Annotated in this window: 59 protein-coding genes and 1 tRNA gene (1 of these 60 cut by a window edge); 24 read left to right on the top strand and 36 right to left on the bottom strand. The window is 70.0% G+C overall.

The window, feature by feature from the left end:
• The 7 genes from Q5Y72_RS08375 to Q5Y72_RS08345 form a co-directional block, all read right to left on the bottom strand.
• Positions 1-93, bottom strand: the start of a protein-coding gene (locus tag Q5Y72_RS08375) for a sugar ABC transporter ATP-binding protein (RefSeq protein WP_305962960.1). 1,434 nt of this gene lie to the left of the window's left edge; 93 of the gene's 1,527 nt are visible here — the first part of the coding sequence; it begins with the start codon at positions 91-93; its stop codon lies beyond the left edge, outside the window.
• A complete protein-coding gene (locus tag Q5Y72_RS08370) occupies positions 90-731 on the bottom strand; it encodes a DUF2291 family protein (protein WP_305962959.1) in 642 nt (213 codons plus the stop codon). The genes Q5Y72_RS08375 and Q5Y72_RS08370 overlap by 4 nt, the downstream gene beginning before the upstream one ends.
• 55 nt (positions 732-786) lie before the next feature.
• Positions 787-1,728 (bottom strand): D-ribose ABC transporter substrate-binding protein, encoded by a 942-nt coding sequence (locus tag Q5Y72_RS08365; RefSeq protein WP_305962958.1) that lies wholly within the window; start codon positions 1,726-1,728, stop codon positions 787-789.
• Positions 1,729-1,832: 104 nt separating this feature from the next.
• On the bottom strand, positions 1,833-3,110 hold the full coding sequence (locus Q5Y72_RS08360) for a TRAP transporter large permease (RefSeq protein WP_305962957.1): 1,278 nt from the start codon (positions 3,108-3,110) through the stop codon (positions 1,833-1,835).
• Entirely contained in the window at positions 3,107-3,583 is a 477-nt protein-coding gene (locus tag Q5Y72_RS08355) for a TRAP transporter small permease (RefSeq protein WP_305962956.1), read from the bottom strand. The genes Q5Y72_RS08360 and Q5Y72_RS08355 overlap by 4 nt, the downstream gene beginning before the upstream one ends.
• Positions 3,584-3,633: 50 nt before the next feature.
• Positions 3,634-4,608, bottom strand: coding sequence for a TRAP transporter substrate-binding protein (locus Q5Y72_RS08350; RefSeq protein ID WP_305962955.1), 975 nt, complete (start codon positions 4,606-4,608; stop codon positions 3,634-3,636).
• 59 nt (positions 4,609-4,667) lie between these two features.
• The gene (locus Q5Y72_RS08345; RefSeq protein ID WP_305962954.1) at positions 4,668-5,498 is read right to left on the bottom strand and encodes a phosphogluconate dehydrogenase C-terminal domain-containing protein; all 831 of its coding nucleotides are present in this window, start codon (positions 5,496-5,498) and stop codon (positions 4,668-4,670) included.
• A gap of 84 nt (positions 5,499-5,582) precedes the next feature.
• On the opposite strand from Q5Y72_RS08345, the gene Q5Y72_RS08340 reads away from it, so the two are divergent.
• Positions 5,583-6,965 (top strand): four-carbon acid sugar kinase family protein, encoded by a 1,383-nt coding sequence (locus Q5Y72_RS08340; protein WP_305962953.1) that lies wholly within the window; start codon positions 5,583-5,585, stop codon positions 6,963-6,965.
• Positions 6,962-8,215, top strand: a complete 1,254-nt coding sequence (gene oiaX, locus Q5Y72_RS08335) for a 3-oxo-isoapionate-4-phosphate decarboxylase OiaX (RefSeq protein WP_305962952.1) — start codon at positions 6,962-6,964, stop codon at positions 8,213-8,215. Before Q5Y72_RS08340 ends, oiaX begins: the two co-directional genes overlap by 4 nt.
• Positions 8,216-8,290: 75 nt before the next feature.
• On the opposite strand, the gene lpdA is transcribed toward oiaX, so the two are convergent.
• The 3 genes from lpdA to queA form a co-directional block, all read right to left on the bottom strand.
• A complete protein-coding gene (gene lpdA, locus Q5Y72_RS08330; RefSeq protein ID WP_305962951.1) occupies positions 8,291-9,682 on the bottom strand; it encodes a dihydrolipoyl dehydrogenase in 1,392 nt (463 codons plus the stop codon).
• 112 nt (positions 9,683-9,794) lie between these two features.
• A complete protein-coding gene (locus tag Q5Y72_RS08325; protein WP_305962950.1) occupies positions 9,795-11,045 on the bottom strand; it encodes an MFS transporter in 1,251 nt (416 codons plus the stop codon).
• A 90-nt stretch (positions 11,046-11,135) separates the two neighbouring features.
• A complete protein-coding gene (gene queA, locus Q5Y72_RS08320; protein WP_305962949.1) occupies positions 11,136-12,182 on the bottom strand; it encodes a tRNA preQ1(34) S-adenosylmethionine ribosyltransferase-isomerase QueA in 1,047 nt (348 codons plus the stop codon).
• A gap of 117 nt (positions 12,183-12,299) precedes the next feature.
• Between queA and Q5Y72_RS08315 the strand changes: the two genes are divergently transcribed.
• Positions 12,300-12,593 (top strand): (2Fe-2S)-binding protein, encoded by a 294-nt coding sequence (locus Q5Y72_RS08315; RefSeq protein ID WP_305962948.1) that lies wholly within the window; start codon positions 12,300-12,302, stop codon positions 12,591-12,593.
• Positions 12,541-13,026: a bacterioferritin gene (gene bfr, locus Q5Y72_RS08310; protein ID WP_305962947.1), complete on the top strand. Its 486-nt coding sequence runs from the start codon at positions 12,541-12,543 to the stop codon at positions 13,024-13,026. Before Q5Y72_RS08315 ends, bfr begins: the two co-directional genes overlap by 53 nt.
• 216 nt (positions 13,027-13,242) lie before the next feature.
• Here the strand turns inward: bfr and mnmC2 are convergent, their stop codons facing one another.
• Complete coding sequence (gene mnmC2 / locus Q5Y72_RS08305) at positions 13,243-13,914, bottom strand: tRNA (5-methylaminomethyl-2-thiouridine)(34)-methyltransferase MnmC2 (RefSeq protein ID WP_305962946.1); 672 nt, start codon at positions 13,912-13,914, stop codon at positions 13,243-13,245.
• A gap of 28 nt (positions 13,915-13,942) precedes the next feature.
• On the opposite strand from mnmC2, the gene Q5Y72_RS08300 reads away from it, so the two are divergent.
• The 4 genes from Q5Y72_RS08300 to kynA all read left to right on the top strand — a co-directional run bounded on the left by Q5Y72_RS08300 (position 13,943) and on the right by kynA (position 17,274).
• A complete protein-coding gene (locus tag Q5Y72_RS08300) occupies positions 13,943-14,995 on the top strand; it encodes an NAD(P)/FAD-dependent oxidoreductase (protein WP_305962945.1) in 1,053 nt (350 codons plus the stop codon).
• 112 nt (positions 14,996-15,107) lie between these two features.
• Complete coding sequence (locus Q5Y72_RS08295; protein WP_305962944.1) at positions 15,108-15,677, top strand: DUF4202 domain-containing protein; 570 nt, start codon at positions 15,108-15,110, stop codon at positions 15,675-15,677.
• Positions 15,677-16,405, top strand: a complete 729-nt coding sequence (locus Q5Y72_RS08290; protein ID WP_305962943.1) for a CbiX/SirB N-terminal domain-containing protein — start codon at positions 15,677-15,679, stop codon at positions 16,403-16,405. The genes Q5Y72_RS08295 and Q5Y72_RS08290 overlap by 1 nt, the downstream gene beginning before the upstream one ends.
• A gap of 80 nt (positions 16,406-16,485) precedes the next feature.
• Positions 16,486-17,274, top strand: coding sequence for a tryptophan 2,3-dioxygenase (gene kynA, locus Q5Y72_RS08285; protein WP_305963098.1), 789 nt, complete (start codon positions 16,486-16,488; stop codon positions 17,272-17,274).
• 9 nt (positions 17,275-17,283) lie between these two features.
• Here the strand turns inward: kynA and Q5Y72_RS08280 are convergent, their stop codons facing one another.
• Positions 17,284-17,997, bottom strand: a complete 714-nt coding sequence (locus tag Q5Y72_RS08280) for a GNAT family N-acetyltransferase (RefSeq protein WP_305962942.1) — start codon at positions 17,995-17,997, stop codon at positions 17,284-17,286.
• Entirely contained in the window at positions 17,994-18,734 is a 741-nt protein-coding gene (locus tag Q5Y72_RS08275) for a competence/damage-inducible protein A (RefSeq protein WP_305962941.1), read from the bottom strand. The genes Q5Y72_RS08280 and Q5Y72_RS08275 overlap by 4 nt, the downstream gene beginning before the upstream one ends.
• 103 nt (positions 18,735-18,837) lie before the next feature.
• Here Q5Y72_RS08275 and map point away from each other — a divergent pair, with 103 nt between their 5' ends.
• Positions 18,838-19,638 carry a type I methionyl aminopeptidase gene (gene map / locus Q5Y72_RS08270; RefSeq protein ID WP_305962940.1) on the top strand — a complete coding sequence of 267 codons (801 nt, stop codon included), beginning with the start codon at positions 18,838-18,840 and terminating at the stop codon, positions 19,636-19,638.
• Positions 19,639-19,783: 145 nt separating this feature from the next.
• Here the strand turns inward: map and Q5Y72_RS08265 are convergent, their stop codons facing one another.
• A complete protein-coding gene (locus Q5Y72_RS08265) occupies positions 19,784-20,383 on the bottom strand; it encodes a YqgE/AlgH family protein (protein WP_305962939.1) in 600 nt (199 codons plus the stop codon).
• Between the two features lie 103 nt (positions 20,384-20,486).
• Between Q5Y72_RS08265 and Q5Y72_RS08260 the strand changes: the two genes are divergently transcribed.
• Positions 20,487-21,287 carry a protein-disulfide reductase DsbD domain-containing protein gene (locus Q5Y72_RS08260; RefSeq protein ID WP_305962938.1) on the top strand — a complete coding sequence of 267 codons (801 nt, stop codon included), beginning with the start codon at positions 20,487-20,489 and terminating at the stop codon, positions 21,285-21,287.
• Here Q5Y72_RS08260 and Q5Y72_RS08255 read toward each other — a convergent pair.
• The 5 genes from Q5Y72_RS08255 to Q5Y72_RS08235 are packed head-to-tail and all read right to left on the bottom strand — an operon-like array spanning position 21,229 to position 28,157.
• A complete protein-coding gene (locus Q5Y72_RS08255; protein ID WP_305962937.1) occupies positions 21,229-24,648 on the bottom strand; it encodes an efflux RND transporter permease subunit in 3,420 nt (1,139 codons plus the stop codon). The genes Q5Y72_RS08260 and Q5Y72_RS08255 overlap by 59 nt on opposite strands.
• The gene (locus tag Q5Y72_RS08250; protein WP_305962936.1) at positions 24,641-25,969 is read right to left on the bottom strand and encodes an efflux RND transporter periplasmic adaptor subunit; all 1,329 of its coding nucleotides are present in this window, start codon (positions 25,967-25,969) and stop codon (positions 24,641-24,643) included. The genes Q5Y72_RS08255 and Q5Y72_RS08250 overlap by 8 nt, the downstream gene beginning before the upstream one ends.
• Positions 25,970-26,025: 56 nt before the next feature.
• Positions 26,026-26,877, bottom strand: coding sequence for a uracil-DNA glycosylase (locus Q5Y72_RS08245; RefSeq protein ID WP_305962935.1), 852 nt, complete (start codon positions 26,875-26,877; stop codon positions 26,026-26,028).
• A 37-nt stretch (positions 26,878-26,914) separates the two neighbouring features.
• Entirely contained in the window at positions 26,915-27,631 is a 717-nt protein-coding gene (locus Q5Y72_RS08240; protein WP_305962934.1) for a response regulator, read from the bottom strand.
• 7 nt (positions 27,632-27,638) lie between these two features.
• The gene (locus tag Q5Y72_RS08235) at positions 27,639-28,157 is read right to left on the bottom strand and encodes a MarR family winged helix-turn-helix transcriptional regulator (protein WP_305962933.1); all 519 of its coding nucleotides are present in this window, start codon (positions 28,155-28,157) and stop codon (positions 27,639-27,641) included.
• A gap of 155 nt (positions 28,158-28,312) precedes the next feature.
• Between Q5Y72_RS08235 and Q5Y72_RS08230 the strand changes: the two genes are divergently transcribed.
• Positions 28,313-29,182, top strand: coding sequence for a branched-chain amino acid aminotransferase (locus tag Q5Y72_RS08230; RefSeq protein WP_305962932.1), 870 nt, complete (start codon positions 28,313-28,315; stop codon positions 29,180-29,182).
• A gap of 85 nt (positions 29,183-29,267) precedes the next feature.
• Here the strand turns inward: Q5Y72_RS08230 and Q5Y72_RS08225 are convergent, their stop codons facing one another.
• From Q5Y72_RS08225 to pdxH, 12 genes are all read right to left on the bottom strand, one after another.
• On the bottom strand, positions 29,268-29,456 hold the full coding sequence (locus tag Q5Y72_RS08225; protein ID WP_305962931.1) for a hypothetical protein: 189 nt from the start codon (positions 29,454-29,456) through the stop codon (positions 29,268-29,270).
• A 65-nt stretch (positions 29,457-29,521) separates the two neighbouring features.
• Positions 29,522-29,986 (bottom strand): PTS sugar transporter subunit IIA, encoded by a 465-nt coding sequence (locus Q5Y72_RS08220; RefSeq protein WP_305962930.1) that lies wholly within the window; start codon positions 29,984-29,986, stop codon positions 29,522-29,524.
• An 81-nt stretch (positions 29,987-30,067) separates the two neighbouring features.
• Complete coding sequence (gene hpf, locus Q5Y72_RS08215; protein WP_305962929.1) at positions 30,068-30,643, bottom strand: ribosome hibernation-promoting factor, HPF/YfiA family; 576 nt, start codon at positions 30,641-30,643, stop codon at positions 30,068-30,070.
• 193 nt (positions 30,644-30,836) lie between these two features.
• Positions 30,837-31,586 carry an LPS export ABC transporter ATP-binding protein gene (gene lptB / locus Q5Y72_RS08210; RefSeq protein WP_305962928.1) on the bottom strand — a complete coding sequence of 250 codons (750 nt, stop codon included), beginning with the start codon at positions 31,584-31,586 and terminating at the stop codon, positions 30,837-30,839.
• Positions 31,586-32,062: a lipopolysaccharide transport periplasmic protein LptA gene (gene lptA / locus Q5Y72_RS08205; RefSeq protein ID WP_305962927.1), complete on the bottom strand. Its 477-nt coding sequence runs from the start codon at positions 32,060-32,062 to the stop codon at positions 31,586-31,588. The genes lptB and lptA overlap by 1 nt, the downstream gene beginning before the upstream one ends.
• A 19-nt stretch (positions 32,063-32,081) precedes the next feature.
• A complete protein-coding gene (locus Q5Y72_RS08200) occupies positions 32,082-32,669 on the bottom strand; it encodes a hypothetical protein (protein WP_305962926.1) in 588 nt (195 codons plus the stop codon).
• A gap of 4 nt (positions 32,670-32,673) precedes the next feature.
• The gene (locus Q5Y72_RS08195; RefSeq protein ID WP_305962925.1) at positions 32,674-33,618 is read right to left on the bottom strand and encodes a KpsF/GutQ family sugar-phosphate isomerase; all 945 of its coding nucleotides are present in this window, start codon (positions 33,616-33,618) and stop codon (positions 32,674-32,676) included.
• 79 nt (positions 33,619-33,697) lie between these two features.
• The gene (locus Q5Y72_RS08190; protein WP_305962924.1) at positions 33,698-34,312 is read right to left on the bottom strand and encodes a ribonuclease D; all 615 of its coding nucleotides are present in this window, start codon (positions 34,310-34,312) and stop codon (positions 33,698-33,700) included.
• Between the two features lie 127 nt (positions 34,313-34,439).
• A tRNA-Pro gene (locus Q5Y72_RS08185) sits at positions 34,440-34,516 on the bottom strand.
• Positions 34,517-34,560: 44 nt separating this feature from the next.
• Positions 34,561-35,136, bottom strand: a complete 576-nt coding sequence (locus Q5Y72_RS08180) for a DUF192 domain-containing protein (RefSeq protein WP_305962923.1) — start codon at positions 35,134-35,136, stop codon at positions 34,561-34,563.
• Positions 35,093-35,692, bottom strand: a complete 600-nt coding sequence (locus Q5Y72_RS08175; protein ID WP_305962922.1) for a cold-shock protein — start codon at positions 35,690-35,692, stop codon at positions 35,093-35,095. The genes Q5Y72_RS08180 and Q5Y72_RS08175 overlap by 44 nt, the downstream gene beginning before the upstream one ends.
• Positions 35,693-35,860: 168 nt before the next feature.
• Entirely contained in the window at positions 35,861-36,475 is a 615-nt protein-coding gene (gene pdxH, locus Q5Y72_RS08170) for a pyridoxamine 5'-phosphate oxidase (protein WP_305962921.1), read from the bottom strand.
• 80 nt (positions 36,476-36,555) lie between these two features.
• Between pdxH and fabI the strand changes: the two genes are divergently transcribed.
• The 4 genes from fabI (at position 36,556) to Q5Y72_RS08150 (ending at position 39,498) form a co-directional block, all read left to right on the top strand.
• Positions 36,556-37,383 (top strand): enoyl-ACP reductase FabI, encoded by an 828-nt coding sequence (gene fabI / locus Q5Y72_RS08165; RefSeq protein ID WP_305962920.1) that lies wholly within the window; start codon positions 36,556-36,558, stop codon positions 37,381-37,383.
• Between the two features lie 21 nt (positions 37,384-37,404).
• Positions 37,405-38,019, top strand: coding sequence for a LysE family translocator (locus Q5Y72_RS08160; RefSeq protein WP_305962919.1), 615 nt, complete (start codon positions 37,405-37,407; stop codon positions 38,017-38,019).
• A 10-nt stretch (positions 38,020-38,029) separates the two neighbouring features.
• Positions 38,030-38,518, top strand: a complete 489-nt coding sequence (gene gpt, locus Q5Y72_RS08155; protein ID WP_305962918.1) for a xanthine phosphoribosyltransferase — start codon at positions 38,030-38,032, stop codon at positions 38,516-38,518.
• A 233-nt stretch (positions 38,519-38,751) separates the two neighbouring features.
• The gene (locus tag Q5Y72_RS08150) at positions 38,752-39,498 is read left to right on the top strand and encodes a PRC-barrel domain-containing protein (RefSeq protein ID WP_305962917.1); all 747 of its coding nucleotides are present in this window, start codon (positions 38,752-38,754) and stop codon (positions 39,496-39,498) included.
• A 109-nt stretch (positions 39,499-39,607) separates the two neighbouring features.
• Here Q5Y72_RS08150 and trpE read toward each other — a convergent pair whose 3' ends face one another.
• From trpE to Q5Y72_RS08130, 4 genes are all read right to left on the bottom strand, one after another.
• Positions 39,608-41,113, bottom strand: a complete 1,506-nt coding sequence (trpE, locus tag Q5Y72_RS08145; RefSeq protein ID WP_305962916.1) for an anthranilate synthase component I — start codon at positions 41,111-41,113, stop codon at positions 39,608-39,610.
• On the bottom strand, positions 41,113-43,092 hold the full coding sequence (locus Q5Y72_RS08140; RefSeq protein ID WP_305962915.1) for a peptidylprolyl isomerase: 1,980 nt from the start codon (positions 43,090-43,092) through the stop codon (positions 41,113-41,115). Before Q5Y72_RS08140 ends, trpE begins: the two co-directional genes overlap by 1 nt.
• A gap of 66 nt (positions 43,093-43,158) precedes the next feature.
• Entirely contained in the window at positions 43,159-44,334 is a 1,176-nt protein-coding gene (locus Q5Y72_RS08135) for an aminotransferase (RefSeq protein WP_305962914.1), read from the bottom strand.
• 1 nt (position 44,335) lies between these two features.
• On the bottom strand, positions 44,336-45,304 hold the full coding sequence (locus tag Q5Y72_RS08130; RefSeq protein WP_305962913.1) for a hypothetical protein: 969 nt from the start codon (positions 45,302-45,304) through the stop codon (positions 44,336-44,338).
• A 105-nt stretch (positions 45,305-45,409) separates the two neighbouring features.
• On the opposite strand from Q5Y72_RS08130, the gene Q5Y72_RS08125 reads away from it, so the two are divergent.
• From Q5Y72_RS08125 to lexA, 7 genes are all read left to right on the top strand, one after another.
• Positions 45,410-46,000: an anthranilate synthase component II gene (locus Q5Y72_RS08125; protein ID WP_305962912.1), complete on the top strand. Its 591-nt coding sequence runs from the start codon at positions 45,410-45,412 to the stop codon at positions 45,998-46,000.
• Complete coding sequence (gene trpD / locus Q5Y72_RS08120; RefSeq protein ID WP_305962911.1) at positions 45,997-47,022, top strand: anthranilate phosphoribosyltransferase; 1,026 nt, start codon at positions 45,997-45,999, stop codon at positions 47,020-47,022. Before Q5Y72_RS08125 ends, trpD begins: the two co-directional genes overlap by 4 nt.
• A complete protein-coding gene (locus tag Q5Y72_RS08115; protein ID WP_305962910.1) occupies positions 47,019-47,657 on the top strand; it encodes a uracil-DNA glycosylase in 639 nt (212 codons plus the stop codon). The genes trpD and Q5Y72_RS08115 overlap by 4 nt, the downstream gene beginning before the upstream one ends.
• Positions 47,658-47,737: 80 nt before the next feature.
• Entirely contained in the window at positions 47,738-48,544 is an 807-nt protein-coding gene (gene trpC / locus Q5Y72_RS08110) for an indole-3-glycerol phosphate synthase TrpC (RefSeq protein ID WP_305962909.1), read from the top strand.
• Positions 48,541-49,014, top strand: coding sequence for a cyclic pyranopterin monophosphate synthase MoaC (gene moaC / locus Q5Y72_RS08105; RefSeq protein ID WP_305962908.1), 474 nt, complete (start codon positions 48,541-48,543; stop codon positions 49,012-49,014). Before trpC ends, moaC begins: the two co-directional genes overlap by 4 nt.
• Positions 49,011-50,189, top strand: coding sequence for a molybdopterin molybdotransferase MoeA (locus Q5Y72_RS08100; RefSeq protein WP_305962907.1), 1,179 nt, complete (start codon positions 49,011-49,013; stop codon positions 50,187-50,189). Before moaC ends, Q5Y72_RS08100 begins: the two co-directional genes overlap by 4 nt.
• Positions 50,190-50,286: 97 nt before the next feature.
• Positions 50,287-50,997: a transcriptional repressor LexA gene (gene lexA, locus Q5Y72_RS08095; RefSeq protein ID WP_305962906.1), complete on the top strand. Its 711-nt coding sequence runs from the start codon at positions 50,287-50,289 to the stop codon at positions 50,995-50,997.
• A 24-nt stretch (positions 50,998-51,021) separates the two neighbouring features.
• Here the strand turns inward: lexA and hemC are convergent, their stop codons facing one another.
• Positions 51,022-51,963, bottom strand: coding sequence for a hydroxymethylbilane synthase (gene hemC, locus Q5Y72_RS08090; protein WP_305962905.1), 942 nt, complete (start codon positions 51,961-51,963; stop codon positions 51,022-51,024).
• Between the two features lie 76 nt (positions 51,964-52,039).
• Here hemC and hemE point away from each other — a divergent pair, with 76 nt between their 5' ends.
• The gene (gene hemE / locus Q5Y72_RS08085) at positions 52,040-53,068 is read left to right on the top strand and encodes a uroporphyrinogen decarboxylase (RefSeq protein ID WP_305962904.1); all 1,029 of its coding nucleotides are present in this window, start codon (positions 52,040-52,042) and stop codon (positions 53,066-53,068) included.
• Entirely contained in the window at positions 53,065-53,346 is a 282-nt protein-coding gene (locus tag Q5Y72_RS08080) for a hypothetical protein (protein ID WP_305962903.1), read from the top strand. Before hemE ends, Q5Y72_RS08080 begins: the two co-directional genes overlap by 4 nt.
• Positions 53,347-53,371 lie beyond the last annotated feature (25 nt).

Here is a 53,371-nt window from a genome sequence, read left to right as displayed (position 1 = left end):
CGCGCCCATGTGCAGGTCGAAATCGACCGATTTCAGCGCCTGCGTGCCCGGATAGACCTTGCTGCCGCCGCGGATCTGCAGGCCCGGGCTCATGGCGCGGCCACCTGCAACGCCACGGGGACCATGACCCATGCGGCATCGGCCGAGGTCAGCGTCATCGCCCCCTCGACCGCCAGCCGCAGCCCGGTCAGGTCGCCCTGGGGCAACGCCAGCCGGTCATGCGCCTGGTCGTTCAGCGCCCGCGCCAGCTTGGCGAATTCGATCTGGTCGCGGAAATCCGTGAAGTTCAGGAAGTCCAGCGCGTCGCGCAGCGCGGTGCCACGGACCACCGGCCCAAGCTGCACGGTCAGGTCGCCCTGCCCGTCGCCGTCGCTGTCCAGCAGCAGGCTGGCGGCGCGCGAGGCGCGGTCGGCCTCGACTACCTTGCCCTCGGCGCGCAGGATGAAGTTCCACGGGCTGCCCTCGGAGGCCGGCCGCAGGCCATGCGCAGCCCCCGCCACGTCCAGGCCCTGGGCCAGCGCGGCCCGCAGCGTCGCCGGATCAACCGCGTGCCGGGCCACATGCTGAGGAAGGCGGCTGTCGAAGATCTCGGCCGCCAGCAGCGCCATGCGCTGGTCGTCGTCCAGCGGGGCGGCCGCGCTGTCGGGGTCGGGGTTGGGCACGATCTTGCAGCCGGCCAGCAGGCCAAACGCCACCGTGCCGGCCAGAAGGGCCGTCATCGCAGGGGACATGATGCGTTCCTGAAAGCTGGGGACGGGTCCGGCGCGGCGGCCGGACCCGGCCGGGTCATTCGGCCAGCGCGAAGGTTTCCAGCTTTCCGGCATTGTCGGCGTTGATCAGCACGCAATCCATCAGCTGCTTTTCCTCAAGCCCGGTCGAGCCGGTCTTCAGGAACTGGTCGGCCTGCTCGACCGCCAGCTGCGCCTGCCGGTAGGCCGGTTGCAGCACGGTCGCCTTGATGCCGCCCGCCTTGATCGAATCGCGCACGTCGTTCGAGCCGTCGAAGCCGACCACGATCACGTCGGTGCGCCCCGCGGCCTCCAGCGCGGCCCAGGCGCCCATCGCCATCGTGTCGTTGCCCGAGATCACGCCCTTGATGTCGGGCTGCGCCTGCAGAATCGTCTCCATCACGGCATAGGCTTCGGTCTGCGACCAGTTGGCGGTCTGCTGGGCGACCATCTCCATGTCGGGATACTGGTCGATGATGTCGTGATAGCCAGAGGAGCGGATGCCGGCATTGGTGTCGGCCTCGCGGCCCAGAAGCTCGGCGTATTTGCCCTCTTCGCCCATCAGCCGCACGAATTCCTCGGCGCCCAGCTGCGCGCCCTGGTAGTTGTTGGACACGATCTGGCTGACCGCGATGCCCGATTCCTTGATCTCGCGGTCGATCAGGAAAGACGGAACACCCGCATCCTTGGCGCGCTGGACGGCGGCGACCGTCGCATCGGCGCCGGCATTGTCGAGGATGATGGCCTTGGCGCCGCGCGCGATGGCGGTGTTGAACAGTTCCGACTGCTTGTTGGCGTCGTCGTCATGGACCATCACCACGGTCTCGTAGCCCAGTTCCTTCGCCCGCGCCTCGGCACCGACGGCCTCGGCCTTGAAGAACGGGTTGTCGTGGCTGGGGGTGATGATGGCGATCAGCCCCTCGGCGCTGGCGAAGGACGGGATCGCTGCGGACATGGCAAGGCCAAGGGCTGACATCATCAGCCGGCGGGTCAGTTTCATGTTTTCCTCCCTTGGGGTCAGCCGGCCTGTCGCCGGTTTCGTTCTGACGGTTTCAGGCTGCGAAGAATTCATCATCTTGTCAACAGGTATGATGAGATGATCCGTCATGGCATCCACCACCACCCCAGCCCGAGCGAGATGACGGGAACATAGGTGATCAGCGCCAGCGCCGTCAGCACGGTCAGGATCGGCCAGATCAGAGCGCCGAACAGGCGCTGAACCGGCACCTTGGCCACGGCGGCGGCGGCGAACAGGTTCACGCCAAGGGGCGGCGTGATCATGCCCAGCGCAAGGTTGACCACGATGACGATGCCGAACTGCACCGGGTCCACGCCAAAGCTGACCGCCACCGGCGTCAGGATGGGTGCCAGCACCAGGATCGCCGCCGAGGTCTCGATGAACATGCCGACCACCAGCAGCAGCAGGTTGACCCCCAGAAGAAAGGTCAGCGCGCTTCCGAAATTCTCTTGCGACCAGGTGCCGACGAGGCCCGGCAGGCCCGACAGGCTGATGAGAAAGCTGAACAGCGCCGCCGCCGCGATGATCAGCATCACCGCCCCCGACGACACCGCCGCGGCGCGGAAGATGGCCGGCAGTTCGGACCACGACAGCTCGCGATAGACGAAGACCGACAGGATCAGCGCGTAGATCACCGATACGGCGGCCGCCTCGGTGGGCGTGAACACCCCGCCATAGATGCCGCCGACGATGATGACCGGCATCAGCAGCGCCCCGAAGGCCCGCCGCAGCGCGGGCAGGATCGGCTGGCGCCCCTCGCCATCGGCCATGCCGTGCCCGGTGACGCGGCACCAGACCTGAACCATCAGCACCAGCCCGCCCGCGATCAGCAGCCCCGGCCCGAGCCCCGCGAGGAACAGCCGGGTGATCGAGGTCTCGGTCGACACCGCATAGAGGATCAGCGGCACCGAGGGCGGGATGATGACGCCCAGTTCGGCCGAGGATGCCTGGATCGCGCCGGCCATCCCGACCGGGTAGCCATGCCGCAGCATCGCCGGGATCAGGATCGACCCGACCGCGAAGGTCGTGGCCACCGACGATCCCGAGATCGCGGCAAACAGCATGCAGGTCAGCACGCAGCAGCTGGCCAGCCCGCCCTGGATGTTCCCCACCATCGACTTGACCAGTTCCACGAGACGCGCGGAAATGCCGCCTTGGGTCATGATCGCGCCCGCAAGGATGAAGAACGGCACCGCCATCAGCGGAAAGCTGTCGAGGCCGGTGAACATCTTCTGCGGCACGACGGCCAGCGGCAGGTTCGAGAAGAAGGTGATCGCGATGATCGAGGCAAGCGCGATCGAGACCGCGACAGGCACCGACAACGCAAAGAGGCCGACAAGTCCCGCAGCAAGGGCGGCGTTCATGGCAATCCCCTTTCCTGGTCCAGATGGCGCAGCAGCACGCCGGGAATGGCCATCAGCGCCCCGATCGGAATGGCCGCGTAGAACAGGCTCATCGACACGCCCAGCATCGCCACGCGCTGTGTCTGCACCCGCTCGGTCATTACCCAGCCCTGCCAGACCAGAACGCCCAGCAGCACCAGCGTCAGCAGGGTGACCAGCCGCACGACCCGGAACTGCCAGGCGGGCGGCAGCAGGCCGCGCACGAAGTCGATGGGGATCATCGCGCCAAGGCGGAAGCCGGCCGATGCGACCAGCAGCGTCGACCAGACGATCAGGCTGCGGGCGAGGATCTCGGACCAGGCGGCGGCGTGGCCGATGAAGAATCGGGTGATGACCTGGAAGAAGACAAGGCCGGTCGCGGTTGCCAGCAGCAGGGCGGCAAGATTGTGCGCCAGCCGGACGATTGCCTCGCCCAGGGCTTCGACACGGTTCATGATGTGCTCCGATGCGAGGGGCAGGGCCGCGGACGGCCCTGCCATCCGGCCTATTTCTGCGCGTCCTTGATCCGCTGGATCAGCTCGGGCGCGTAACGGTCGGCGAATTCGTCATAGGCGGGCTGGACGGCGGCGGCGAAGGCCGCCTTGTCCACGTCCTCGACGACATCCATGCCGTTCTCCTTCATCAGCGCGATGCCCGAGGCCTCGTTCTCGGCCACGGTTGCGCGCGAGGCGGCGGCGGCCGCCTGCGCGGCCTCGACGAACCAGCCCTGCTGCTCTTCGGTCAGGTTGTCCCAGTGGATCTTCGACATCGCCACGACCGCGGGCGAATAGACATGCCCGGTCAGGCTGATGTTCTTCTGGATTTCCCACATGTTGTTGGCGGTCACGATGGGAATGGGGTTTTCCTGCCCGTCGATGGTGCCCTGCTGCAGCGAGGTCAGCACCTCGGTCCAGCTCATCGGGGTCGGCGCCGCGCCCGCCGCGCGGAAGGCCGCGATATGCACCTCGTTCTCCATGGTGCGCAGCTTCAGCCCGGCCATGTCGGCGGGCTCGCGGATCGGACGGATCGAGTTGGTGATGTGGCGAAAGCCGTTCTCGGCCCAGGCCAGCCCGATGATGCCATGCGGCTCGAACTTGGCCAGAAGCTCCTGCCCGATCTCGCCGTCGAGAATCTGGTGGGCGCTGTCGTAGTCCTTGAACAGGAACGGGAAATCCAGCGCATAGACTTCGGGGACGAAATTGCCGATCGGCCCGGTGGACGAGATGGTCAGTTCGACGGTGCCGATCTGCAGACCCTCGATCACGTCGCGCTCGCCGCCCAGGGCGCCGGCGGGACGCAGCGAGACCTCGAAGGCCCCGTCCGACAGATCCGCGATCCGCTCGGCGAAGGCGCGGCCGGCATCGCCATAATGCGACTCGGCCGGCGGCGTGAAGGCCAGGTTCATCGTCGTCTGCGCCAGCAGCGGGCTGGCGCTGGCCAGCATTGCCGCGACCGAGGCAGCCGTCATCAATCGTGTCATGTCATTCCTCCCTGGGATATGGTCTGGGCGGGCCGTCCGGGCCCGCGGTCATGCGGATCTCAGGTGATCCGGCGAATGCTGGCGGCGACCTCGTCCCATTCCAGCACCTTCTTCCAGTCGTCGCGCATCAGCATCGGGATGCCGAATTCGATGGCCTTGTTGCAGGCGTCCGAGAACTGGCCCTGCCGTTCCTCGAAGATCACCGCGCCAAGGATGTTCATGTGGCCCAGCAGGAAGTCGCGCGCACATTCCTTGCTGACGCCGCTGCGGGCCACCACCTCGTCCATCGCCTCGCGCATCACCACCAGCAGCGAGGCGCAGACGGTCTCGGACAGGCCGGGCTCCAGCATCGCCATCTGCTTGACCGTCACCTCGTAGCTGCGCGCGACCGGCGCATAGATGGCGCGGGCGATGCGGTCGCCCAGTTCGTAATGCTCGCGCGGACCCTGCATCAGCGCGTTCACCACGCCCTGCTTGGCGGCGACCCCGCCGAAATGGTCCGCGCGGCCCTCGGGGGTGTCCTCGTCGTTGAAGATCGGCGGGTGGCAGGGATGGGTCACGAAATAGGTGATGTCCGCGCGGTCGGGCAGATGCCCGGCGAAGGGCGCGGCGGCGTCAAGGATGACGACCATCGTGCCGGGGGCGAGGCCCGGCACCACCGCCGCCGCGACGTTGCGGATGACGGTGTCCGGCACGGCGAGGATGACCACATCGGCCCCGTCGAGCGCCTTGTCCTGATCGATGCAGTCCACGCCGACCTCGGCCTTCAGCCGGGCCCGTCCGGCCTCGCCGATCTCGACATGCGCCACCTGGAAATCGGTCCTGGCGAGATTGGTCGCCAGACGCACGCCCATCTTTCCCCCCGCCCCGAGCAGAGCCACCTTGGTCATCATTCCCTCCTCAGGAATCAGCTTGCATAACTGGTATGATGAGATGATAATTATATGACCGAGTCAAGCGAAAGAGAGGCGCCCGTGACACACACCGCTGCACATCCCCGCGTGGCGTGGCTGGGGGACGACTTCACCGGCTCGGCGGCGGTGATGGAGGTGCTGCATTTCGCGGGGCTTCCCTCGGTGCTGTTCACCGAACCCCCGACGGGGGCGCTGCTGGCGCGGTTCGCGGGGGCCGCGGGGGTCGGCCTTGCCACCACGGCGCGGGCACATGGGCCGGACTGGATGGCGCGGACCCTGCCGGCGCAGTTCGCCCTGCTGGACGCGCTGCGACCCGCGCTGCTGCACTACAAGATCTGCTCGACCTTCGATTCGGCACCCGGCACCGGCTCGATCGGCGCGGCGATCGAGGCGGCGCTGACGGTGCGCCCCTCGGCGGCCGTGCCGCTGCTGACGGCGGCGCCGGCGATGCGCCGCTATCAGGCCTTCGGCCATCTGTTCGCCGGCGCGCCCGAGGGGGTGTTCCGGCTGGATCGCCATCCGGTCATGGCGCATCACCCGGCAACGCCGATGCACGAAGCCGACCTGCTGGCGCATCTGGCCGGGCAGACCGCCCTGCCCGGCGCGCTGATCGACCTCGAGGCGCTGGCCCATGACCCGCAGGCCCGGCTTGACGCGGCGCTGGCCGGCGGGGCGCGGATCCTGTCGATCGACAGCATCGACGCGGCCAGCGAGGCGGCGGCGGGGCGGCTGATCTGGGACAACCGGGCGCGGATGGGGCTGGTCGCCGGCAGCCAGGGCATCGAATACGCGCTGGTCCGGCACTGGCAGGACAGCGGCGAGATCGGGCCCGCGCCGTCGCCGGGCTCGGCGGGCGCGGTGGATCGCATCGCCGCGGTATCGGGGTCGCTGTCGCCGGTGACGGCGGCGCAGCTGGACTGGGCGGGACGCAACGGCTTCGCGTTGCTGCCCTTCGAGGCCCGTGCGGCCTGTGGCAGCGTGGCCGACCTTGCGGCCGAGATCGCACGGCTCTCGCGGCTGGCACTGGATGCGGCGCGGGCTGGACAAAGCCCGCTGGTGCATTCGGCGGCCGGCGGCCAGGGCGATCAGGTCGCGGGCTTCCGCGACGCCCTCGCCGCAAGCGGGCTGGATCCCGAGACCGCCAACCGCCGCATCGGCGAGGCGCTGGGAGACGTGCTGGACCGGGTGCTGCGCGGATCGGGCATCCGCCGGGCGGTGATTTCGGGCGGCGACACCTCGGGCCATGCGATGCGCCGGCTGGGCCTGCAGGCGCTGGTTGCCATCGCCCCCACCATTCCCGGCGCGGCGCTGTGCCGGGGATCGGGCGTGGGGGTCCATGACGGGCTGGAGATCGCGTTGAAAGGCGGGCAGATGGGCTCGCCGGATTATTTCGGCTGGATCCGCGATGGCGGCGGCCCCCGCAAGGAAGCGGTTCGGCCATGAGCAAGCAGATGATCCGCGTCACCTACCGCATCGAGACGCCGGGCGACCCCGAGGCGATGGCCGCGAAGATCGCCGCAGACCAGTCGACCGGAACCTTCACGCCGCTGCCCGGCGAGACGGCGGCGCTGCGCGCCCGCCATGCCGCGCGGGTCGTGTCGGTCACCGAGATCGCCCCCCTGCCCGTTCCCTCGCTGCCCGAGGCCGGCGGCCATCCCGGCCCGTTCCGCCGCGCCGATGTCGTCATCGACTATCCGCTGGACTCGATCGGGACCGACCTTGCCGCGCTGATGACGGTGACGATGGGCGGGGTATTCTCGGTCCGCGGCGTGACCGGCATCCGCATCCTCGACCTCGACCTGCCCGATGCCTTTGCCGGGCTTCCCGGCCCGCAATTCGGCATCGAGGGCTCGCGGCGGCTGATGGGGGTCGCGCAGGGGCCGATGATCGCCTCGATCATCAAGCCGTCGCTGGGCCTCGGCCCCGACGAGACGGCCGAGGTGGTCCGCCGGCTGTGCGAGGCGGGCGTCGATTTCATCAAGGACGACGAGAAGATGATGTCGCCCGCCTATTCGCCGCTGGCCGCGCGCGTCGAGGCGATCATGCCGGTGATTCGCGACCACGCCCAGCGGACCGGGCGGCAGGTGATGTATGCCTTCGGCATCTCGGCGGCCGATCCCGACCGGATGATGACGAACCACGACCTCGTCGTGGCGGGGGGCGGAACCGCGGCGGTGGTGAACATCAACTCGATCGGGCCGGGCGGCATGGCCTTCCTGCGCAAGCGGTCGCAGCTGTGCCTTCACGCCCATCGCAACGGCTGGGACGTGCTGACCCGCCATCCGGGGCTGGGCTACGACTTCCGCCCCTATCAGAAGATCTGGCGGCTGCTGGGCGTTGACCAGTTCCAGGTCAACGGGATCGGCGCGAAATACTGGGAAGGCGACGACAGCTTCCTGCGGTCCTTCGTCGATGTCACCAGCCCGATCTTCAGCGATCGCGACCGGGCGCTGCCGGTGGTCTGTTCGGGCCAGTGGGGCGGACAGGCCTTCGAGACATGGGCGCGAACCGGGGGCACGCTGGACATGATGTATCTGGGCGGCGGCGGCATCCACGGCCATCCGGGCGGGCCGGCCGCCGGGGTGCGCGCGATCCGCCATGCGTGGCAGGCCGCCAGCGAGGGGCTGAGCGCGCGCGAGGCGGTGGAACGCGACGCCGACCTGCGCGCAGCCTTCGAGACATGGGGCAGGTGACGGCGCGGGGCGCTGCATCGGAAAGGGCCGGCCCGGCGCGCGGACCGGCCCCGTCGTGGCGCGCCGCGCGCCGGATCACATGTGGATCACGCGGCCATAGGCGTCCAGCACCGATTCGTGCATCATCTCTGACAGGGTGGGATGCGGGAACACCGTTTCCATCAGATCCTGTTCGGTCGTCTCCAGCTGGCGGCCGATGACATAGCCCTGGATCAGTTCGGTCACCTCGGCGCCGACCATGTGGGCGCCCAGCAATTCGCCGGTCCTGGCATCGAAGACGGTCTTGATCATGCCCTCGGGCTCGCCCAGCGCGATGGCCTTGCCGTTGCCGATGAAGGGGAACCGGCCAACCTTGACCTGATGGCCCTGCTCTTTCGCCCTGGCCTCGGTCAGCCCGACCGACGCCACCTGCGGGTGACAATAGGTGCAGCCCGCGATGCTGTTGGGCTTGATCGGGTGCGGATGGCCGCCGGCGATCAGTTCGGCCACCATCACGCCCTCATGGCTGGCCTTGTGCGCCAGCCAGGGCGCGCCCGCCACGTCGCCGATGGCATAGACACCCTCGACCCCGGTGCGGCAGTATTCGTCGGTGACGACATGGGTGCGGTCGACCTTGATGCCGGCCTCTTCCAGCCCCAGCCCCTCGACATTGCCGACGATGCCGACGGCCGAGATCACCGTGTCGAAGTCCATCGTCTCGGTCTTGCCGCCGGTCTCGATATGGGCGGTCACGTTGGCGCCCTTGCGGTCAAGCTTCTTGACCGTGGCTTTCTCCAAGATCTTCATGCCCTGCTTGACGAAGGCCTTCCGGGCAAAGGCCGAGATCTCGGCATCCTCGACCGGCAGCACCCGGTCCATCACCTCGACGACCGTGGTATCGGCGCCAAGCGTGTTGAAGAAGCTGGCGAATTCTATGCCGATGGCGCCCGATCCGATGACCAGCAGCCTTTTCGGCATGTGCGGCGGCTTCAGCGCGTGCTTGTAGTTCCAGACCAGCTTGCCATCGGGTTCAAGGCCCGGCAGTTCGCGCGCCCGCGCGCCGGTGGCGATCACCACCGCCTTCGCTGTCACCTCCTCGGTGCCCTTGTCGGTCTTGACGCTGACCTTGCCCTTTCCGGCCAGCCGGGCCTCGCCCATGATGACCGTGACCTTGTTCTTCTTGAACAGATGCCCGATGCCGCCCGACAGCTGCTTGGCCACCCCGCGCGAGCGGTCGACCACCTTGTCGAGGTCATAGCCGATGCCCTCGGCCTTCAGCCCGAAATCCTTGGCCCGGTGCATCAGGTGGAACACCTCGGCGCTGCGCAGCAGCGCCTTGGTCGGGATGCAGCCCCAGTTCAGGCAGATGCCGCCCAGATGCTCGCGCTCGATGCAGGCCACCTTCAGGCCCAGCTGCGCGCCGCGGATCGCGGCGACATAGCCGCCGGGTCCGGCACCAATCACCACCATGTCGAAATTCTGGGCCATCCTGTTCCCCGCTTGCTGAAGATAGTTCAGCGTTAAACCATTTGTGCGGGCGCAGCAAGGCGCGCCCGGACACTTGGCGGGAGCGGGGCGGAAGAGGCCGATTTGCCGGGCTTCAGGGCGTGCGCGCGCTGTCGTCGGACTGCGCCTCGTCCAGTGCCGCGCCCACCGTCAGCGAGGTGGCGCTGGGCGCGATCACGGCAAAGCTGCCCTGCTCCTGCGGCGTCAGCGCGCGGCGCCGGGTCATCCGCCAGCCGGCATAGACCGTCAGCGCCAGCAGCAGCACGCCCATGTAGACCCAGTATCCGTCAGGCCCGATCACCCCCATCAGCCAGCCGGTGATCAGCGGCCCGCCGATCGAGCCGACGCCATAGATGAACAGCAGCCCGGCCGAGGCCGCCGCCATGTCGGACTGGTCCAGATAGTCGTTGGTATAGGCCAGCAGCATCGCGTAGATCGGGTTCGACATGCCGCCCAGCAGCGCGCCGGCCAGCACCAGCCCCGCGGTGCCCGGCTGGGCCGCGACCACCACCAGCACCGTCAGCGCGCCGATGGCGCCGAGGATCATCACCAGCTTGCGCCGGTCATAGCGGTCCGAGATCCAGCCGAGCGGATATTGCAGCGCCAGCCCGCCCGCATAGGCCGCCGCCACGAACAGCGAGATCTGCGCGACCGACAGCCCGATCGCCGCGCCCCAGACGGCCGACATGCCCGACAGCACCGAAAACACCCCGCCCATCAGGAAGATGCCCACGCAGCCCAGCGGCGAGGCGCGATAGAGGCGGCCGAAGCTCATCCGCTTGATGGTCTGGAACTGCGGCGCGGGCTGGCGCGACAGCAGGATCGGGGTGAAGGCCAGCGAGACCAGCACTGAGGGGATGATGAACAGCAGGAAGCCGGCCGGATCGCCGATGTTCAGCATGCCCTGTGCGATGACGATGCCCAGCAGCTGCACGATGATATAGGCCGCCAGCGCGCGGCCGCGGTTCTCGTTGGTGACGCCCGCGTTCAGCCAGCTTTCGGCCGCGATGTAGACGCCGCAGAAGCAGAACCCGATCATGAAGCGCAGCCCGGTCCAGTAGATCCAGTTCGGTTCGACCGGGAACAGGATCAGCACCGCCGAGATCATCGAGCCGAGCGCGGCGAAGACCCGGACATGGCCGACCCCCTTGATCATCCCCGGCACGACCAGGCTGCCCAGAAGGAAGCCGCCGAAATATCCCGACATGACCACCGACATGCGGAACGTGGGAATCCCCTCGATGCCGCCGCGGATGCCCAGCAGCGTGCCATGCATCCCGTTGCCGATCATCAGCAACAGGATTCCCAGAAGCAGCGGCCATGTGCTGCGCATCACCGAGGTCATCGTCCACTCCGACTTGCCGAAATCCCGACCGATCGGTCAGGTAGCCTGCCCTAATCCGCCGCGCGTGCCGATGCCAGATGCAATCGCCCGTCAGGGCAGCAGCAGCGAGGCATCGCCATAGCTGAAGAAGCGGTATCGCCCGCGGACCGCATGATCGTAGATGTCCCTGATCCGGCTCGTTCCCATCAGCGCCGAGACCAGCATCAGCAGCGTCGATCGCGGCAGGTGGAAATTCGTCATCAGCCCGTCGGTCACCCGGAAGTGATGGCCGGGATAGATGAAGATGTCGGTCTTGCCGGCGAATTCGGGCATGTGACCCTCGGGCGTGGCCGCCGATTCGATCAGCCGCAGCGCCGTGGTGCCGACAGGGATCACCCGCCGCCCCTCGGCGCGGGCGCGGTTGATCGCCGCCGCTGCCGCAGGCCCGACCTCGCCCCATTCGGCATGCATGCGGTGCGTGGTCACGTCCTCGACCTTGACCGGCAGAAAGGTGCCCGCGCCGACATGCAGGGTCACATGGGCGAATTCGACACCCCGCGCCGCCAGGGCCTGCAGCAGCGGCGCATCGAAATGCAGGCTGGCGGTGGGCGCCGCGACCGCGCCGCGCCGCGCCGCCCAGACGGTCTGGTAATCCTCGTGATCCTGCGCGTCGGGCGCCCGCAGGCTGGCGATATAGGGCGGCAACGGCATCGCGCCGACCTGCGCCAGCGCCGCGTCGAAGGCATCGCCCGTCGCATCGAAGCGCAGCAGCAAGCCGGTTGGCGTGATCCGGGCCACCTCGGCCGACAGGTTCGGGCCAAAGCGGATCACCTCGCCGGCGCGCAGCTTGCGCAGCGGCCTGGCCAGCGCGGCCCAGCCATCGGCCTCGGGCTCGAGCAGCGTCACCTCGATCCGGGCAGACACCTCGCCCTGCGCGCTCTGCCGCGTTCGGGTTCCGGTCAGCCGCGCGGGGATCACGCGGGTGTCGTTCAGCACCAGCAGATCACCGGGCCGCAGGATGTCGGGCAGGTCGCTGACCCGGCGATCCTCGATCCCCCCCGCCTCGGCCAGCAGCAGCCGCGCGGAACTGCGCGGCCGCGCGGGCCGGGTGGCGATCAGCGCGTCGGGCAGGTCGAAATCGAAATCGGACAGCTTCATGGGCGGGCTTCTGCGCGCGGCGCGGCCCTGCGTCAAGCCGGCGCGATACCCAAGCAGAAAACTCGGCCTTTACAAATCCGATGGTTTCGGTCATTTATCCCGCGACAGGAGTCCCGCATGATCGTCTGCCACTGCACCCAGATTTCGGACCACGAGATCCGCGCGGCCATCGACTGGATGCGCCATGCGGACCCGCAGACCATCATCACCCCCGGCAAGATCTACCATGCCCTTGGCAAGCGGGCCGATTGCGGCGGCTGCATGCCGCTGTTTCTGGACACGATGCGCCAATCGGATAGGCTGGAAGTGGCCCCGCCGATGCTGCGGGCCGTAACAGACAGCATGAAAGGCTATCCGGATGAAGGGCGACGCCAAGGTCATCGACTATCTCAACGCCGCGCTGCGATCTGAGCTGACGGCGGTCAGCCAGTACTGGCTTCACTACCGGCTTCAGGAGGACTGGGGCTATGGCCATGTTGCCGACAAGTCGCGCGCCGAATCGATCGAGGAGATGGGCCATGCGGATCGACTGATCCAGCGGATCATCTTTCTTGAGGGCCACCCCAACCTGCAGAAACTGGACCCGCTGCGGATCGGCCAGAACCTCAAGGAAACGCTCGAGGCCGACCTTGCCGGCGAACACGATGCCCGCACCCTGTATATCGAGGCCCGCGATCACTGCGAGAAGGTCGGCGACTATGTCAGCAAGATCCTGTTCGAAGAGCTGATCGCCGACGAGGAAGGCCATATCGACTTTCTGGAAACGCAGCTGGAACTGCACGACACGATCGGCGCCGCGAATTACGGCCAGCTGAACGCCAAGCCCGCCAGTCAGGCGGAATAGCCCCCGGATGGGCGGGCGCACAGGCCAAAGCGCGCCCCGTGTCGATCCCGATTGGCAGCTGGGACCGGACGGGACGCGCCCTGTTGTCGCAGAGGGGACGCCTCAATCCCGCCCGCAACACCCTCCTACAGGCGATTGGTTAACGAAGCCTTAAGGCGGTCGCCTCGCGACGCGATTTTCCGGGCGGCCGGCGACATCGCGGCCACCGCGCCGGGCTCAGGCCCGCCGGCCGATCGTCATGTGGCGCTTGGTGCCAAAGCCGGGCCGTCGCGTGACGGCGAAGCCCGCGTCCTGCAGGGCACGCCGCACATGGCCGGCGGCGGTATAGGTCGCGAGGCTGGCCCCCGCGGCGCTGTGCCGGCCGACCTCGGCCATCAGGCAGGCCGACCACATCTCGGGGTTCCGGGCCGGCGAGAACCCGTCAAGGAACCACGCATCCGCCCGCCCCGTCCAGCCGGGCAGGCAGTCGCGGGCATCGCCGATCACCAGGCTCAGCGCGACCTGCCCCACCTGCAGATCCGCCGCGCCCCAGCCTGCCCGCAACTGTGCTGCCAGCCCTGCCAGTTCGGGAAATGCCGCATGGGCACGGGCCAGCTGGTCCACATCCATCGGATAGGCCTCGAAGCTGGTCATGCGGATCGGCACCCGCGCCACCGCGGCCAGCGCGAGGCAGTTCAGCCCGGTGCCGAAGCCCAGCTCGGCCACATGAAAACCGGTGCGCAGCCGTGCCGGCAGGTCGTTGCCGTCCAGAAACACATGCCGGGTCTCGGCCAGGCCACCCGCGAGGCTGAAATAGGGATCGTCGAAGCGCCGCGACACCGGCACCCCGCCCTCGCGCCAGTCCAGCGATGGCTGGCCGGGCCCTCCGCCTTCGGTTAGATCACCCATCGGGCTCAGCTAGGGGAAGACCGGGCACATGGCAAGCGGCGGCGACGGCAGGCTGACGATCATCGGCGGCGGCATTCTGGGGCTGAGTTGCGCCTGGCAGGCGCTGTCGCAGGGCTGCCGGGTCGAGGTGATCGAGGCCCGCGCGATCGGCGCCGGCTCATCGGGCGGCCATGTCGGCGCGCTGGCGCCCCATGTCCCCGAGACCTGGAACCCGAAGAAGGCCTTCCAGCTGGACAGCCTGCTGCGCGCGGAGGCCTTCTGGTCCGCGGTCGAGGCCGCTTCGAGCCTGCCCAGCGGCTATGGCCGGACCGGCCGGGTGCAGCCGGTGCCGGACATGGCCACCGCCGACCGGCTGGCCGCGCGCGTGGCCGAGTCACGGCAGCGATGGCCCGCCGGGATGGCCATGCGGTTGACCGACGACCCGGGCACCGGGCTGGTGCCGCCAAGCCCGACCGGGCTGTGGCTGCGCGACGGGCTGAGCGCGCGGCTGGCCCCGCGCGCCGCGCTGGCCGCGCTGGCGGGCGCGATCCGCCGGGCGGGTGGCGTGATCCGGGAGGGCCGAACCGCGCAGCCGCAGGACATCGCGGCGCCGGTGCTGTGGGCAACCGGCACCGACGGGCTGGCCTGCCTGTCGCGCGATCTGGGCCGCCCGGTCGGCATCGGCGTGAAGGGCCAGTCGGCGCTGCTGGCCCATGCCGCGCCCGATGCGCCGCAGGTCTTTGCCGAGGGGCTGCACATCGTGCCGCATGCCGACGGCACGACGGCCATCGGCTCGACCTCCGAGACGCGCTTTGTCGATGACCGCCCCGATCACCAGCTTGACGCCCTTATCGCCACCGCGCGGCGGCTGTGTCCGGAACTGGCAAGGGCCGAGGTTCTGGACCGCTGGGCCGGCCTGCGCCCCCGCGCGCAAAGCCGGGCACCGCTGTTGGGCGCCTGGCCGGGCCGGCCGGGGCATTTCGTGGCCAATGGCGGCTTCAAGATCGGCTTCGGGATGGCGCCGGCCATCGCCGCCGTGATGATCGACCTGATCCTGACCGGGCGCGACCGCATCCCCGAGGGCTTTCGCCTCGCGCGGTGACGCCTGCGGGCGGCGGGGCGTCACGGGGCCGCATTTCGGCCATGCTGCGCCAATCGCCGCTTGCGGCGCGGGCGGCGGACGGGTGAAACTGCCCCGAAACCCGGAGACGCGCATGACCACCCGACTAGACCAGGCCTTCGCCGCCATCGACGCCGCCAACGCCCGCGACCCGCATCTCGAGGATGGCCGCCCCGCCAACCTGCTGTATGGGCAGCGGATGACGGCCGAACAGCAGCGGCTGTTTCCCGACGCCTCCGAGCCGTTGCGCATCGCCTGCCGCGGCCAGCATGTCGAGCGCTGGCTGCTGCCGCGCGACGCCTATCCGATGGACCGCGCGGGCTATCTGCAATGGCGGCAGGAACAGGGCCGCCGCCACGCCGAGCGGATCGCCGGCATCATGGCCGAGGCCGGCTATGACGCCGACCAGATCGACCGTGCGCGGCGGATGCTGACCAAGCAGGGGCTGAAGCGCGACGCCGAGGTGCAGGCGCTGGAAGATGTCATCTGCTTCACCTTCATCCGGTGGTATCTGGGCGATTTCGCGGCCGAGCAGCCGGACGACAAGATGCCCCGCATCATCGAGAAGACCGCCCGCAAGATGTCGGCCGAGGGCCGTGCCCGCGCGCTGGCGGAATTCGACATGCCGCCGGCCTTCGCCGCCCTTTTCCGGGAGGCCGGGTGATGCGTGCGGTCATCGTCTCGCATGGCCAGCCCGGCGATCCCGCACCGCAGGAGCAGGCGATCCGCGACCTTGCCGCGCAGGTGGACGCGCAGAACCCCGGATGCCAGATCGCCGGCGCGACCCTGGCGATGCCCGGCGCGCTGGCGGCGGCCTGCGACGATGACTGCCTGATCTATCCGATGTTCATGGCCGAGGGCTGGTTCACCGGCCGGCAACTCCCCCGCAGGCTGGCCGAGGCCGGCGCCGGCGGGGCGCGCGTCCTGCGGCCCTTCGGCACCGACCCGGCCCTGCCCGCGCTGATCGTGGCTCAGGCGCGGGCAGCGGCCGCGGCGCAGGGCTGGGCGGCGGACGACACCACGCTGCTGCTCTCGGCGCATGGCTCGCAGCGCTCGCAGGCCAGCCAACGGATCACCGACGCGCTGGCCGCGCGGGTCGCACCGCATTTCGCCCGCGTTGTGACAGGCTTCGTCGAGCAGGAGCCCTTCGTCGCCAGCGCGGCGTCCGGGCTGTCGAAGGCCGTCCATTTGCCGCTGTTCGCGCTGCGGGCCGAACATGTGCTGGACGATCTGCCGCAGGCGCTGGACGAGGCCGGCTTCAGCGGCCCGCGCCTCGACCCGATCGGGCTGGCGCCCGAGGTGCCGGCGCTGATCGCGGACGCGCTGCGTCGCGCACTGGCCGAACCGGGCGGGCGCAGCGGCACGATCACCGCGCAGGCGGGATCGGCATGAGCGGGCACCGGCCCGAGGACGCGGCCGCCGCGTCGGGCGACCGGGCCGGGCCAGACGCGCCGGGGCCGGACGGCGCGCGGATGTCGTTTCGCGACCGCATGTCCTATGGCGATTACCTTGGTCTCGACGCGGTGCTGTCGGCCCAGCACCCCCGCTCGGCCGCCCATGACGAGATGCTGTTCATCATCCAGCACCAGACCAGCGAATTGTGGATGAAGCTGGCCCTGCACGAGATGGACGCCGCGCGCGGCCTGATCGCGGCGGGCGACCTGCAGCCGGCCTTCAAGATGCTGGCGCGGGTTGCGCGGATCATGGAACAGCTGAACAGCGCCTGGGACGTGCTGCGCACCATGACCCCCAGCGACTATACCGATTTTCGCGCCGCCCTCGGCGAAAGCAGCGGCTTTCAGTCCTGGCAGTATCGCATGATCGAATTCGTCGCGGGCAACCGCAACATGGCGATGATCGGCCCGCACGAGCATCGCCCTGACCTCGCCGGGGCGCTGCGATCCGAGGCCGCGCGTCCCTCGCTTTACGATGTGGTCCTGGGACGGCTGGCGGTGGCGGGTTTCGACGTCGCGCCGCGCAGCCGGCTGGATTGCCCGCACCAGCCCGAGGCGGCGGTCATCGCCGCATGGGAACGGGTCTATCGCGACCCGCGCACCCATTGGGAGCTGTACGAACTGGCCGAGAAGCTGATGGATTTCGAGGATTACTTCCGGCGATGGCGCTTCAACCACGTCACCACGGTCGAGCGGGTGATCGGCTTCAAGCGGGGCACCGGCGGCACCGGCGGGGTCAGCTATCTGCGCCGGATGCTGGAGGCGGTGCTGTTTCCCGACCTCTGGCAGGTCCGCACGCAGCTGTGAGGGCGCCGCTCAGTCGCGTCCGAAATAGCGGTATCCGCCAACCTCGGCAAAGCCCAGCCCGCGATACAGCGCCAGCGCCGCCGCATTGCCGCGGGTGACCGCCAGCGCCAGCCGGGCTGCGCCCTTTGCCTGCGCCCAGAACGCCGCCTCGCGCATCATCCAGCCGGCCAGCCCCCTGCGCCGCCATGCCGGCAGCACCTCGATCGCATGGATCATCGCAACATCGCCGTGGATGGCCGCGAAGCCCGCCCCGGCGGCGCGATCCTCGATGCGGCCGAGGATCGCCGCGCGCGGCCCGGCCACGCGTGCCATCACCTGCTGCCGCGCAGGTCCGATGCCGCCCGTGGCCCAGATCTCGCGCTGGATCGCCAGGGGCGGCCAGATCGCGAAGGCAGTGATCGAGGGCACCGCAAGCAGGGTCAGTCGCGCCACCGGCGCCTCGAGGATTGCGGTTGGCGTCCGGGGCCCGTAGCCGCGCGCCTCCAGCGCCGCCGCCAGCGCCTCGTCGCCATCGGTGACGCGGAACAGGGCGGGCTGCTGCCAGCCGCGGTGGATCGCCTCGGCCGCGTCCAGATCGGCCCCCGACCAGTCCGACACCGCGCGCGCCGACCCGACCCGCGCCCCGGCGCCGAGGCCCTGCCCGACCCGAAGGCCGCCCGCCGCGCGATACGCGGCAGAGGGCCAGGTGGCCTCGAAGGCCGCGGCCAGCGCGGCGTCGATCACAGCGCCAGCCTGCGCTTCAGCTCGGCCATGGCGACGGCGACGCGCTCGGCATCGAGGCCGCGCACAACCAGGTTGGTGCCCCAGCCGCGCTCGTCGTGATAGGGATAGCTGCCCATCGAGACATCGGGAAACTCGCCCGCCACGGCCTGCAGTTCCTCGGCCACGTCGCTTTCGCCGCGCCGCACCTCGACCGTCTCCGAGCGGACCGGACGGCCGGCCGCGAGGCGCGGGATCAGCCAGGCGACCATGCCGCGGAACACCTCGGGGACGCCCGCCATGACATGGGTGTTGCCGATCGAGAAGCCGGGGGCGGCCGACACCGCATTGTCGATCAGCCGCGCGCCCACCGGGATGCGCGCCATGCGCAGCCGGTTCGGGGTCAGTTCCGTGCCCATCCGGTCGCAGCGGGCCTGCAGCAGGGCACGGGCCTCGGGATGGATCTCGACGCTGGTGCCATGCGCGGCGGCGACGGAATCGGCGGTGATGTCGTCATGGGTCGGCCCGATGCCGCCCGAGGTGAACAGCAGGTCCCAGGCGCCGCCGAGGCTGGCGTCCAGCGCCCGGACCGCGGCCACGATCTGGTCGGCATCATCGGCGACGACGCGGATCTCGCGCAGGTCGAAACCGGTGGCCGAGAGGACCTGCGCCAGGTGATGGGCATTGCCCTCGCGCGTGCGGCCCGACAGGATCTCGTCGCCGATCACCAGGATTGCCGCCGTCGGATTGTCTGATTGCATGGCCGCCGCCCCCCGCTGGTTCCGCCTTCTTCTATGCGCACGCACGGCACTGGAACAAGTGGCATCCGGGCGCTATCTATGCGGGCAGAGGAAAGGATCAGCGATGGATCAGGAAAGCCGCATCACCCGCGAAGGCATTCGCATCCATGTGCCCGAGGATTTCGAGGGCATGCGCAAGGCCGGCGCGCTGGCCGCGCGGGTCCTGGACGAGGTGGGCGCGCTGGTCGCGCCGGGCGTTGCCACCGGCACGCTGGACGATTTCATCCGCAACCGGATCGCCGAGGCGGGCGCGACCTCGGCCACGATCGGCTATCGCGGCTATCAGCATGCCAGCTGCATCAGCGTGAACCATGTGGTCTGCCACGGCATCCCCGGCGAGAAGCTGCTGCAGAACGGCGATATCCTGAACATCGACGTGACCGTGATCGTCGATGGCTGGTATGGCGACACCAGCAGGATGTATGTCGCCGGCAAGCCTTCGATCAAGGCGCAGCGGCTGATCCAGGTGACCCATGACTGCCTGATGAAGGGGATCGAGGCGGTGCGCCCCGGTGCGACCTTCGGCGATATCGGCGCCGCCATCCAGGCTTATGCAGAAGGGCATCGCATGTCGGTGGTGCGGGACTTCTGCGGCCACGGGCTTGGCCGGGTGTTCCACGCGCCGCCGAACGTGCTGCATTTCGGCCGCCCCGGCAAGGGCCCGGTGCTGGAGGAGGGCATGTTCTTCACCATCGAGCCGATGATCAATCTGGGCCGGCCCGAGACCAAGGTGCTGGCCGATGACTGGACGGCGGTGACCCGCGACAAGTCCCTGTCGGCGCAGTTCGAGCATTCCATCGGCGTGCGTGCCGACGGGGCCGAGATCTTCACCGGCTCGGCACGGTTCTTTCCCGAACTTGGCTGAGGCGTGACACGGTCCGCCGGCACGGCGTGCGCGGCTGGACGTGCGGCACGATGATCGGCGTCCCGCGACGGCCGGGGGCGCTTCGCCCCCCGGACCCCCAGAGGATATTTGCGCCAAGGCAAAGCGGCGGGGTTGGCGGGTCGGCTCAGGCGCGGCCGGCGGCCGCCGAGAGCAGCGAGGGATCGATGCCCTGCGCCCTCAGCGCGGCGGGCCATTTGGCGTCGTTGTCGGTGCCGAAGATCAGATCGTCCGCGCCCTCGCCGGTGAGCCAGCCGTTCTGCAGCATCTCGTCTTCCAGCTGTCCGGGCCCCCATCCCGCATAGCCCAGCGCCAGGACCGCGGCCTCGGGGCCCTGGCCATGGGCGAGATCCTCGAGAATGTCGCGGGTCGTGGTCATCGCCAGCGCCCGGCCGATGCGCAGCCGGCCCTCGGGGTCGTCGCCATGTTCGGGGACGCTGTGCAGCACGAAGCCGCGACCGGGTTCGACAGGGCCGCCGAAGCGCACCTCGATGCTGCGGCTGGTGGTGTCGGCCTCGATCCCGAGCTGGTCGAGAAGGTCGGCAAAGCCGATCTCGGGCAGCGGGCGGTTCAGCACCAGCCCCATCGCGCCGTCCGCGGAATGGGCGCAGATCAGCACCACCGAGCGCTGGAAACGCGGATCGGCCATGCCGGGCATGGCGATCAGGATCTTGCCGGTCAGGCCGGGGGGGGCGGTGTCGGGGTCGGGGTCGGGGCTTCTGCTCATCATCTCTCCTTGCCGTTTCAAGATCGGCGCTTGGGGTCCGGGTTGCAAGCCCCGCGCGCGTTTGTGACTTCTGCGACGCGGCGCGAGGCGTTAGAGCGGTGGCATGAGACATGCCGCTGCCGCCTTGCTGGGCCTTTGCCTTGCCCTGCCCGCCCTGTCGGCCGCCTCGGCCGAGACCCTGCCGCCGGGGCTGGACGCCGCGCGCCTGCTGCCGGGCTGGATCGATGCCGAGGGGCGCCGTGTCGCCGCGCTGGAGTTGCGGCTGAAGCCCGGCTGGAAGACCTATTGGCGCAGCCCGGGCGACAGCGGGCTGCCGCCCGTCTTCGACTGGCAGGCGTCGCGGAACCTTCGGGACGTGGAATTTCACTGGCCCGCGCCCGAGGCGATCCGGTCGGGGGAGGACACCAGCCTTGGCTATCACGATGTGCTGGTGTTGCCCTTCACGGCGCGGCCGCGCGATCCGGCCCTGCCGCTGGATCTGGCCGCCTCGGTCGATTTCGGGCTGTGCGAGCGGATCTGCGTGCCGGGCCGGGTCAGCCTGCGCGCCGGGCCTGCCGCGGACGCCCCCGACCCGCGCATCGCCGAGGCGCTGGCGCGGGTGCCGGCGCGGGTAGCCGCGCGCCCGGCCTGCCGGCTGGACGAGATCGCGGACGGGATGCGGCTCGAGATGGACCTGCCGGCTGCCATGACCGGCGCGCAGGTCGTGGCGGTCGAGTTGCCGGACCGGCCCGAGGTCTGGGTCTCGTCCGCCGCGCTGCGCGACGAGGATGGCACGACCATCGCCAGCGCCGATTTCGTGCCGCCCGAGGCGAAGCCCTTCGATCTGGACGCGGACGGGCTGCGAATCACACTGGTCGGTGCGTCCGGCGCGGTCGAGATGCGCGGCTGCGCGCCGCAAGGCTGAGCGCTCCGGCCAGCAGCACCGCGCCTGCCAGCCCGGCGAGATACCAGCCGAGGGCGGCCAGCGGCGAGGCGGCGACCGGCCACCAGCCCGGAACCCCGACGCCCAGCGCGGGCAACAGCGTCGCCGGCAGCATCGTTGCCGCCAAGGCCAGCCCGGCCAGCGCCGCGCCCGCACGCAGCGGCCCGCGCAGCGCGGGGGCGCGCAACCCGCGACGGAAGGCCAGCCGCGCCTGTCCCAGATCCGCCCCCGCCGCCAGCACCGCCGGCACCACCAGCAGCACCACCAGCATGCCGAAGCCCAGCCCGTAGGCCAGGGTGACCACGGTCGGCTTCAGGAACAGCGCCTGCGACGAGCGTTCGTAAAGCAGCGGTGCCAGACCCAGCACCGTCGTCGCCGTCGTCAGCAGCACCGGCCGGAAGCGGTTGCAGACCGCGTCCAGGATCGCCGGGCGCAGGCCCCGGTCGCGCGCATATTCGTCGATGGTCGAGATCAGCACGATGGAATCATTGATGATGATGCCCGACATGCCGATCAGCCCGACGATCGAGAACATCGACATCGGCAGGCCCCAGAGGTGATGCCCCCAGACCGCCCCGATCAGCCCGAAGGGGATCACTGCCATCACCACCAGCGGGCGGCTCCAGCTGGCGAAGATCCAGGCCAGGACCATGTAGATGCCGCCCAGCGCCAGCGCGAAGCCCGCCGCGGCGTCGCCGAGGAAGTCGCGTTCCTGTTCGGCAAGGCCGGTCGTCTCGAAGCTGATGCCGTGGGCCGCGGCGATCGCGGGCATGATCTCGTCCTCGATCTGCCGGGCGATCTGCGCCGCGCGGGCCGGGTCGTCGTCCGAGATGTCGCCGGTGACCGCGATCATCCGTTCGCCGTTCTCGCGCCGGATCACCGAGAAGCCGGCCGCGCGGGTCACGGTGACGATATCGCCCAGCGGCACCCATTGCCCCGAGGCGGTGCGCATCATCATCCGGTCGAGGAAGTCGCCGCGCCGCTCGTCCTCGGGCATCTCGACGCGGATCGCGCCGGTGCGGGTGCCGACCGGAAAGCTGGCAGCCTCGATGCCGCCAAGGCGCTGGCGCAGGTCGCGGCCCAGGGTCTCGGTCGTGAAGCCAAGCGCCTCGCCCTGCGCGGTCAGGCGCAGGTCCAGCTCGTCCTTGTCATAGGCCATGCTGTCCTCGAGCGCCGAGACCTCGGGGAAGGCCGCAAGCCGCAGCTTCAGCGCCTCGGCCGCGTCCTTCAGCCGCTGCGCCTCGGCGCCGGTCATCCGCACCGAGATCGCATCGCCCCCCGGCCCCGAGCGGAAGCCGCGAAAGCTGATCGTCTCGAGCCGCGGATCGGTCGGCATCGCCTCTTGCAGCGCCGACACGAACTCGAAGCTGGAATAGGGCCGGAAATCGGGATCGATCAGTTCCAGCTGGATCGCGCCCAGCAGGTCCGCATCCCGCGTATCGGCGCCCGGCAGGGGTCGGCCGGAATTGCCGCCGACCTGGGTCATCGCATGGGTGACCGGGCTGATGCCGTATTCCGCCTCGTATTCCGCCGCGACCCGGTCGACGGCGTCCTGCACCAGGCCCATCACCCGGATCGTGTCCTCGCGCGTGGCCCCCGGCAGCATCGCGAAATTCCCCGCGACGCTGCCCTGTTCGGGGGCATCGAAGAACCGCCAGGGCACCGCCCCGCCGACCAGAGCCGCGGCCGACCAGGCGAACATGGCGATGGTCGCGGCCAGCACCGGATAGCGCAGCCGCAGCACCCAGCCGGTCATCGGCCCCAACAGCCGCGCCACCAGCCAGTCCAGCCCGCGATTGACCAGCTTGGAGGGCCGGTCATACCAGTGGCGCCGGGCCGCGCGGGTCAGCGCATGGGCCATGTGGCTTGGCAGCACCAGGAAACATTCCACCAGCGAGGCGGCCAGCACCAGGATCACCGTCATCGGAATGTCCGCGATCATGTCGCCGAAACGCCCGCCAATGGCGACCAGCCCGCCAAAGGCGATGATCGTCGTCAGCGTGGACGAAACGACCGGCGCGGCCATCCGCGCCGCCGCGCGTTCGGCGGCAAGAACAGCCGGCTCGCCCAGCTTTCGGGCCCGGTAGTCGGCATGTTCGCCCACCACGATCGCGTCGTCCACGATGATCCCCAGGGTCAGGATCAGCGCGAACAGCGAGATCATGTTCAGCGTCATCCCGGTCAGATACATCAGCCCCACCGCCGCCAGCAGCGAGGCGGGGATGCCCGCCGCCACCCACAGCGCGGTGCGCGCGTTCAGGAACAGGAACAGCAGCGCCAGCACCAGCCCCAGCCCGAGGACGGCGTTGTCCAAGAGCAGGTTCAGCCGCGCCGAGATCAGTTCCGCCCGCGCCCGCACCAGATCCATCGTCACGCCCTGCGGCAGGGCGGGCGCCATCCGGGCAACCACCGCCTCGACGCTGCGCTGCATGCCGATCGCATCGCCAAGCGCGCTGCGCTGGACCGCGACCATCACCGCCGGGTCGCCGTCGACGTAATAGGCCACGTTGCGGTCCATGCCCGACTGGCGCACCTCGGCCACGTCCCCGATACGCAGCTGGGTGCCGTCGGGCAGCGCCTTCAGCACCAGCGCCGCGACATCGGCGGGGGCCCGCGTCTCGGCACCGGTGCGGACACGGGCGGCGCCCGAGGCCACGTCGCCCGCCGGGCTGGCCGAAGCCGTCGCACCGACCACGGCCGCGATCTCCTGCAGCGTCACGTCATGGCGCACGAGGTCGATCATCCGCGTCTCGATCAGCGTCTCGGGCGCGGCAAGGCCGGTGATCGACAGCCGGGTGATGCCCTCGGCATAAAGCCGGTTCGCGAAATCATCGGCGATGCGGCCAAGCTGGTCCAGCCCGACCGGCCCCGAGATCACCACATCGGCGACCCGGTCGCGCCAGGCGCTGCGCAGGATCTCGGGATCCTCGGCCTCCTCGGGCAGGTCACCGGCCGCGGCGACGGCGCTGTCGATCTCGGCGGCGGCGCGTGACATGTCCCAGCCGGGCTCGAACTCGACGGTGATGGCGGCCAGCCCCTGCACGGCGCGCGATGTCGTCAGCGCGACGCCCTCGACGCCCATCAGGGCTGGTTCCAGAACCGCCACGATCGAGCGGTCCACATCCTCGGGTCCGGCGCCGTCCCAACGCACCTCGACGTCGATCTCTTGCACCACGGTGTCGGGGAAGAACTGCGCGCGCAGCTGCGGGGCGGCGTAGAGCCCGCCGACCACCATCACCGCCATGACCAGATTGGCCAGCGTGCGGTGCCGGGTGAAGATCGACAGCAGGCCCGTGCCGCCGGCGGCGGCGTCGCCCCCGGCCATGTCGCGGCCCTCAGCCATTTCCGGGCCCCCGCAGGCCCTGCGCCTGCTGGTCGCCCGCAGGCGCCGGTGCCGCGGCATCGCGCACCAGGATGCCGGCGCCCAGCTGCGGGGCGCGTTCGGCCACGATCCGCGCCCCGTCCAGCGCCGCCGGAACCGCGATGATCACGTCGTCGCCCTGCCGGCGCAGCACGCTGACCGGCACGGCCGACAGCCGCCCCTCGGCATCTGCGACCAGCACCGCGCCATCGGGGCCGACGGCCGCCGCAGGGATCCGTGCAGCGCCTGCGATCTCGGGCTCGGCGATCTCGACGCTGACGAAATCGCCCGGGCGCAGCGCCTCGCCGCCCTCGAGGATGCGGGCAAAGACGATCCGACCGGCCGCGCCCTCGGCCACCGAGGCGGCGGCACGGTCCAGCCTCGCGGTTGCGGTCAGCCGGCCCGCCGAGCCATCGAGGACCACCGTCGCGGCACGTTCCGCCAACTGCCCGCCACCGGCGACCAGCCGCGCATACTGATCCAGCGACAGCGGCACCTGAACCTCCAGCGCGTCGGGGTCGATGATCTCTGCCAGCTGTTCGTTCAGGCTGACCAGCCGTCCCTCGACCGCGGTGACCGCCGTGACGCGGCCGGCAAAGCCTGCGGTGATCCGCGTCTCATCGAGGGCACGCCGCGCCTCGGCCAGCGCGATCTCGGCCCGGCGCAGGGCGTTCACCGCCGCGGTGACCGCGCTGTCGGCCGAGGCCAGGGCCGAGCGGCCGGCGATGACCGCCTGTTCGGCGGCCGAGGCGGCCAGTTGCGCCGTCTCGCGCTCGGCTCCTGCGCCAAGCCCGCGGTCCGCCAGCGCCTCCTGCCGCTGGACTGCGGCACGGCGCAGTTCGGCCTGACGCTCGGCGGCGGCCAGATCGTCGGTTGCCACCTGCACGTTCCGGCGCGCATCGCGCAGCGTCGCCTCGGCATCGTCGCGGGCCGCCTGCTGGCTGTCCAGCGCCGCCTGCGCGGCCGAGGGGTCGATGCGCACCAGAAGCTGCCCCGCCGCCACCTGCCCGCCCTCCTGCATGGCAGGGTCGAGATGGACGATCTGGCCCGCCGCCCCGGCCCGCAATTCCAGCCGTCGCCGCGACTCGACGGTGCCGAACACCCGCATCACCGGCTGCACCCGCCGCGGCGTCACGTTCAGCAGCCGCGTGGTATAGACCTGTTCGGCGCCGCCGCGCCCGGGACCGGCGCCGCCGGCGCGCGAACTGACCGCCTGCCACATCTGGAACGCGGCCAGAAACAGCAGGCCGATGGTCAGGAAGGTCAGGAACAGTCCGCCGAGACTGCGGAGCAGAAAGCGCATGGGGGGTCATCCGGGTTGTGTCGGGAACCGGTTAGCGCATGATGCGGAAACGAAACCTAAACGGAAAGCGATTCCAGCCGGGCGGCCAGCGACAGAAGGTCCGCCCAGGCCTCGCGCTTGGCGGCCGGATTGCGCAGCAGATAGGCCGGATGCGCCATCGGCAGCGCCGGCCGCCCGAAGGCCTGTGTCCACTGGCCGCGCAGCCGCAGAATGCCGCGAAGCCCAAGCGCCGCCTGGCAGGGAATGTTGCCCATCAGCACGATCAGTTCGGGCCCGGCAAGGTCGATGTGGCGCCGCACGAAGGGCATGCTCACGCCGATTTCATCCGGGCTCGGGTCACGGTTGCCGGGCGGGCGCCAGGCCAGCACGTTCACGATGTAGAGCGCGCGTTCCGCGTCGACCGCGTCACGCGCCATGCCGATCGCCGCGAACATCCGGTCCAGAAGCTGCCCGGCGCGGCCGACGAAGGGGCGGCCCTGCCGGTCCTCCTCGTCGCCCGGCGCCTCGCCGAGGATCAGGACGCGGGCGGCAGGATTGCCGTCGGCAAAGCAGAAGCTCCGCGCGCCCTTCTTCAGCTCGATCCCGTCGAAACCCTCCTGCGCCTCGGCCAGCGCGGCAAGGCTGTCGGCGGCCGCCGCCAAGGCCTCGGCCTTGGCGATGCGGGCCGCCAGATCCGCGCCGGCGTCCTCGGACAGCGCGGCCGGGCGGGACGGCGCAGCCGCGGGCCCGGCAAGGTCGATCGCGGGCGCCGCGGCCGGCGGCGGAGCCGCGCGCGCGGCCAGTTCGAACCGGTCCAGCGGCGCGTCCAGCACGGGCTCGTCCACGCCCATCTCGGCCTGCCATTCCAGCAGGGCCAGCGCGGTCCGGGCGTCGAGTGCGATTCCGCGATAGGTCGGGTCGGGCATCATGGGGGCGAGGCTAGGCGGGTGCGCGGCCGGCGGCAAGTCAGTCCACGACCAGCATGTAGCCGGTGCCGCGGACGGTCTGAAGAAAGCGCGGCTCGCGGGGGTCGGGCTCGATCTTGCGGCGCAGCCGGGTGATCTGCACGTCGATGGCGCGTTCGGAATTGTCCCCCTCCTCGCCCGAGGCCGTCCCGGCCCCGCGGCCCAGATCGTCGATCAGCTCGGCGCGGCTGACCGGCTGGCCGCGGCTGGCCGCCAGCCGGCGCAGCAGCGCCGTTTCGGTGCCGGTCAGCCGCAAGGGCTGGTCGCCCTGCCACAATTCGCCCTTGTCGGTGTCATAGCGCAGCGCCCCGAGGCTGAGGAATTTCGGCTGCGCAACCTCGGCCGAGGGGACGCGGCGCAGGATCGCCGCGATCCGCAGCAGCAGTTCGCGCGGCTCGAACGGCTTGGGCAGGTAGTCGTCGGCGCCGCTTTCCAGCCCGGTGATCCGGTCCTCGATCTCGCCGCGGGCAGTCAGCAGCAGGATCGGCGTCTGGATGCTCTCGCGCAGGCCGCGGGTCAGCGAGAAGCCGTCCTCGCCGGGCATCATCACGTCCAGCACGATGAGGTCGAACTCCAGCCCCGCCAGCAGCCGCCGCGCCTGCGCGGCGTCGCGCGCCATCGTCACCATGAAGCCGTTCTTGCGCAGGAACCGGCCCAGCAGGGCGCGGATGCGTTCGTCGTCATCGACGATCAGGATATGCGTGTCGGGGCTGGTCATGGGCCTCTCAGTGATCCTCGGGCAGGTCCTTCATGGCCTGATACTGCGCGCGCGTCTCGGGGTCCATCATCGCTTCCAGCACCTGCCGGAAGCCCGCCACCGCCTGAGGCCCGGCATTGCGATAGGCGGCGCGCATCCGCGCCCGCTGCGCCTCGGACAGGCGGCGTTCCAGCGCGGTGCCCTTGGGGGTCAGGAAAAGCTGCCTTTCGCGCCGGTCGCGGCGGCCGACCCGGCTTTCCACCAGCCCGTCATCGATCAGCGTGCGCAGCACCCGGTTCAGCGACTGCTTGGTGACGCCCAGCACCGCCAGCAGCGCGGTCACGGTCAGCCCCGGATCGCGGTTGACGAAATGCAGCGCGCGGTGATGGGCGCGCCCGTAATCCATGTCGGTCAGGATCATGTCGGGATCGGCGGTGAAGGCGCGATAGGCGAAGAACATCGCCTCGATGCCCCGGCGCAGCTGATCGTCCGTCAGAAACAGCAGATCCTCACCCATCATCGCCTGGACCCGCGCCTTGCCTTGCATCCTGTCATCCTTTCGGTGCGTTTCCGCCCTGATAGGGCAGCCTTGTTGACTTTCCAAGATTCGATTGCTAGCCGTCAAGAGCCTTGCGCAACAAATGGGCCGGATTCGGGCGGCCCGGTGAAATAATCGAAAACCCGAACCTGATGGAGAGAGACATGACGGCGGCATATGATGATCGCGACGGCAAGATCTGGATGGATGGCGAACTGGTCGAGTGGCGCGACGCCAAGGTGCATGTGCTGACCCACGCGCTGCATTACGCCAGTTCGGTCTTCGAGGGCGAGCGCTGCTATGACGGCAAGATCTTCAAGGGCCACGACCATTCGTTGCGGCTGATCGAGTCGGGTCGCCTGCTGGACATGCCCATCCCTTACAGCGCCGACGAGATCGATGGCGCCAAGGAGGCCGTGCTGAAGGCCAACGGCTTCGAGAACGCCTATCTGCGCGTCGTCGCCTGGCGCGGCTCGGGGCCCGACATGGGCGTGTCGGCGGCGCGCAACCCGGTGCGCATGGCCGTCTGCGCCTGGGAATGGGGCAGCTATTACGGCGATGCGAAGTGGCAGGGCGCCAAGCTGGACGTGGCCAAGTGGAAGCGCCCCTCGCCCGAGACCATCCCGACCGCCGCCAAGGCCGCCGGCCTCTACATGATCTGCACGATGTCCAAGCATGCCGCCGAGGCCAAGGGCTGTTCGGACGCGCTGTTCATGGACTGGGAGGGCTATGTCGCCGAGGCGACCGGAGCCAACATCTTCTTCGTGAAGGATGGCGAGGTCCATACCCCGCAGGCCGACCGCTTCCTGAACGGTATCACCCGGCAGACGATCATCGGCATGCTGCGCGACAAGGGCATGACCGTGCATGAACGCCGCATCCGCCCCGAAGAACTGGACGGCTTTCAGGAATGCTGGCTGACCGGCACCGCGGCCGAGGTCACCCCGGTGGGCCAGATCGGCGACTGGCATTTCCAGGTGGGCCAGACGACCCGCCAGGTCGCCGAGGATTATGAACGGCTGGTGCGCGCCTGATCGCGCCATGCGGCCCTCGCCCGCGCGGCCAACCGGCCGGACCGGGCGGGGCGTTCCGGGGGCGGGCGCTGCCCGCCCCTGCGGGTCAACTCATCAGTTCGCGCTCGATGCGCAGGAACTCGGCTGCCTTGCGATTTTCCTCGCCGCGCTTCTGCGGGCGCGACCGCAGCGCCTCGACGGCGGGATGTGTGCCGGACTCGCGCTCCTGCCGGGTGAACTCGCGCAGCCTCGTGCCATGCTGGGTCCGGGGCTGGTCGCTGATATGCTTGGTCATCGTCGGGCCTCCTCCAGGTCCTTGGACCCTCGAATATAGGGCCGAATCGGTCCGATTCAAACCATTCAGGCGGCCTTGATGCCCTGCGCGGCAACCAGCACCGCATGCAGCGTCGCCGGGTTGTCATTGGCGCGCAGCTTGGCCCGAAGGTCTGCGTCGCGCAGTGTCCGCGACACCAGGGCCAGCGCCTTGAGGTGATCGACCCCGCTTGTCTCGGGCGCCAGCAGCGCAAAGACAAGGTCGACCGGCTGGCGGTCGACCGCGTCGAAATCCAGCGGCTTTTCAAGGCGCAGGAACAGCCCCACCACCTTGTCCAGCCCGTGCAGCCGCGCATGGGGCAGCGCCACCCCCTGCCCCACGCCGGTCGGCCCGAGGCTTTCGCGTTCCTGCAGGGCATCCAGCGTTTCCGAGGCGTTCAGCCGGTATTCGGCATGCGCCAGATCGGCAATCTCCTGAAACAGTCGCTTCTTCGAGGTAACCTGTCCCAGGGACCGGACGGCCCCTGGCCTGAGGATCTCGCTGAGTTGCATCGTCGCGCGTCTTTCCTGAGCTGTTCGCCCCCGTTCCCTCGGGCCGGGGGCGTCGCGTCCTGGGGTCCGGGCGGACCGGCCTCAGCCGTTTCCGCGCGGGTCGATCCAGCCGACATTGCCGTCGTCGCGGCGGTGGACGACATTCACCCCGCCATGTTTCTCGTTGCGGAACACCAGCAGCGGCGTTCCGGCCAGTTCCATCTGCATCACCGCGTCCCCGACCGACAGGGTCGGCACGCGCGATTCCATCTCGGCGATGATGATGGGTTCGAGGCCGCTGCCCTTCGATTCCCACTCATCCTCGTCAGCCGCCAGCACATAGCTGCCCGCCTCGCCGAACACAACCGGCTCGGCGCGTTCCTTGTGGTGATCCTTCAGCCGGCGCTTGTAGCGGCGCAGCTGCTTGTCCATCTTCTCGCGGCAGGCCTCGAAGGCATCATAGACCTCGGTCGCGGAGCCGCGGGCCTGCACCGTCAGGCCGGTGGACAGATGCACCACGGCATCGCAGATGAACTGATGCGCATCGCGCGAAAACGTCACGGCGGCGTCGGTCGGACGCTGCGAATACTTGGTCACCGTCTCGCCCAGCTCGGTCTTGACATGAGTGCTGAGGGCGTCGCCAACGTCAATGTGTTTCCCGCTGATGGTGTAGCGCATCGTCATTCCTCTCCGGTTGCCCGTCTTTCCGCTGCGCCGACCCGTTCAAGACAGCCGGCGCGCGGCGGAAAACGGGGGTGGCGGGGTCCGGCGAGATGCCGCACCCGCATGTCTCAATTTGGTGACAGCGGATCGGATCTGTCAACGGGGCGCACGGGGCCGTGAAAAGAATTCGCCCAGCGCCCTCGCGCGGTCAGGCAAGGCTGAAGCCCTCGCCCAGATAGACCTCGCGCACCTTGGGATCGGCGACGATCTCGGCGGTGGTGCCGGCCATCAGCACATGGCCGTCATGCAGGATATAGGCGCGGTCCACGATCCCCAGCGTCTCGCGGACGTTGTGATCGGTGATCAGCACGCCGATGCCGCGCGACTTCAGATCATGGACCAGCCCGCGGATCTCGCCCACGGCGATCGGGTCGACCCCGGCGAAGGGCTCGTCCAGCAGCAGGAAGCTGGGCTCGGACGCCAGGCAGCGCGCGATCTCGACGCGGCGCCGCTCGCCCCCCGACAGCGCCAGCGCGGGCGCCCCGCGCAGATGCGTGATCGAGAAATCGCCCAGCAATTCCTCAAGCCGGTCGCGGCGGTGGCGCGGATCGCCATGCGCGACCTCAAGCACGGCCATGATGTTCTGCTCGACCGTGAGGCCGCGAAAGATCGACATCTCCTGCGGAAGATAGCCGATGCCCATCCGCGCCCGGCGGAACATCGGCAGCCGCGTGGCGTCCTGCCCGTCGATCAGCACCTGCCCTGCATCGGGCGCCACCAGGCCCGCGATGCAGTAGAAGCAGGTCGTCTTGCCCGACCCGTTGGGCCCCAGCAAGGCCACCACCTCGCCACGATCCAGCGCGACCGAGACATCATGGATGACCGGCCGCTTGCGATAGGATTTGCGCAGACCCCGGACCCGCAGGCCGGAGCCACGCTCGACCACGCGCCCGACCATCAGTTGCCGCCCGGCTGCAGGATCGAGCGGACCCGCCCCTCGACCTGCGCCGTCCCCGAGGCCAGGTCGACCACCATCCGGTCGCCGGTCAGCACGTTGCCGCCCTGGGTCAGCACGACATCCCCGCGCAGCGTCACAGTGCCGGATGCCACCTCATAGACCGCCTCCTCTGCCTCGGCGGCATCGGCGCCCGATACCAGCGTCACCTCGCCCTCGGCATGCAGCGACCGGATGCGGCTCTGCCCCGCATCGGCATAATCGACGGTGACCTTCTCGGCCGAAAGCCGCATCTGGCCCTGGCCGATGACGACATTGCCGGTGAATACCGCCCGGCCGTCGGCCTGATCGACTTCCAGCCTGTCCGCCGCCACCTCGACCGGCGCCGAAACATCCGCCCGCATGCCGCCGAAGGCCACGTCCTGGGCCAGGGCCGGGCCGGCAGCCAGTGACAGGGCAAGGATCAGGGGGCGCAGCATGGGAGGGTCCTTCCGTGGCTCAGGGCTGGTATAGCAGACGAACGCCGTCCGAAAAGCGCAAGACTGCCGAGGCGGCGCCATCCGCCGACGCCTCGGCGGGGGCAAGCTCCATCGCCCCGGCGCTGAGTTGGCCGAAGGGCGCAGTGGCCCTTATGCCGTCCCGCGCCGCCAGCAGCGAGCGGTCGGTGGCGGCCTCGATCTCGGGGCTCTCCAGCACCCAGCCCGACGAGGTGCCCATCCGCACGCCGCCGCGCAGGGTGATCGCATCGTCGCCGATCCCGACATCCGGCGCGGTCAGTTCGGCGCGCAGACCGTCGGGCCGCCGCCAGTCCAGATGAAGGTCGCTGGCCGCCCCGTCGCGGCCGTCGCGGGCGGGCGCCGCCGAGCGCGCGGTCAGCGACAGCTCTGCGCCATCGCCCGTCACCCCGGAATATTGCGGCGCGACCACGCGCGGCTCGCGCGCCATCGCCTCGGCATCGACCTCGGTGTAGGGGATCTGCGGCGCGGTGCCGGGCTGGCGCGAGAACAGGAACATCGTCGACAGCATCGCCAGCGCGATCAGCGGCAACAGCACGCGCAGCCAGCGCACGATGCGGGTGCGGTCCACGGCCTCACACCATGCCGGCGCGCAGGCAGTCATGGATGTGCAGGATGCCGCGGGGCACGCCATCCTCGACCGCGAAGAGGCAGGTGATCTTGCGCTCCTGCATCTCGGCCAGCGCGGCCTCTGCCAGCGCGTCGGGCGCGATCACGCGCGGATGCGCGGTCATGACCTCGGCCGCGCGCCGATCCAGCAGCCCCTCCATGTGCCGCCGCAGGTCGCCATCGGTGATGATCCCGCCCAACTGCCCGGCGGCGTCGGTCACCCCCGTCACGCCAAAGCCCTTCTGGCTGATCACCAGCAGCGCCTCGGACATCGGCGCCTCCAGATCCACCAGCGGCATGTCGGGATGCATCAGGTCCGCGACCCGCGACAGCCGCGCACCCAGCTTGCCGCCGGGATGGAAGGTGCGGAAATGATCGGCGGTAAAGCGGCGATGCTCCATCAACGCGATCGCCAGCGCGTCGCCCAGCGCCAGCGTCATGGTCGTCGAGGTGGTCGGCACGATGCCGTTGCCGCAGGCCTCCGCGGCTGCGGGCAGCACCAGCGCCACGTCCGACTGGCGCAACAGCGTCGATCCGGGGCGCGATGCCACGCCGATCATCGGGATCTGGAAGCGCCGTGTATGGGCGATCAGATCGGCCAGTTCCGGCGTCTCGCCGCTGTTCGACAGCACCAGCGCCACATCGGCGCGGGTGACCATGCCCAGATCGCCATGGCTCGCCTCGGCAGGATGCACGAACTGCGCGGGCGTCCCGGTCGAGGCCAGCGTGGCCGCGATCTTGCGTGCGACATGGCCCGACTTGCCCATCCCCGACACGATCACCCGGCCGGTCGCGCCCAGCACCAGATCGACCGCCTGCCGGAACTCCGGACCAAGCCCCGCCGCCAGCTGCTCCAGCCCCGAGATCTCGGTGCGGATGACCCGCCGCGCCGTGTCGATATAGTCGTTCACGCCTGCCGTCCTTGCCTTGGTGCAAATATCCTCGGGGGGTCCGGGGGGCGAAGCGCCCCCGGCCGCCGCGGGACGCAATCTAGTGCCGGAAGATGTCGTTTTCATCCCCCCAGCCCAAAAGGTCCAGATGCGCCCGGGCCGGCAGGAAGTCGAAGCAGGCCTGCGCCAGCCCCATCCGGTTCTCGCGCTTCAGCCGCTCTTCCAGCGCCGCCTTCAGCCGGTGCAGATGCAGCACGTCCGAGGCCGCATATTCCAGCTGTGCGTCGCTCAGATCCGCCGCACCCCAGTCGCTGGTCTGCTGCTGCTTGCTGACATCCACGCCGACCAGCTCGGACAGCAGGTATTTCAGCCCGTGCCGGTCGGTATAGGTGCGCACCAGCTTCGAGGCGATCTTGGTGCACCAGACCGGCGAGGAGACCACCCCGAAGGCGTTCTCCAGCGCGGCAATGTCGAAGCGGCCGAAATGGAACAGCTTCACCACCTTGGGGTCGGTCAGCAGCCGGCACAGGTTCGGCGCCTCAGTCTGGCCGCGGTCGATCTGCACCAGATGCGCCTCGCCGTCGCCGCCCGACAGCTGCACCAGGCACAGCCGGTCGCGGCGCGGATCAAGGCCCATGGTCTCGGTGTCGATGGCGACGACCGCTCCCAGGGCGAGGTCGTCGGGAAGGTCGTTGGGATAGAGGTGAATGGCCATCGGGAAGGTCCGGTTGTTTCCTGCTCGCGCCCCTCAGACCAGAAACCGCCGCGACGTTCCAGAAAAAACCGGCGTCCCGCCGCGTCGCCGGCGCCGCCTCGGCCGATCCCGAGCGATGCCGTGCCGATGGTCGGGGCGAGAGGATTCGAACCTCCGACCTACGGTACCCAAAACCGTCGCGCTACCAGGCTGCGCTACGCCCCGCCGAAACCGCTTCTAGCGGATCGCCCGAAGCGGCGAAAGGGGCATCATGCGCAGGGCCAGACGGCGCTGTCCTGCGCCAGCCGGGGATGGGCGACGGGCTGTCCGGCGCGCAGCCCCAGCCGTGCCGCCTCGCCGCCCGCAATCTCCAGCGCCATCAGGCGCAGGGGCTGCGGATCGCCCGGTGCCGCGCCGGGAATCGGCGTCTCGTCCAGCGGCCGCGCCATCGGGTGGATGTGGCGGATCACCCCGACCGCGTCGATGAACAGCAGGTCCAGCGGCACCAGCGTGTTGCGCATCCAGAAGGACATCGGAACAGGCGCGTCATAGATGAACAGCATCCCCTCGCCCGCGGGCACCTCGCGGCGGAACATCAGCCCGCGCGCACGGTCCTCGGGGGTATCGGCGATCTCGACGCGAAAGCGCAACGGCCCCGCCGCGGTCGCGACCAGCACGCGATCGGGCGCACACTCTGCCGGCGCCGCAGGGCGTGCCGGTTGCGCCGCCGCGCCGGTCAGCCAGACGGCCGTCGCGCCCGCATGGACGGCGCCCCGGATCACCAGCCGGATCAAGGCCCGGCTATTCGGCCACATGCGCGAGAAATTCGTCCTGGTCGTCGCCATCCTCGCCCGTCGGCGGCGTCAGCGCGAGGTCGGCATCCTCGCCGCCCCGGTCCCAGCTGGTGATCTGCGCCGCCATCAGCCCGCGCGGCCCCTCGACCACGCGAATGCCGATCGCCTCGCCGATGGCCAGATCGGAAAAGCCGGAATGGCGCAGCACCTCGACATGGATGAACACGTCGTCGGGATGGCCGAAGATGTTGGCGAAGCCGAAGCCCTTGCCCTTGTCGAACCACTTGACCCGCGCCGGGCGCAGCGGCAGGCTGTCCAGCTGTTCGATCACGGCGCTGTCGAGATCGGCAATGGGCGGGCTGCCATCGGTTTCGGGCGGTTCGACCTCGATCACCTCGGTGGCCTGCAGGCCGCGGGCGGTGGGCTGCACCCAGGCGGTGACCCGCGACTGGTCGGCAATCGAGCTGCGCCCGAAATTGCGCAGCACATTGGCGTGCAGCAGGATGTCGGGGCCGCCTTCGCTGTTGAGGATGAAGCCATAGCCCTTGGCAGGGTCAAACCATTTGACCTGCCCGGTTACCAGCGTCATGCCCTTCTCGTCCGTCATCGTCTCACCGCTGTCGCGCAACTCGTACGCATCTTCACACTACGCCCGCACGGGCACCGGTTCAAATGAATTGAGGGACCAAAACGAACAGGGATAAGAGCGTGGTTTCAAAGTCTTTGGCATGATAGCTGTCACAAGTGTCTGCCTTGGAAGGGCATCGGTCAAGACTCAAGGCGACAACCGTTGCACCTGCCAGCGCAGATCCGCCGCTTTGCGCCAGACGAACCGGTCGTGCAAGCGAAACGTTCCGTCACTCCAGAACTCGATCTGCACGGGGCTGATGCGGAATCCGCCCCAGAAGGGCGGACGCGGGGGCGTGGTGCCGTGGCGCAGCCCCTGCCGCGTCGCCTCGGCCACCAGCGCCGCGCGGCTTGCCAGCGGACGTGACTGCGCCGAGGCCCAGGCGCCCAGCCGGCTCTGCAACGAGCGGCTGGCGAAATAGGCATCGGCCTGCGGGCCGTCCTCGCGGCTGACGGTGCCGCGCACGCGAATCTGCCGGCGCAGCGACTTCCAGTGCATCACGAAGGCCGCCTTGCCCGACGCCGCGATCTGCTGCCCCTTCGCGCTGTCGTAATTGGTGTAGAAGACGAAGGCACCATCCGCCCCGCCGCCCTCGATCTCCTTCAGCAGCACCATGCGCACATCGGGCAGGCCCTCGGCATCCACCGTCGCCAGCGCGATGGCGTTGGGATCGTTGGGCTCGACCGTCTCGGCCTCGGCCAGCCAGGCGCGGGCGATGGCGAAGGGATCGTCACCCTCGAATATTCCGCTGCGGTCGCTCATCCTTCTCCCCCTTGCGCTTGATACGGCAGGACTCTTGGCCTAATCACGTCACAACGGGTTGAAAGCGCGAGGGACGGCACATGTCAAGCGAGCAGCACAGGGGCCTGATGGCCGGCAAGCGCGGCCTTATCATGGGGCTGGCCAATGACAAGTCGATCGCCTGGGGCATCGCCAAGGCGCTGGGACGCGAAGGCGCCGACCTGGCCTTTTCCTATCAGGGCGAAGCGCTGAAGAAGCGGGTCGATCCGCTGGCCGCGCAGCTTGGCTCGACCATGGTGCTGCCCTGCGATGTCGGTGACGAGGCGTCGGTGGATGGGCTGTTCGACGCGCTGGCCGAAACCTGGGGCAGTCTGGATTTCATCGTCCATGCCATCGGCTTTTCCGACAAGGAACAGCTGCGCGGCCGCTATGCCGACACCACCCGCGACAACTTCCTGCTGACCATGGACATTTCAGTCTATTCCTTCACCGCCGTCGCGCGCCGCGCCGCCGCCATGATGCCGGCGGGCGGGACGATGCTGACGCTGACCTATTACGGCGCCGAGCGGGTGATGCCGCATTACAATGTCATGGGCGTCGCCAAGGCCGCGCTGGAGGCCAGCGTCCGTTATCTCGCCGAGGATTTCGGCAAGGAGGACATCCGCGTGAACGCGATCTCGGCCGGGCCGATCAAGACCCTGGCCGCCTCGGGGATCGGGGACTTCCGCTATATCATGAAGTGGAACGAACTGAACTCGCCGCTGCGCCGCAACGTGACGCAGGACGATGTCGGCAATTCCGCGCTGTATCTGCTGTCGCCGCTGTCCTCGGGCGTCACCGGCGAGGTGCATCACGTCGACAGCGGCTATCATGTCGTCGGCATGAAGGCCGTGGACGCGCCCGACATCGCCGATGTCCGCAAGGACTAGGGCGGCGGCCCCGGGCCTGCAATGAGCGCTGTCACCTTTCAGCAGCTGGCCCTGTTCGTGGCCACCCTGTCGGTGGCCATCCTGTCGCCCGGTCCCGGCATCATCGCGGTCAGCCAGTCGGCCTTCGCCATGGGTCGCAGCCGCGCCCTTCCCTATGGCTGGGGCCTGGCCGTCGGCGCCTCGTCCTGGTGCCTCGCGGCGCTGCTGGGGCTGACGCTGCTGTTCTCGGCGCTGCCCTGGACCTTCACGCTGCTGACCATCCTCGGCGGGCTTTACCTGGTCTGGGTGGCGCTGAAGATGTGGCGTCACGCGGCCGATCCGCTGCCCGACCCGGCGGACTCGGCCCTCGGGATGAACTTCCGGGCCGGGATGATGCTGAACCTGTCGAACCCCAAGCCCGCGCTGTTCTATTCGGCGGTACTGCTGTCGATCTTTCCCGCCACGCTGCGGCTGGCCGACAAGGCGCTGATCTACGCCACCGCGCTGTCGGTCGAGATGGCGTTTTACAGCGCGCTGGCCTGCCTGATGGCTTTGCCTTTGCTGCGGCGGCGCTATTATGCGGCGAAATTCTGGATCGACCGGGCGGCGGCGCTGGCCATCGGTCTGCTGGGCCTGTCGCTGGTGCTGCGACTGTAAGGAGAGAAGCATGATTGACCGCCTGCCCCATGAGAAGGGCTTTCACGTCAGCTGGGACCAGCTGCACCGCGATGCCCGTGCGCTGGCCTGGCGCATGGACGGAACCGAATGGCGCGCGGTCGTCGCCGTGACCCGCGGCGGGCTGGTGCCGGCGATGATCGTCGCGCGCGAGCTGGACATCCGCACCATCGACACGATCAGCATCAAGTCCTACCACAAGCAGGAACAGGGCGGCCTGACGGTGCTGAAACGCCCCGATGCCGAGTTGATGCGCGACGGCGAGGGGATCCTGGTGGTCGATGACCTGGTGGATTCGGGGCGCACGCTGGAACTGATCCGCGAGATGTATCCCAAGGCGCATTTCGCGACCGTCTACGCCAAGCCGAAAGGCAAGCCGATGGTGCAGAGCTATGTCACCGAGGTCAGCCAGGACACCTGGATCTTCTTTCCCTGGGACATGGCCCTGCAATATGTCCAGCCCTATCGCGGCGAGGATTGAGCCGGCGCCCCGGCAGCCGACTGCCGGCGGCGAAATTCGCCGGGAACCCCTGATCCGGAAGGGCTTTCTTGCCGCCGGCTGATCCCGCCCTGCCGGGTATCCCCAAGGTTGCGCGCAGGTTTTCGCTAAGCATTTGTCAATCCAAGGAACTGACGGCGAGGCCCGGTCATTGTCTCCCCGAAGCGCGGCGCCGTCATCACGATGGCGACCCCGTGACCGAAATGGAGGACACCATGCGTAAGCTTCTTTTGACCACCGCCTTCGCCCTGCCGCTCTCGATGGGTGCGGCCTTTGCCCAGGACGCGACGGCCCCGGCCGAAGACCCGGCCATGGAAACGGAAACCGCCCCGATGGAAGGCGAAACCGCCGAGATGCCTGCCGAGGACGCGGCAGTTGCCGCCGCGGCCAGCGAGAAGGTCGAGCAGCAGCAGGCGGCGAACGAACTGCGCGTCGACTGGATCAGCGACACCACCGTCAACTCGCCCACCGGCGAGGCCATCGGTGACATCAACGACCTGATCGTCGACGGCGAGACCGGCCAGATGATCGCGGCAATCGTCGGCGTTGGCGGCTTCCTTGGCATCGGCGAAAAGCAGATCGCCCTGCCCTGGGATCAGCTGACCGTCAACTATGACGCGCAGGAGATTACCAGCGATCTGACCGAGGAAGAGGCCGAGGCGGCGCCGGAATATGTCTTCCGCGACCGTGAGGACGCGCCCAGCGTTGCCCCGGCGGGCGATGCGGCGGCCCCTGCGGACGCGACGGCCCCGGCTGACGCGACCATGCCCGCGGCCGACCCGGCCGCTGCACCGGCAGACGGCGCGATGCCGGCCGAGACGGCGCCTGCCGATGCGATGCCCGCCGACACCATGCCCGCCGAAACCATGCCCGCAGACGGCGCCGCCGAGATGCCGGCCGAGGGCGAGGCGATGGAGGCCGAGCCGATGGAAGGCGAGGCCGAACAGCCGGCCAGCAACTGACACGCATCCCCGGCCCGCCGCACGCTGCGGTGACGGACCGGCAAGGGCGGCCCCTCGGGGCCGCCCTTGTTGCATTATGGTCGCGCGGGCGCGGCCGGCGGCGGCCGACCTAGCCGTTGCCGCGCACGAAGCGTGCGGCGCCCTCGGCGGCGCGTTGCAGCGCGCGGCTCTTGTTGACCGTTTCCATGAACTCGGCCTCGGGGTCGCTGTCATAGACCACCCCGCCACCCGACTGGATGTAGAGGGCGCCATCCTTCAGCACCCCGGTGCGCAGGGCGATGCACATGTCCATCTCGCCATTCGCGGCGAAGTAGCCCACCGCCCCGCCATAGACGCCACGCTTCTCGGGCTCGAGTTCGTCGATGATCTGCATGGCGCGGACCTTCGGTGCCCCCGACACGGTGCCCGCCGGAAGCCCGGCCAGCAGCGCCGACAGGGCATCCTCGCCCTCGCGCAATTCGCCCACCACGTTCGAGACGATGTGCATGACGTGGCTGTAGCGTTCGATGACGAACTGCTCGGTCGGTCGCACGGTACCGGGGCGGGCGACCCGGCCCACATCGTTGCGGCCCAGATCCAGCAGCATCAGATGCTCGGCCAGTTCCTTCTGGTCGGCCAGCAGGTCGGCCTCGAGGGCGCGGTCCTGGGCCTCGTCCGCGCCGCGCGGACGGGTGCCCGCGATGGGCCGGATCGTCACCTCGCCATCGCGCAGCCGCACGAGAATTTCGGGGCTGGCGCCGACGATCTGGAAGCCGCCCATGTTCAGGAAGAACATGAAGGGTGACGGGTTCGTGCGCCGCAGGCTGCGATACAGCGCAAAGGGCGGCAGAGGGAAATCCATCCGCCAGCGCTGCGACGGCACCACCTGGAAAATGTCGCCGGCGCGGATGTAATCCTTGGCCCGCTCGACCGCCGCCAGGTAATCGGGCTTGCTGAAATTGGAAACCGGCGTGCCGATCCGGGCCTCGGCCCCAAGGGCGCGCGGCTCGGACGGCTGCCGGTCCAGAGCACGCAGCGCGTCCATCACCCGTTCGGCGGCGCGGGCATAGGCTGCGCGGGCGTTGTCGCTGCCATCCTGCCAGGCCGGCGCGCACAGCGTCACCTCGCCCTTCACGCCGTCCAGCACGGCAACCACCGAGGGGCGCATCAGCATCGCGTCGGGCAGGTCCAGCGGGTCGGGGTTCACGTCGGGCAGATGCTCGACCAGACGGATCATGTCATAGCCCAGATAGCCGAACAGACCCGCCGCGACCGGCGGCACGCCCTCGGGCATGGCCTCGATGCGGCTTTCGGCGATCACCGCGCGCAGGCTGTCCAGCGCCGGGCGATCCTCGGGCGCGAACTCGCCCGAGAAACGCGCCTGCCGGTTGATGCGGGCGATGCCGTCGCGGCATTCCCAGATCAGGTCGGGTTTCATGCCGACGATGGAATAGCGGCCGCGCACCTCGCCGCCGGTCACGGATTCCAGCATGAAGCTCATCGGCGCGGCCTCGGCCAGCTTCAGCATCAGGCTGACAGGCGTATCCAGATCGGCGGCGAGGCGGATCGTCACAAGCTGGTTGCGGCCCGCCTGCCATTCGGCCTCGAAGGCGGCATAATCGGGCGACAGATCCATCATTGCGCCTGCGCGTTGATGGCGCTGATCGCCGCCTGGTTCAGCTCCAGCCCGCCCTGCAGCTGCGCGGCACGGGCGTAATAGTCGAAGACATCAGACTGCAGCGAGTCGCCAAGGCGGCTGCGCACGGCCTCGATGACCTGCACGGCCTCCTCATCGCCAAGATCGGCGCCATGCACGGCATCGAGCCGCAGCAGGAATACCCGGTCTCCGGCATCGACCACCTCGACTTCGTCCGAGGGCTGCATGGCGAAGGCCTGCTGCACAAGCTCGGGGGGGACGCCTTCTATCCAGCCATCGCGGCGCAGGCCCGCCTCGGTCGTCCAGTCCGCCTCGGCGGCATCCGCGTCGGGCGCTGCGGGATCGGCGCGGTCCTCGGCCTCGGCTTCGGCGGTGCGGTCCGGCGTGGATGTCGGCGTGGCCACCCGCGAGGCGACGTCGCCCGGAGCAGCCGGCGCCGGGGTCGGCAGCGGCGCGGCGGTCATCTGCACCTCGTGTTCCTCGGCAAGGGCCAGCAGCTGGCGGCGCACCTCGGCGCGGCGCCAGTCGGCCGCCACCTCGTCGCGGACCTCCTCGAAGGGCCTCAGCGCGGGCGGCACCACCTCGTCCAGCCGCAGCGCGAAGACACCGCCATCGTCCAGCGCGAACAGCTGCGGGAAATCGCTTTCCGTGACCCGCGCAGCCTCGTCGCGGAACGCCTGATAGCCGGCGATGCTGCGCTCCGCCGCCGGGGTGTCGGCCGACCAGTCGATCTGGCCCAGCTGCATCGGCGTTTCCTCGGCCATCTGCTCCAGCGTGGCGCCGCCGGCCAGCAGGTCCTCGTAATCGGATGAGCGATCCTCGATCATCCGCGCGGCACGGTCCACGGCCGCCTCGGCGCGCAGCGACTCGCGCGCCTCCTCGAAGCCGATTTCGACCGGCTCGAGGATCGCGTTCATCGAGAACAGCGCAGGCCCCAGATCGGTTTGGACCGGCCCGACGACACCGGGCTGGTCCAGCGCAAAGACGGCCTCGCCCGCCGCGCCCAGATCGGCCTGCGTCACCTCGCCCAGATCGACATCCTCCAGCGACAGGCCGCGCTGCAGCACGAAGGCCTCGAAGGGCTGGTCGCCGGCGTCGATGCTGGCCTTCGCGGCCTCTGCGGCGGCCTGATCGGGAAAGACCAGGCGGCTGACGATCCGCCGGTCGGGCTGGCGGTATTCGGCGATGTTGTCCTCGTAGACTGCCCGCAGCGCGGCCTCGTCCAGATCGACCTCGTCGGCCAGCATCTCGGGGGTCAGCCAGACATAGCTGATCCTGCGCGTCTCGGGGGCGGTGAAGCGGTCGGCATTGGCGGCATGCCAGGCCTCCAGCGTGGCCTGGTCGGGTTCGGCGACCGGCGCCGGCAACTGGTCCTCGGTCAGCTCGCGCCAGGCGAGATCGCGGGTTTCCAGCAGCCATCCGGCGGTCTGGCGGACCATCGCCTCGGGCGGCACCACGCCACCGGTCACGGCGCGCTGCATCAGCAGCCGCGCCTCGTCGCCGCGGATGTTGCGTTCGAACTCGGCCTCGGACAGCCGCTCGCGGCGCAGCACCTCGGCATAGGCGGTGCGGTCGAAATTGCCGTTCGGGCCACGGAACGCCTCGGCCTCGACGATGCTCTGGCGGACCCGGTCATCGCCGACCGAGACGCCGATGCGGCGGGCCTGCTCCTCCAGCGCGGCACCGGTGAACAGCTGCGCCTGCACCGCCTGCGGCAGGCCGATCGCCTGCGCCTGCGCCATGTCAAGCTGCTGGCCGGTCTGGCGAGCATAGGCGTTCATCTGGTTGCGCAGCGCCCGCGCGTATTCCTCGGCCGTAACCCTGGTCTCGCCGACCGCGCCGATCTCGGTCGAGCCGCCCGAAAAGCTGGTGACGCCAAAGCCGCCAAGCCCGAGGATCAGAAGCCCCATCAGCAGCCAGACGATGGTGGATTTTCCGTGCGTGCGCAGGTTCTTCATGGCGCGGCCTTTCTGGGGTCGTGTCTGCGCCGTCTTCTAGGCCGGGCGCGAGGCGGCCACAAGCCTTCAGCCCGCGAAGCCCGCCAGCCGGTCGGCCAGCGCCGCGATGCCCGCGCCATCGACATTGGCGAAGGCGATGCGCAGATGCCGCGCACCGCCCGGGTCGTTCTCGGGCATGAACATCGTGCCGGGCAGCGCCAGCACGCCCGCCTCGCGCAGCAGCCGTGGCGCCAGTTCGGCGGAATCCGCCGCGAACGGATGCCGGACCCAGGCGAAATAGGCGCCGGCGCTTTGCACCTGCCAGCCGGGCAGTGCCGCAATGGCGGCGACGGTGGCCGCGCGCCGGGCCAGGATCTCGGCCCGTTCAAGGGCCAGCCAGTCGTCCAGATGCGCCAGCCCCCAAAGCGCCCCGATCTGTCCCAGCTGCGAGGTCGAGATGGCGACGGTATCAAGGAACTTCTCGGCCTGGGCCAGCCGCGCGGTCGATGCGATGATCGCGCCCACCCGATGCCCGGTCAGCCGGTACGCCTTCGAGAAAGAATAGAGCTGGATCACCGTGCGGTCCCAGTCGGGCGCGGCCAGCAACGCATGCGGCGGCCCCTCGCGGCTGTCGAAATCGCGGTAGGTCTCGTCGAGGATCAGCGCGATGCCGTGGCGCCGCGCCAGATCGTGAAATTCCGCCACCAGCCCGGCGGGATATTCCGCCCCCGAGGGGTTGTTCGGCGTCACCAGCACGATGGCGCGGGTCGCGGGGCTCAGCAGCGCCGCGGCGCTGGCGGGGTCGGGCAGCAGGTCGGGACCACAGGGCAAGGGCCGGGTCGCGATGCCCTGCATGTCAAGCCACATCTTGTGGTTGAAATACCACGGCGTCGGCAGGATCACCTCGTCGCCCGGCCCGGCCAGCGTGGCGATGGCCGCGCAGAAGGCCTGGTTGCAGCCCTGCGTGATCGCCACGTTCCCGGCGGCGACGCTGCCGCCATAGGCCGCCGAAAAGCGCGCGGCCACCGCCGCGCGCAGATCGGGATTGCCCAGCACCGGACCATACAGATGCGCCCCGGGGCGATGCAGCGCGGCCTCGGCGATGGCGCGGCGCAGGGGTTCGGGCGGCGGGTCGACCGGGGCGGCCTGGCTGACATTGATCAGCGGGCGGTCGGGCGCGAAGGTCACGCCCTGCAGCCAGCGCCGCGCCTGCATCACCGGCGGCGCAAAGGTCGCGGCCAGCGCCGGGTTCAGCGGCGTCATCTCAGTTGCGCTCCAGCAGCCGCAGATCGCCCAGATCGGGCGGCAGCGACAGGTCCAGCGCCGGCGACGGCAGAACAGGCGCGGTCACGGGTGCCGGCGCGGCCTCGGAGGCCGCAGGCTGCGCGGCCGGCCGCGGGGCGATCGCGGGGGCGGTCAAAGGCGCGGCACGCGGGGACGCAGGCGGCGTTGCGGCCGCCAGGGCGGCGGGCGGCTGGTCGCGCTCGGCCAGGGGCCGCATCGCGGGCGCCGCCGTCGCAACCGGCCGGTCGCGCGCCTCGGGCAGCGACAGCCGCGGGCTTGCCTCGCCCTCGGCGGGGCGCGGGGCCAGCGGCTGATCGGCCGGGGCCTGCGGGCGGGCATCCTCGCTGGTCACGGCCACGGGGGCAGGTTCCGCGGCGGGCGCGCTGACGGCGGGCGCATCGCTGAGGTCAAGCCGCGCCGAAGGCGGTGCCAGCGGCGTCGGCACGAGGGGGGCAACGTCACCGCCCCGCCCGAATTCCGAGCCGACCGGAAGATCGACCGCCGCGGCGGTGGGTTGGGCGGGGTCGCCCGGCCGGTCGCCCGGCCCGTCGGCCGGCGCGGCGTCGGGCGCGGCGGCAGGTGTGGTCGCTGCCAGGGCGTTGTCCGGCGCAGCCGGGGGCGCGGAACTCGCCGCAGGCACAGGGGGCCCGCCACCCGCGTTTTGCCCGGCATCCGCCACGGGCGCAGGGGTCACGGGCGCAGGGGTCACGGGCGCAGGCGTCACGGGCGCAGGCGTCACGGGCACGGGCGCTGGGGGCACGGAGGCCCCTGGCGCGGGGCTGCTGCTGTCGGCTGACCCGGCCGCCGGCCCCTGCGGCGATGCCGGCGCCTGCGGCGTTGCGGCCATGCGTTGCGCGTCAGGCAACGGCGCCAGCAGCGACAGCAGCAGCAGGACCCCGCCACTCAGCGCCGCGCCATGCCCCAACCCCGTCCAGAAACCGCGTGTCATCCGCCTCTTCTTTCCCCGGCCGGGCTTGACCCCCCGACGCGCTTTGCCCCATCTATAGCGGACCCGTTTCCGGGGGGAAACACTCCCCAAGCCAAGGCCCCTGCGATGATCCTCCTGATCGACAACTACGACAGCTTCACCTGGAACCTCGTGCATTACATGGGCGAAGCCGGGGCCGAGGTCGAGGTTCGGCGCAACGATCAGATCACCGTGGACGAGGCGCTGGCGATGAACCCTGACGGCATCGTGATCTCGCCGGGGCCCTGCGATCCGGCGCAGGCGGGGATCTGCCTTGCGCTGATCCGCGCCGCCGCGGATCGCAGGATCCCGCTGTTCGGGGTGTGCCTCGGGCATCAGGCCATCGGCGAGGCCTTTGGCGGCAAGGTGGTGCGCGCGAACCGCATCCTGCATGGCAAGGTGGACCTGGTCCATCATGACGGCACCGGCGTCTTCGCCGATCTGCCCTCGCCCCTGAAGGCCACGCGCTATCATTCGCTGACGGTCGAGCCGGAAAGCCTGCCGAACTGTTTGCGCGTCACCGCGACCTCGGATGACGGCACCATCATGGGTCTGATCCACGAGGCGCTGCCGGTCGAGGGCGTGCAGTTCCACCCCGAATCGATCGCCTCGGAGCATGGCCACGAGATGATCGCCACCTTCCTGCGCCGCTGCGCCCGGCACGAGGCGGCCGCATGAGCAGCGGCGACATCCGGCCGCTGATCGGCCTCGCCGCAAGCCGCCCACTGACCGGACCCGAGGCCGAGTCGGCGTTTTCGGCGCTGTTCGACGGTGCGGCGACCCCCGCGCAGATCGGCGGTCTGCTGATGGCGCTGCGCGTGCGCGGCGAGACCGTGGACGAGATCGCCTCGGCCGCCCGCGCGATGCGGGCGCGGATGAACCGCGTGGCCGCGCCCGAAGGCGCCATCGACATCGTCGGCACCGGCGGCGACGGCAAGGGCACGCTGAACATCTCGACCGCGACGGCCTTCGTGGTCGCCGGCGCCGGCGTGCCGGTCGCGAAGCATGGCAACCGCAACCTCAGTTCGAAATCCGGGGCGGCGGACGCGCTGACCCAGATGGGCATCAACGTGATGGGCGGCCCCGCCGTCGCCCAGCAGGCGCTGGACCGCGCGGGCATCTGCTTCATGATGGCGCCGATGCACCACCCCGCGATGCGCCATGTCGGCCCGCCGCGCGCCGAACTGGGCACCCGCACCATCTTCAACCTGCTGGGCCCGCTGACGAACCCGGCCTCGGTGCGCCGGCAGCTGACCGGGGCATTCTCGGCCGACTGGATCCGCCCGATGGCCGAGGTTCTGCAGGCGCTTGGCAGCGACGCGGCCTGGCTGGTGCATGGCAGCGACGGCACCGACGAGATCAGCATCGCCGGCGAAACCCGGGTCGCGGCCCTGGACAAGGGGGCGATCCGCGAATTCACCGTCGTGCCCGAGGATGCCGGCCTGCCACGCCACCCCTTCGAGGCGATCATCGGGGGCGAGCCGACGCACAATGCCGCGGCCTTCCGCGCCCTGCTGGATGGTGCCGAGGGCGCCTATCGCGATGCGGTGCTGCTGAACGCCGCGGCGGCGCTGCTGGTGGCCGGCGTCGCGCCCGACCTGCGCGAGGGCGCGGCGATGGCGCGGGCCTCGATCGACAGCGGCGCGGCGAAGGCGAGGCTTGCCGCGCTGGCCGAGGTGACCGGGCCGCCCGAGACATGACCCCGCCCGCCGCCTGGTCGCACCTGCCGTTCTTCCGCACCGGCTGGCCCGCGATTCGCGACCGGCTGGCCGCTTCCCCCGGCTGGCTGCCGGGACCCGGACGGATCTTCGCCGCGCTGTCCGCGACGCCGCCGCAGCGGGTGCGGGCGGTGATCCTCGGGCAGGACCCCTACCCGACGCCGGGCCATGCCAACGGCCTCGCCTTTTCGGTCGCGCCGGGGATCGCCCCGCCGCGGTCGCTGCGCAACATCTTCACCGAATTGCAGGCCGATCTGGGCGTGACCACCGCCGGGGGCGATCTGTCCGGCTGGGCCGCACAGGGGGTGCTGCTGCTGAACACCGCGCTCAGCGTGCCGCCGGGCGAGGCGGGCGGCCATGCCCGCTGGGGCTGGGACAGGCTGGCCCGCGAGGCCATCGCCGAGGCGCAGCGCCACGGCCCGCTGGCCTTTCTGCTTTGGGGCGCGCATGCCGAACGGGCCGCGGCGGGGCTGCCGCGCCCGGCCGATCTGGTGGTGGCCAGCGCGCATCCCTCGCCGCTGTCGGCGCGGCGAGGCTTTTTCGGCAGCCGGCCCTTCAGCCGGGTGAACGACTGGCTGGCAGGATCGGGCCGCCCCCCGATCGACTGGTCGGCCTGACCGGCCCCGCGAGCCGTCCCGTGACCCGTCCCGCGACCAGCCCCCTTCCCTCGCGCGGCGCGCAGGGGTAGAAACGGGGCATGGATATTCTCGACAGGATCCGGGCCTACAAGCTCGATGAAATCGCCGCCGCCAAGGCCGCGCGTCCCGCAGCCGAGGTCGAAGCCGCAGCCCGCGCCGCCGGGCCGGTGCGCGGCTTTGCCGCCGCACTGCGGCGCAAGGCCGAAACCGGCGCCGCGCTGATCGCCGAGATCAAGAAGGCCAGCCCGTCCAAGGGGCTGATCCGCGCCGATTTCGACCCGCCCGCGCTGGCCCGCGCCTATCAGGAGGGCGGTGCCGCCTGCCTGTCGGTGCTGACCGACGCGCCCAGTTTCCAGGGCGCGCCCGCCTATCTGACCGCCGCCCGCGCCGCCTGCGACCTGCCGGTCCTGCGCAAGGATTTCCTCCACGACCCCTACCAGGTCGCCGAAGCGCGGGCATGGGGCGCCGACTGCATCCTGATCATCATGGCCTCGGTTGACGACGTCCTGGCCGCCGAGCTTGAGGCCGCCGCCACCGATTGGGGCATGGACGCGCTGATCGAGGTGCATGACGCCCCCGAACTGGACCGGGCGCTGCGCCTGTCATCGCCGCTGATCGGCATCAACAACCGCAACCTCAAGACCTTCCAGCTGTCCCTCGACGTGACCCGCGACCTCGCCCCGCGCATCCCCGAGGGCCGCGAAATCGTCTGCGAAAGCGGCCTGTTCGAGGCGGCAGATCTGGCGCGGATGATGCAGGTCGGCGCACGCCGGTTCCTGATCGGCGAAAGCCTGATGCGCCAGCCCGATGTCGCCGCTGCCACCCGCGCGATCCTCGACCTGCCCGGCCGGATCGAGGCCGCATGAGCCTGACCCATTTCGACGCTGCCGGCCAGGCCCACATGGTCGACGTCTCGGGCAAGGCCGAGACCACGCGCGAGGCCGTTGCCGAGGGCTGCGTGGTGATGTCGCCCGACACGCTGGCGCTGGCGCAAGGCGGTGCGGCCAAGGGCGACGTGTTCGGCGTGGCGCGGCTGGCGGGGATCATGGGCGCCAAGCGGACCTCGGACCTGATCCCGCTGTGCCATCCGCTGCCGCTGGCCCGTGTTGCGCTGGACCTTGCCGCCGACGCCGCGCTGCCGGGCATCCGGGTGACCGCGACCGTGCGCACCACCGGCCGCACCGGCGTCGAGATGGAGGCCCTGACCGCCGTCACGACCGCCTGCCTCACCATCTACGACATGCTGAAGGCAGCCGAGAAGTCGATGCGCATAGAAGGCATCCGCTTGCTGATGAAAAGCGGCGGAAAATCAGGCGATTACCGGGCAGATCCATGATTTCTGTCGAAGATGCCCTTGGCCGTGTCCTGGCGCTGGCGCCGGCGCCGCGCGGCGAAGAGGTGGCGCTGGCCGGGGCCGCGGGTCGCGCCCTGCTGGCGCCCGCCATTGCCCGGCTGACCCAGCCGCCCTTCGACTCGGCGGCGATGGACGGCTATGCCCTGCGCAGCGCCGATCTCGGCGGCCCGCTGCGGATCATCGGAGAGGCGGCGGCGGGTCATCCCTGGACCGGCACGCCCGTGCCCGGCACCGCCATCCGCATCTTCACCGGCGCCCCGGTGCCCGCGGGCTATGATCGGGTGGTGATGCAGGAACATGTCCGCCGCGAGGACGACGCGCTGACCGTTCTTGAGGCCGGCGCCGGGTCGCATGTCCGTGTGCGCGGCAGCGACTTTGCGGCCGGCGACGAACTGGCGCCGGGCCGCCGCCTCGGACCGGCCGATATCGGGCTGCTGGCTGCCATGAACGTCCCGGCCGTGACGGTGGCGCGGCGTCCGGTCGTGGCGGTGCTTGCGGGCGGGGACGAGCTGGTGCGCCCCGGCGAGACGCCAGCGCCCGGCCAGATCGTCAGTTCCAACGATCTCGCCATCGCCGCACAGGTCGAGGCCGCCGGCGGCGTGCCCCGGATCCTGCCGATCGCCCGCGACACCGAGGCCAGCCTGCGTGCGGGCTTTGCCGCCGCTGCGGGCGCTGATCTGGTCGTCACCATCGGCGGCGCCTCGGTCGGCGATCACGACCTCGTTGCCCGCGTCGCCGAGGGGCTGGGGCTGGCACGGTCCTTCTACAAGATCGCGATGCGCCCCGGAAAGCCGCTGATGGCCGGCTCGCTCGCCGGGACGCCCCTGCTTGGGCTGCCCGGAAATCCCGTTTCGGCAATGGTTTGCGGCATCCTGTTCATGCAGCCTCTGATCCGCGTGATGCAGGGCCTTCCGACCGGACTGGCGCCGCGCAGGGCGCGCCTGGCGGCCCGCCTGCCGGCCGAAGGCCCGCGCCAGCATTACCTGCGCGCCACGCTGGAACAGGGCCCCGACCTGCCGCTGCTGCGCACTTTCCCGGATCAGGATTCGGCGCGGCTGTCGCTGATGGCAGAGGCCGATGCGCTGCTGGTGCGGCCGGCGGGCGATCCGCCGCGGCAAGAGGGTGACGTGATCGACTTCCTGCCGCTTGATCGCTGAGATTAACCGATTTTTCACCCCGCTTTGTTCTCTTTGTTGACGCGATTCGTCGCATCGGCTAGAACATTAACGGAACACTTCGGACCAGGGCGGGCAGATGCTGACCAGAAAGCAGATCGAGTTGTTGGAGTTCATCCACAAGCGCATGGCCCGCGACGGGGTGCCGCCGTCCTTCGACGAAATGAAGGACGCCCTCGATCTGCGGTCGAAATCCGGCATCCACCGGCTGGTGACCGCACTCGAGGAACGCGGCTTCATCCGCCGCCTGCCGCATCGCGCCCGCGCACTGGAAATCCTGCGCCTGCCCGACGCCCTGACAGACATGGCGGCGCCCCCTGCCGCCTCGGCGGGGTTTTCGCCGCGCGTCATCGCGAACGACCGCCCGTCGCGGCCGCGCGGCGCCCTCGGCATCGTCGACAGCGCCGCGGTCGAACTGCCGCTGATGGGGCGAATTGCCGCGGGCGTGCCGATCGAGGCGATTTCCGAGGTATCGCACCATGTCTCGGTCCCGGGCACCATGCTGTCGGGACGCGACCATCACTACGCCCTCGAGGTGAAGGGCGATTCGATGATCGAGGCCGGCATCAATGACGGCGACGTTGTGGTGATCCGCGAACAGGACACCGCCGAAAATGGCGACATCGTCGTGGCCCTCGTCGAAGGACACGAGGCGACGCTGAAGCGGTTTCGCCGGCGCGGCGCGATGATCGCGCTGGAGGCCGCGAACCCGGCCTACGAGACGCGGATCCTGCCCGAAGCCTCGGTCCGCGTTCAGGGTCGGCTTGTCGGGCTGATCCGCAGCTACTGATCCGCGTGGCCTGACCGCCCCACCCTACAGGTGGTGCAGGAAGTTCGGCCCGGCCCTTGCCAGCAATTCCTCGGCCAGATCGTGGCCCATGGCGCCGGCGTCTGAAATCGGCCCCGCGCGGCCGCCCGCGATCGACACCGAGCCATCGGGCAGCAGGATCTCGCCCCGCAGGACCAGCTGGCCGCCCCGCAATTCGGCAAGCCCGGCAATCGGCGTCTGGCAGGACCCGTCCAGCCGGCGCAGGAAGGCGCGCTCGGCCCCGACGCGATGGCCGGTGTCCGGGTCGTGCAGCGGCCGCAGCAGACCGGCGGCGGCCTCGTCGTCGCGCCGCCGCTCGATCCCGATGGCGCCTTGGGCCACGGCGGGCAGCATGTCGTCGGGCGCAATCGGGCCGCGCGCGACCTCGGTCATGCCCAGCCGCCGCAGCCCGGCCATCGCGAGGAAGCTGGCCACCGCCACCCCGTCGCGCAGCTTCTGCAGCCTGGTCTGTACGTTTCCGCGGAACTCGACCAGTTGCAGATCGGGCCGGCGATGCGCCAGCTGCGCCCGGCGGCGCAGGCTGGACGAGCCGACGACCGCGCCCTGCGGCAATTCGGCGATCGCGCCGACATGCGGGCTGACGAAGGCGTCGCGGACATCCTCGCGGGGCAGCAGGCAGTCGATCACCAGCCCATCGGGCTGCAGGGTCGGCATGTCCTTCATCGAATGCACGGCGATGTCGATCTGGCCCGAGGCCAGCGCATCCTCGATCTCGCGGGTGAACAGGCCCTTGCCGCCGATCTCCTTCAGGGGCCGGTCGATGATCCTGTCGCCGGTGGTCCTGATCACCACGACCTCGAAGGCATCGGCTGGCAGGTCATGCGCGGCCATCAGCCGGTCGCGGGTCTCATGGGCCTGCGCCAGCGCAAGGGCCGAGCCGCGGGTGCCGATCTTCAGCGGGCGTGAGGGGTCGGGTCGTTCGCTCATGCCCCACGGCATAGACGCCGCGGGGCTGCTTGACAACGCCCCTCGCCTCGCCTTGATGGGTCGGCAAGGAGGCCCCATGACCAAACTTCTGCTGCGCGCGCTGGCCGGCGAAACCCTGCCCACCCCGCCGATCTGGATGATGCGCCAGGCCGGGCGCTATCTGCCCGAATATCGCGCGACCCGCGCGCAGGCCGGCGATTTCCTGTCGCTGTGCTACAATCCCGACCTCGCCGCCGAGGTGACGCTGCAACCGATCCGGCGCTTCGGCTTCGACGCGGCGATCCTGTTTGCCGACATCCTGCTGGTGCCGCAGGCGCTTGGCGCGGATCTGTGGTTCGTCACCGGCGAGGGGCCGCGGCTGTCGACGATCGGTGACGCGGCGGGCGTTGCGGCGTTGCGCCCCGCCGATCGGGTCCACGACACTCTTGCCGCGGTCTACGAGACGCTGCGCATCCTGGCGCGGGAATTGCCGCGCGACACTGCGCTGATCGGCTTTGCCGGGGCCCCCTGGACCGTCGCCACCTACATGATCGCGGGCCGCGGAACGCCGGACCAGGCGCCGGCCCATGCCTTCAAGACCGCCGACCGCCCGGCCTTCGCCGCCCTCATCGACCGCATCACCGAGGCCACGATCCACTACCTGTCGGCGCAGATCGAGGCCGGCGCCGAGGTGGTCAAGCTGTTCGACAGCTGGGCCGGCAGCCTGAAGGGGCAGGATTTCGACGATTTCGCCGTCGCTCCGGCCCGGCGCATCATCGCCGCCCTGAAGCAGCGCCATCCGGGCGTTCCGGTGATCGCCTTCCCGCGCGAAGCGGGCGATCGCTATGTCGGCTTTGCCGCGACGACCGGGGCCGATTGCGTGGCGATCGACAATTCGGTCGACGCCGCGTGGGTCGCCGCCCATGTGCAGCCGGACGGCTGCGTGCAGGGAAATCTCGACCCGCGGCACATGGTCGACGGCGGGCCCGGACTGGTCGCCGAGGCGCAGCGGATCACCCGCGCGCTGCGCGGCGGGCCGCATGTCTTCAACCTCGGTCACGGCATCACACCCGACGCCGATCCCGACAATGTCGCGCGCATGATCGACGCCGTCCGAAGCGCATGATCTGGGTCGCGGCCACGCTGATCGCGGCGGCCGCGCAGACCGGCCGGAACGCCGCGCAGGCCGGGCTTGGCGGCCGCATCGGCACCATTGGCGCGACCGCGGTGCGGTTCCTGTTCGGCCTTCCCTTCGCGCTGGCGGTGCTGGCCGCGACGGCGCTGATCGGCGCGGTTCCCACCCCCGGCCCGGCGGCCATCGGCCATGCCGCGCTGGGCGCGGGGGCGCAGATTGCGGCGACGGCGCTGATGCTGCTGACCATTGTAGGGGGGTACTACCTTTGAGACAAACGGCGAGACCCACCGAGGC

Source organism: Paracoccus spongiarum, from assembly GCF_030732095.1.
GTDB classification, from domain to species: domain Bacteria; phylum Pseudomonadota; class Alphaproteobacteria; order Rhodobacterales; family Rhodobacteraceae; genus Paracoccus; species Paracoccus spongiarum.
This window is presented reverse-complemented; position numbering and strand designations above follow the sequence as displayed.

Excerpts from the sequence above, each read along its gene's own strand:
- Q5Y72_RS08370 (WP_305962959.1), bottom strand. The coding sequence starts at position 731 with ATGTCCCCTGCGATGACGGCCCTTCTGGCCGGCACGGTGGCGTTTGGC.
- Q5Y72_RS08365 (WP_305962958.1), bottom strand. The coding sequence starts at position 1,728 with ATGAAACTGACCCGCCGGCTGATGATGTCAGCCCTTGGCCTTGCCATG.
- Q5Y72_RS08360 (WP_305962957.1), bottom strand. The coding sequence starts at position 3,110 with ATGAACGCCGCCCTTGCTGCGGGACTTGTCGGCCTCTTTGCGTTGTCG.
- Q5Y72_RS08355 (WP_305962956.1), bottom strand. The coding sequence starts at position 3,583 with ATGAACCGTGTCGAAGCCCTGGGCGAGGCAATCGTCCGGCTGGCGCAC.
- Q5Y72_RS08350 (WP_305962955.1), bottom strand. The coding sequence starts at position 4,608 with ATGACACGATTGATGACGGCTGCCTCGGTCGCGGCAATGCTGGCCAGC.
- Q5Y72_RS08345 (WP_305962954.1), bottom strand. The coding sequence starts at position 5,498 with ATGACCAAGGTGGCTCTGCTCGGGGCGGGGGGAAAGATGGGCGTGCGT.
- oiaX (WP_305962952.1), top strand. The coding sequence starts at position 6,962 with ATGAGCAAGCAGATGATCCGCGTCACCTACCGCATCGAGACGCCGGGC.
- lpdA (WP_305962951.1), bottom strand. The coding sequence starts at position 9,682 with ATGGCCCAGAATTTCGACATGGTGGTGATTGGTGCCGGACCCGGCGGC.
- Q5Y72_RS08325 (WP_305962950.1), bottom strand. The coding sequence starts at position 11,045 with ATGACCTCGGTGATGCGCAGCACATGGCCGCTGCTTCTGGGAATCCTG.
- queA (WP_305962949.1), bottom strand. The coding sequence starts at position 12,182 with ATGAAGCTGTCCGATTTCGATTTCGACCTGCCCGACGCGCTGATCGCC.
- Q5Y72_RS08315 (WP_305962948.1), top strand. The coding sequence starts at position 12,300 with ATGATCGTCTGCCACTGCACCCAGATTTCGGACCACGAGATCCGCGCG.
- bfr (WP_305962947.1), top strand. The coding sequence starts at position 12,541 with ATGAAGGGCGACGCCAAGGTCATCGACTATCTCAACGCCGCGCTGCGA.
- mnmC2 (WP_305962946.1), bottom strand. The coding sequence starts at position 13,914 with ATGGGTGATCTAACCGAAGGCGGAGGGCCCGGCCAGCCATCGCTGGAC.
- Q5Y72_RS08300 (WP_305962945.1), top strand. The coding sequence starts at position 13,943 with ATGGCAAGCGGCGGCGACGGCAGGCTGACGATCATCGGCGGCGGCATT.
- Q5Y72_RS08295 (WP_305962944.1), top strand. The coding sequence starts at position 15,108 with ATGACCACCCGACTAGACCAGGCCTTCGCCGCCATCGACGCCGCCAAC.
- Q5Y72_RS08290 (WP_305962943.1), top strand. The coding sequence starts at position 15,677 with ATGCGTGCGGTCATCGTCTCGCATGGCCAGCCCGGCGATCCCGCACCG.
- kynA (WP_305963098.1), top strand. The coding sequence starts at position 16,486 with ATGTCGTTTCGCGACCGCATGTCCTATGGCGATTACCTTGGTCTCGAC.
- Q5Y72_RS08275 (WP_305962941.1), bottom strand. The coding sequence starts at position 18,734 with ATGCAATCAGACAATCCGACGGCGGCAATCCTGGTGATCGGCGACGAG.
- map (WP_305962940.1), top strand. The coding sequence starts at position 18,838 with ATGGATCAGGAAAGCCGCATCACCCGCGAAGGCATTCGCATCCATGTG.
- Q5Y72_RS08265 (WP_305962939.1), bottom strand. The coding sequence starts at position 20,383 with ATGAGCAGAAGCCCCGACCCCGACCCCGACACCGCCCCCCCCGGCCTG.
- Q5Y72_RS08260 (WP_305962938.1), top strand. The coding sequence starts at position 20,487 with ATGAGACATGCCGCTGCCGCCTTGCTGGGCCTTTGCCTTGCCCTGCCC.
- Q5Y72_RS08255 (WP_305962937.1), bottom strand. The coding sequence starts at position 24,648 with ATGGCTGAGGGCCGCGACATGGCCGGGGGCGACGCCGCCGCCGGCGGC.
- Q5Y72_RS08250 (WP_305962936.1), bottom strand. The coding sequence starts at position 25,969 with ATGCGCTTTCTGCTCCGCAGTCTCGGCGGACTGTTCCTGACCTTCCTG.
- Q5Y72_RS08245 (WP_305962935.1), bottom strand. The coding sequence starts at position 26,877 with ATGATGCCCGACCCGACCTATCGCGGAATCGCACTCGACGCCCGGACC.
- Q5Y72_RS08240 (WP_305962934.1), bottom strand. The coding sequence starts at position 27,631 with ATGACCAGCCCCGACACGCATATCCTGATCGTCGATGACGACGAACGC.
- Q5Y72_RS08235 (WP_305962933.1), bottom strand. The coding sequence starts at position 28,157 with ATGCAAGGCAAGGCGCGGGTCCAGGCGATGATGGGTGAGGATCTGCTG.
- Q5Y72_RS08230 (WP_305962932.1), top strand. The coding sequence starts at position 28,313 with ATGACGGCGGCATATGATGATCGCGACGGCAAGATCTGGATGGATGGC.
- Q5Y72_RS08225 (WP_305962931.1), bottom strand. The coding sequence starts at position 29,456 with ATGACCAAGCATATCAGCGACCAGCCCCGGACCCAGCATGGCACGAGG.
- Q5Y72_RS08220 (WP_305962930.1), bottom strand. The coding sequence starts at position 29,986 with ATGCAACTCAGCGAGATCCTCAGGCCAGGGGCCGTCCGGTCCCTGGGA.
- hpf (WP_305962929.1), bottom strand. The coding sequence starts at position 30,643 with ATGCGCTACACCATCAGCGGGAAACACATTGACGTTGGCGACGCCCTC.
- lptB (WP_305962928.1), bottom strand. The coding sequence starts at position 31,586 with ATGGTCGGGCGCGTGGTCGAGCGTGGCTCCGGCCTGCGGGTCCGGGGT.
- lptA (WP_305962927.1), bottom strand. The coding sequence starts at position 32,062 with ATGCTGCGCCCCCTGATCCTTGCCCTGTCACTGGCTGCCGGCCCGGCC.
- Q5Y72_RS08190 (WP_305962924.1), bottom strand. The coding sequence starts at position 34,312 with ATGGCCATTCACCTCTATCCCAACGACCTTCCCGACGACCTCGCCCTG.
- Q5Y72_RS08180 (WP_305962923.1), bottom strand. The coding sequence starts at position 35,136 with ATGGCGACGACCAGGACGAATTTCTCGCGCATGTGGCCGAATAGCCGG.
- Q5Y72_RS08175 (WP_305962922.1), bottom strand. The coding sequence starts at position 35,692 with ATGACGGACGAGAAGGGCATGACGCTGGTAACCGGGCAGGTCAAATGG.
- pdxH (WP_305962921.1), bottom strand. The coding sequence starts at position 36,475 with ATGAGCGACCGCAGCGGAATATTCGAGGGTGACGATCCCTTCGCCATC.
- fabI (WP_305962920.1), top strand. The coding sequence starts at position 36,556 with ATGTCAAGCGAGCAGCACAGGGGCCTGATGGCCGGCAAGCGCGGCCTT.
- Q5Y72_RS08160 (WP_305962919.1), top strand. The coding sequence starts at position 37,405 with ATGAGCGCTGTCACCTTTCAGCAGCTGGCCCTGTTCGTGGCCACCCTG.
- gpt (WP_305962918.1), top strand. The coding sequence starts at position 38,030 with ATGATTGACCGCCTGCCCCATGAGAAGGGCTTTCACGTCAGCTGGGAC.
- Q5Y72_RS08150 (WP_305962917.1), top strand. The coding sequence starts at position 38,752 with ATGCGTAAGCTTCTTTTGACCACCGCCTTCGCCCTGCCGCTCTCGATG.
- trpE (WP_305962916.1), bottom strand. The coding sequence starts at position 41,113 with ATGGATCTGTCGCCCGATTATGCCGCCTTCGAGGCCGAATGGCAGGCG.
- Q5Y72_RS08140 (WP_305962915.1), bottom strand. The coding sequence starts at position 43,092 with ATGAAGAACCTGCGCACGCACGGAAAATCCACCATCGTCTGGCTGCTG.
- Q5Y72_RS08135 (WP_305962914.1), bottom strand. The coding sequence starts at position 44,334 with ATGACGCCGCTGAACCCGGCGCTGGCCGCGACCTTTGCGCCGCCGGTG.
- Q5Y72_RS08130 (WP_305962913.1), bottom strand. The coding sequence starts at position 45,304 with ATGACACGCGGTTTCTGGACGGGGTTGGGGCATGGCGCGGCGCTGAGT.
- Q5Y72_RS08125 (WP_305962912.1), top strand. The coding sequence starts at position 45,410 with ATGATCCTCCTGATCGACAACTACGACAGCTTCACCTGGAACCTCGTG.
- trpD (WP_305962911.1), top strand. The coding sequence starts at position 45,997 with ATGAGCAGCGGCGACATCCGGCCGCTGATCGGCCTCGCCGCAAGCCGC.
- Q5Y72_RS08115 (WP_305962910.1), top strand. The coding sequence starts at position 47,019 with ATGACCCCGCCCGCCGCCTGGTCGCACCTGCCGTTCTTCCGCACCGGC.
- trpC (WP_305962909.1), top strand. The coding sequence starts at position 47,738 with ATGGATATTCTCGACAGGATCCGGGCCTACAAGCTCGATGAAATCGCC.
- moaC (WP_305962908.1), top strand. The coding sequence starts at position 48,541 with ATGAGCCTGACCCATTTCGACGCTGCCGGCCAGGCCCACATGGTCGAC.
- Q5Y72_RS08100 (WP_305962907.1), top strand. The coding sequence starts at position 49,011 with ATGATTTCTGTCGAAGATGCCCTTGGCCGTGTCCTGGCGCTGGCGCCG.
- lexA (WP_305962906.1), top strand. The coding sequence starts at position 50,287 with ATGCTGACCAGAAAGCAGATCGAGTTGTTGGAGTTCATCCACAAGCGC.
- hemC (WP_305962905.1), bottom strand. The coding sequence starts at position 51,963 with ATGAGCGAACGACCCGACCCCTCACGCCCGCTGAAGATCGGCACCCGC.
- hemE (WP_305962904.1), top strand. The coding sequence starts at position 52,040 with ATGACCAAACTTCTGCTGCGCGCGCTGGCCGGCGAAACCCTGCCCACC.
- Q5Y72_RS08080 (WP_305962903.1), top strand. The coding sequence starts at position 53,065 with ATGATCTGGGTCGCGGCCACGCTGATCGCGGCGGCCGCGCAGACCGGC.